At 44.4% G+C, this 57,671-nt stretch carries 46 protein-coding genes and 1 tRNA gene (1 of these 47 running past the window's edge); 21 read left to right on the top strand and 26 right to left on the bottom strand.

Annotation, left to right across the window (positions count from 1 at the left end):
• Together D0T51_RS05395 and D0T51_RS05390 are read right to left on the bottom strand one after the other, a co-directional pair.
• Window positions 1-1,226: the 5' portion of a TonB-dependent receptor gene (locus D0T51_RS05395; protein WP_163726256.1), read on the bottom strand. 1,075 nt of this gene lie to the left of the window's left edge; the window shows 1,226 of its 2,301 coding nt (coding positions 1-1,226); the start codon lies at window positions 1,224-1,226; its stop codon lies beyond the left edge, outside the window.
• Between the two features lie 135 nt (window positions 1,227-1,361).
• Window positions 1,362-1,718: a hypothetical protein gene (locus D0T51_RS05390; RefSeq protein WP_163726253.1), complete on the bottom strand. Its 357-nt coding sequence runs from the start codon at window positions 1,716-1,718 to the stop codon at window positions 1,362-1,364.
• A 172-nt stretch (window positions 1,719-1,890) separates the two neighbouring features.
• On the opposite strand from D0T51_RS05390, the gene D0T51_RS05385 reads away from it, so the two are divergent.
• Window positions 1,891-2,772, top strand: coding sequence for a DUF3078 domain-containing protein (locus D0T51_RS05385; protein ID WP_163726250.1), 882 nt, complete (start codon window positions 1,891-1,893; stop codon window positions 2,770-2,772).
• A gap of 29 nt (window positions 2,773-2,801) precedes the next feature.
• Here D0T51_RS05385 and D0T51_RS05380 read toward each other — a convergent pair whose 3' ends face one another.
• Window positions 2,802-4,070 carry a dicarboxylate/amino acid:cation symporter gene (locus D0T51_RS05380; RefSeq protein WP_163726247.1) on the bottom strand — a complete coding sequence of 423 codons (1,269 nt, stop codon included), beginning with the start codon at window positions 4,068-4,070 and terminating at the stop codon, window positions 2,802-2,804.
• Between the two features lie 207 nt (window positions 4,071-4,277).
• Here D0T51_RS05380 and D0T51_RS05375 point away from each other — a divergent pair, with 207 nt between their 5' ends.
• Window positions 4,278-6,584, top strand: coding sequence for a GH92 family glycosyl hydrolase (locus D0T51_RS05375; RefSeq protein WP_163726244.1), 2,307 nt, complete (start codon window positions 4,278-4,280; stop codon window positions 6,582-6,584).
• 20 nt (window positions 6,585-6,604) lie between these two features.
• Window positions 6,605-7,510, top strand: coding sequence for an endonuclease/exonuclease/phosphatase family protein (locus D0T51_RS05370; RefSeq protein ID WP_163726242.1), 906 nt, complete (start codon window positions 6,605-6,607; stop codon window positions 7,508-7,510).
• 140 nt (window positions 7,511-7,650) lie between these two features.
• Here the strand turns inward: D0T51_RS05370 and D0T51_RS05365 are convergent, their stop codons facing one another.
• Window positions 7,651-9,489, bottom strand: a complete 1,839-nt coding sequence (locus D0T51_RS05365; protein ID WP_163726239.1) for an LTA synthase family protein — start codon at window positions 9,487-9,489, stop codon at window positions 7,651-7,653.
• 4 nt (window positions 9,490-9,493) lie between these two features.
• Complete coding sequence (locus tag D0T51_RS05360) at window positions 9,494-11,110, bottom strand: ABC-F family ATP-binding cassette domain-containing protein (RefSeq protein ID WP_163726237.1); 1,617 nt, start codon at window positions 11,108-11,110, stop codon at window positions 9,494-9,496.
• Window positions 11,111-11,549: 439 nt separating this feature from the next.
• On the opposite strand from D0T51_RS05360, the gene purH reads away from it, so the two are divergent.
• The 6 genes from purH to rodA are packed head-to-tail and all read left to right on the top strand — an operon-like array spanning window position 11,550 to window position 18,795.
• Window positions 11,550-13,073, top strand: a complete 1,524-nt coding sequence (purH, locus tag D0T51_RS05355; RefSeq protein WP_163726234.1) for a bifunctional phosphoribosylaminoimidazolecarboxamide formyltransferase/IMP cyclohydrolase — start codon at window positions 11,550-11,552, stop codon at window positions 13,071-13,073.
• Between the two features lie 17 nt (window positions 13,074-13,090).
• Complete coding sequence (locus tag D0T51_RS05350; protein WP_163726231.1) at window positions 13,091-14,110, top strand: rod shape-determining protein; 1,020 nt, start codon at window positions 13,091-13,093, stop codon at window positions 14,108-14,110.
• Window positions 14,111-14,139: 29 nt separating this feature from the next.
• Window positions 14,140-14,997 carry a rod shape-determining protein MreC gene (gene mreC, locus D0T51_RS05345; RefSeq protein WP_163726229.1) on the top strand — a complete coding sequence of 286 codons (858 nt, stop codon included), beginning with the start codon at window positions 14,140-14,142 and terminating at the stop codon, window positions 14,995-14,997.
• The gene (gene mreD, locus D0T51_RS05340; protein ID WP_163726227.1) at window positions 14,987-15,511 is read left to right on the top strand and encodes a rod shape-determining protein MreD; all 525 of its coding nucleotides are present in this window, start codon (window positions 14,987-14,989) and stop codon (window positions 15,509-15,511) included. The genes mreC and mreD overlap by 11 nt, the downstream gene beginning before the upstream one ends.
• Window positions 15,495-17,360, top strand: coding sequence for a penicillin-binding protein 2 (mrdA, locus tag D0T51_RS05335; protein WP_163726225.1), 1,866 nt, complete (start codon window positions 15,495-15,497; stop codon window positions 17,358-17,360). The genes mreD and mrdA overlap by 17 nt, the downstream gene beginning before the upstream one ends.
• Window positions 17,350-18,795, top strand: a complete 1,446-nt coding sequence (gene rodA, locus D0T51_RS05330) for a rod shape-determining protein RodA (protein ID WP_163726223.1) — start codon at window positions 17,350-17,352, stop codon at window positions 18,793-18,795. The genes mrdA and rodA overlap by 11 nt, the downstream gene beginning before the upstream one ends.
• Window positions 18,796-18,813: 18 nt before the next feature.
• On the opposite strand, the gene D0T51_RS05325 is transcribed toward rodA, so the two are convergent.
• A complete protein-coding gene (locus tag D0T51_RS05325; protein ID WP_163726221.1) occupies window positions 18,814-19,194 on the bottom strand; it encodes a diacylglycerol kinase family protein in 381 nt (126 codons plus the stop codon).
• Between the two features lie 107 nt (window positions 19,195-19,301).
• On the opposite strand from D0T51_RS05325, the gene D0T51_RS05320 reads away from it, so the two are divergent.
• A complete protein-coding gene (locus D0T51_RS05320) occupies window positions 19,302-19,808 on the top strand; it encodes an FKBP-type peptidyl-prolyl cis-trans isomerase (protein ID WP_163726219.1) in 507 nt (168 codons plus the stop codon).
• A 7-nt stretch (window positions 19,809-19,815) separates the two neighbouring features.
• On the opposite strand, the gene D0T51_RS05315 is transcribed toward D0T51_RS05320, so the two are convergent.
• The 7 genes from D0T51_RS05315 to D0T51_RS05285 form a co-directional block, all read right to left on the bottom strand.
• Window positions 19,816-19,890, bottom strand: a tRNA-Val gene (locus D0T51_RS05315).
• A 91-nt stretch (window positions 19,891-19,981) separates the two neighbouring features.
• Window positions 19,982-21,109, bottom strand: a complete 1,128-nt coding sequence (locus D0T51_RS05310; protein WP_163726216.1) for an aspartate aminotransferase family protein — start codon at window positions 21,107-21,109, stop codon at window positions 19,982-19,984.
• A 115-nt stretch (window positions 21,110-21,224) separates the two neighbouring features.
• Entirely contained in the window at window positions 21,225-22,193 is a 969-nt protein-coding gene (gene argC / locus D0T51_RS05305) for an N-acetyl-gamma-glutamyl-phosphate reductase (protein ID WP_163726213.1), read from the bottom strand.
• A gap of 30 nt (window positions 22,194-22,223) precedes the next feature.
• Window positions 22,224-22,595, bottom strand: a complete 372-nt coding sequence (locus D0T51_RS05300) for a four helix bundle protein (protein ID WP_163726210.1) — start codon at window positions 22,593-22,595, stop codon at window positions 22,224-22,226.
• A gap of 40 nt (window positions 22,596-22,635) precedes the next feature.
• The gene (locus D0T51_RS05295; RefSeq protein ID WP_163726207.1) at window positions 22,636-23,838 is read right to left on the bottom strand and encodes an argininosuccinate synthase; all 1,203 of its coding nucleotides are present in this window, start codon (window positions 23,836-23,838) and stop codon (window positions 22,636-22,638) included.
• A gap of 26 nt (window positions 23,839-23,864) precedes the next feature.
• Window positions 23,865-24,416: a GNAT family N-acetyltransferase gene (locus tag D0T51_RS05290; RefSeq protein ID WP_163726419.1), complete on the bottom strand. Its 552-nt coding sequence runs from the start codon at window positions 24,414-24,416 to the stop codon at window positions 23,865-23,867.
• A gap of 137 nt (window positions 24,417-24,553) precedes the next feature.
• Window positions 24,554-24,994 carry an arginine repressor gene (locus D0T51_RS05285; RefSeq protein WP_163726204.1) on the bottom strand — a complete coding sequence of 147 codons (441 nt, stop codon included), beginning with the start codon at window positions 24,992-24,994 and terminating at the stop codon, window positions 24,554-24,556.
• Between the two features lie 379 nt (window positions 24,995-25,373).
• On the opposite strand from D0T51_RS05285, the gene D0T51_RS05280 reads away from it, so the two are divergent.
• The gene (locus D0T51_RS05280) at window positions 25,374-27,221 is read left to right on the top strand and encodes a heparinase II/III family protein (protein ID WP_239056700.1); all 1,848 of its coding nucleotides are present in this window, start codon (window positions 25,374-25,376) and stop codon (window positions 27,219-27,221) included.
• A 53-nt stretch (window positions 27,222-27,274) separates the two neighbouring features.
• On the opposite strand, the gene D0T51_RS05275 is transcribed toward D0T51_RS05280, so the two are convergent.
• From D0T51_RS05275 to D0T51_RS05250, 6 genes are all read right to left on the bottom strand, one after another.
• Window positions 27,275-28,006: an HAD family phosphatase gene (locus D0T51_RS05275; protein ID WP_163726200.1), complete on the bottom strand. Its 732-nt coding sequence runs from the start codon at window positions 28,004-28,006 to the stop codon at window positions 27,275-27,277.
• Between the two features lie 100 nt (window positions 28,007-28,106).
• Entirely contained in the window at window positions 28,107-29,450 is a 1,344-nt protein-coding gene (locus D0T51_RS05270) for a glucose-6-phosphate isomerase (RefSeq protein WP_163726198.1), read from the bottom strand.
• Window positions 29,451-29,458: 8 nt separating this feature from the next.
• Window positions 29,459-30,454: an NAD(P)H-dependent glycerol-3-phosphate dehydrogenase gene (locus D0T51_RS05265; RefSeq protein WP_163726195.1), complete on the bottom strand. Its 996-nt coding sequence runs from the start codon at window positions 30,452-30,454 to the stop codon at window positions 29,459-29,461.
• 12 nt (window positions 30,455-30,466) lie between these two features.
• Complete coding sequence (gene lysS, locus D0T51_RS05260; protein ID WP_163726191.1) at window positions 30,467-32,197, bottom strand: lysine--tRNA ligase; 1,731 nt, start codon at window positions 32,195-32,197, stop codon at window positions 30,467-30,469.
• Between the two features lie 147 nt (window positions 32,198-32,344).
• Window positions 32,345-33,400: a hypothetical protein gene (locus D0T51_RS05255; RefSeq protein ID WP_163726188.1), complete on the bottom strand. Its 1,056-nt coding sequence runs from the start codon at window positions 33,398-33,400 to the stop codon at window positions 32,345-32,347.
• Window positions 33,401-33,421: 21 nt separating this feature from the next.
• Window positions 33,422-36,127 carry a TonB-dependent receptor gene (locus D0T51_RS05250; RefSeq protein WP_163726185.1) on the bottom strand — a complete coding sequence of 902 codons (2,706 nt, stop codon included), beginning with the start codon at window positions 36,125-36,127 and terminating at the stop codon, window positions 33,422-33,424.
• Between the two features lie 111 nt (window positions 36,128-36,238).
• Between D0T51_RS05250 and D0T51_RS05245 the strand changes: the two genes are divergently transcribed.
• Complete coding sequence (locus D0T51_RS05245) at window positions 36,239-37,459, top strand: ectonucleotide pyrophosphatase/phosphodiesterase (protein ID WP_163726182.1); 1,221 nt, start codon at window positions 36,239-36,241, stop codon at window positions 37,457-37,459.
• Window positions 37,460-37,604: 145 nt separating this feature from the next.
• Here the strand turns inward: D0T51_RS05245 and D0T51_RS05240 are convergent, their stop codons facing one another.
• Window positions 37,605-39,002 (bottom strand): C1 family peptidase, encoded by a 1,398-nt coding sequence (locus D0T51_RS05240; protein WP_163726179.1) that lies wholly within the window; start codon window positions 39,000-39,002, stop codon window positions 37,605-37,607.
• Between the two features lie 462 nt (window positions 39,003-39,464).
• Between D0T51_RS05240 and D0T51_RS05235 the strand changes: the two genes are divergently transcribed.
• Together D0T51_RS05235 and D0T51_RS05230 are read left to right on the top strand one after the other, a co-directional pair.
• The gene (locus D0T51_RS05235; protein ID WP_163726177.1) at window positions 39,465-40,589 is read left to right on the top strand and encodes a DNA polymerase III subunit delta; all 1,125 of its coding nucleotides are present in this window, start codon (window positions 39,465-39,467) and stop codon (window positions 40,587-40,589) included.
• A 4-nt stretch (window positions 40,590-40,593) separates the two neighbouring features.
• A complete protein-coding gene (locus D0T51_RS05230; RefSeq protein ID WP_163726174.1) occupies window positions 40,594-41,586 on the top strand; it encodes a gliding motility protein GldB in 993 nt (330 codons plus the stop codon).
• Between the two features lie 127 nt (window positions 41,587-41,713).
• On the opposite strand, the gene D0T51_RS05225 is transcribed toward D0T51_RS05230, so the two are convergent.
• Window positions 41,714-42,406: a CDGSH iron-sulfur domain-containing protein gene (locus D0T51_RS05225; RefSeq protein WP_239056697.1), complete on the bottom strand. Its 693-nt coding sequence runs from the start codon at window positions 42,404-42,406 to the stop codon at window positions 41,714-41,716.
• Between the two features lie 143 nt (window positions 42,407-42,549).
• On the bottom strand, window positions 42,550-43,023 hold the full coding sequence (locus D0T51_RS05220) for a GAF domain-containing protein (RefSeq protein ID WP_163726171.1): 474 nt from the start codon (window positions 43,021-43,023) through the stop codon (window positions 42,550-42,552).
• Between the two features lie 93 nt (window positions 43,024-43,116).
• On the opposite strand from D0T51_RS05220, the gene D0T51_RS05215 reads away from it, so the two are divergent.
• The 5 genes from D0T51_RS05215 (at window position 43,117) to D0T51_RS05195 (ending at window position 52,168) form a co-directional block, all read left to right on the top strand.
• Complete coding sequence (locus D0T51_RS05215; RefSeq protein ID WP_163726169.1) at window positions 43,117-44,466, top strand: MATE family efflux transporter; 1,350 nt, start codon at window positions 43,117-43,119, stop codon at window positions 44,464-44,466.
• Window positions 44,467-44,528: 62 nt separating this feature from the next.
• Window positions 44,529-45,182 (top strand): AAA family ATPase, encoded by a 654-nt coding sequence (locus tag D0T51_RS05210; protein ID WP_163726166.1) that lies wholly within the window; start codon window positions 44,529-44,531, stop codon window positions 45,180-45,182.
• Window positions 45,183-45,278: 96 nt separating this feature from the next.
• Window positions 45,279-48,110, top strand: a complete 2,832-nt coding sequence (locus tag D0T51_RS05205; RefSeq protein WP_163726163.1) for a bifunctional fucokinase/fucose-1-phosphate guanylyltransferase — start codon at window positions 45,279-45,281, stop codon at window positions 48,108-48,110.
• A gap of 40 nt (window positions 48,111-48,150) precedes the next feature.
• Window positions 48,151-51,132, top strand: a complete 2,982-nt coding sequence (locus D0T51_RS05200) for a glycoside hydrolase family 3 N-terminal domain-containing protein (protein ID WP_163726161.1) — start codon at window positions 48,151-48,153, stop codon at window positions 51,130-51,132.
• Window positions 51,133-51,139: 7 nt separating this feature from the next.
• On the top strand, window positions 51,140-52,168 hold the full coding sequence (locus D0T51_RS05195; protein ID WP_163726158.1) for an aminotransferase class I/II-fold pyridoxal phosphate-dependent enzyme: 1,029 nt from the start codon (window positions 51,140-51,142) through the stop codon (window positions 52,166-52,168).
• Between the two features lie 68 nt (window positions 52,169-52,236).
• On the opposite strand, the gene D0T51_RS12220 is transcribed toward D0T51_RS05195, so the two are convergent.
• Window positions 52,237-52,407, bottom strand: coding sequence for a hypothetical protein (locus D0T51_RS12220; protein WP_203583326.1), 171 nt, complete (start codon window positions 52,405-52,407; stop codon window positions 52,237-52,239).
• A gap of 204 nt (window positions 52,408-52,611) precedes the next feature.
• Between D0T51_RS12220 and D0T51_RS05190 the strand changes: the two genes are divergently transcribed.
• Window positions 52,612-53,349, top strand: coding sequence for a 1-acyl-sn-glycerol-3-phosphate acyltransferase (locus D0T51_RS05190; RefSeq protein ID WP_163726155.1), 738 nt, complete (start codon window positions 52,612-52,614; stop codon window positions 53,347-53,349).
• Between the two features lie 5 nt (window positions 53,350-53,354).
• Here D0T51_RS05190 and D0T51_RS05185 read toward each other — a convergent pair whose 3' ends face one another.
• The 3 genes from D0T51_RS05185 to mscL all read right to left on the bottom strand — a co-directional run bounded on the left by D0T51_RS05185 (window position 53,355) and on the right by mscL (window position 56,353).
• Window positions 53,355-54,794: a capsule assembly Wzi family protein gene (locus D0T51_RS05185; RefSeq protein WP_239056695.1), complete on the bottom strand. Its 1,440-nt coding sequence runs from the start codon at window positions 54,792-54,794 to the stop codon at window positions 53,355-53,357.
• Window positions 54,795-54,900: 106 nt separating this feature from the next.
• Window positions 54,901-55,908, bottom strand: coding sequence for an alpha/beta hydrolase (locus D0T51_RS05180; RefSeq protein ID WP_163726149.1), 1,008 nt, complete (start codon window positions 55,906-55,908; stop codon window positions 54,901-54,903).
• Window positions 55,909-55,924: 16 nt separating this feature from the next.
• Complete coding sequence (gene mscL / locus D0T51_RS05175) at window positions 55,925-56,353, bottom strand: large-conductance mechanosensitive channel protein MscL (RefSeq protein ID WP_163726147.1); 429 nt, start codon at window positions 56,351-56,353, stop codon at window positions 55,925-55,927.
• A gap of 883 nt (window positions 56,354-57,236) precedes the next feature.
• Between mscL and D0T51_RS05170 the strand changes: the two genes are divergently transcribed.
• Window positions 57,237-57,542 carry an HU family DNA-binding protein gene (locus tag D0T51_RS05170; protein ID WP_163726143.1) on the top strand — a complete coding sequence of 102 codons (306 nt, stop codon included), beginning with the start codon at window positions 57,237-57,239 and terminating at the stop codon, window positions 57,540-57,542.
• Window positions 57,543-57,671 lie beyond the last annotated feature (129 nt).

Raw genomic sequence — 57,671 nt, 5'->3', positions numbered from 1 at the left:
AAGGTGAGGTCCGTCGTGTTTCCGTAGGCATTCATATCCTGCCCTGCTCCGTAATAACTGCTTCGTTTGGTGTGTTGTGCGGAGGTGTAGATGTTGATCCGGTGATGATAATCTTTGGAAAAGATGTCGTATTTTAATCCTCCACCCTGTATGTTGTGTTCGGTTTGTTCGGTGATATTTGTTTCGTGCGGCGGTAAATTCAGTTGATCGCCTCCCCGGCGAAACTCACTGATGCCGTGATATTCGAATGTAAGTTTGGTGTAGGTGCTTGTCTTCAGATAGGAGCGAAAGCCGATTGTTTTTGCATCCAGTTTGCCGATTTCGGAATAGCCGTCATTGTCTTTGTCGTAGGCCGAGCGATAGCGGTTTTGTGCAAAGATATAAATGCCGGCTTTATGGTCGTCGGTAACGAGTGAGGCATTGACTGTCGTATTGTTATCCGGTCGTTCTCCGCCAATCATGGTCAGCGAATGGGCCACCTGGGCAGAGTTTCTCAATGGCTCTTTGGTGATGATATTGATTGTGCCAGCGATGGCCGAAGAGCCGAAAAGAGCCGAACCTCCTCCACGCATAATCTCAACCCTTTCTATCATATTGGCCGGTATCTGCTCCAGTCCGTATACACCGGTTAAGGCGCTGAAGATGGGGCGACTGTCCATCAGTAATTGGGTATAAGGTCCTTCCATACCGTTTATGCGAACCTGTTGGAAACCACAGTTCTGGCAATTGTTTTCTACGCGCACCCCGGGTTGGAAATTCAATCCTTCCGCCAGGGATGTCGAATGTGTTGTCTCAAAGATTTTAGCGTCCAGTACGTTCACCAACGAGGGCGCCAGGCGGCGTGTCGTTTCATTCCGGTTGGCCGATACGACCACACCGTCGAGGGCAATGGCATCTTCTTCGGCTTCGAAGTTAATCTCAAGCGTTTTTCCTTTTTGGGTGGATACCTCTTGGCTTATTGTTTTGTAACCAAGTGATTTCATGACGAGCTTGAACTTACCTTCGGGCAGATTTTTCAGGTAGTAATGGCCGGTTCCGTCTGTCACCGTTCCCAGGGTAGTACCTTCCAGGAAGATATTGATGTAGGATAGGTGTTCCCCGGTTTTTTTATCCAATACATGTCCGATAATATTAGCGTCTGAGGGGTTCAATACAACCTTTTCTTCGGCATAAGCCTGTAAACAGATGAGAGATATACAAAATAAAATGGTAAATAACTTATTCATCGCGGGTTTAATAATATTAAAAATGTAGAGAAAGAGGCCGTATAATGCCAGTTTCCCATTAAAATGAAACAGAAAAATGTACGTCAAAAACCTCTGTGGAGTGTCTGACGTCCGTTGTTTGAGGTCTTTCTTATTTTACCCAAGAGAAGGAGGGCCGCGAAGGGAAGGGTGTCCGATGATCGGATCGTGCAGATCAATAGAGGGAACGGTATATAAAAGCGTATGAAATTCTCCGGTTATAGCCTCTAAGAGCCCTGTTTGTATGGCACCATCGGTAGCTTGTATAATGGATAATGCCTGGAAAAACAGTATTTCCTTGAAAGAAGTGTGTGTGTGTTGGGGGCTGTTTGCGTTTTTTTTGAATGGATGCGCGTGAACAATAGCGATCCCTTCATAGATGTGCACGTGGGAAAATAAGGAAACAAGGATGAAATAACCGGAAAACAAGACCGGCAGCAACCACTTCGTATATTCAACAATCCCTCTTTTCACCTGTTTTTTGAGTAAATAAAATGCGTGCAAAGATAAGATAAATCTTCTATAAATAATACCTTTGTCCCTTTAATTGCAGACGGTGCACCATCGGTTTGCATAAACAAAAAAAAGAGGCATGTTGTTTCATGCATAAAGGCAAAAGAAAAAATATAATTAAAATAAAAATAAGATGAGACGTTTATTATTTACGGCCTTGACCATCCTCGCTGTATCAGGTGTTAAGGCGCAGACTGACGAACAAGGGTATGAAGATGGAAAATGGGTATTGTCCGGAGTGACGGGGCTGAATATTTCACAGACCGCTTTGAGTAACTGGTCGGCCGGGGGAGAGAATTCTTTAGCCGGTAATGCTTATTTGAATGGGAAGTTATTGCGTAAAAGTGGCAACTGGTTATGGCAAAACACCTTGGTGTTGGAATATGGTTTGTCGAATAATAAAACGAACGGTACGCAGAAAACCAATGATAACATAAACTTCACCACCCAGCTTGGATATACAGCTGATAATAAATGGTTTTATACCGCCATGGGCGACTTAAAGACTCAGTTTTATAAAGGATATAAATATCCGGATAAGACCCATTATATTTCCTCCTTTTTCGCACCGGCCTATTCCAATATTTCTTTGGGTCTCGAATATCGTCCGAAGGCAAATTATTCGTTGTATTTCTCTCCCGTGGCAGGTAAATTGACTATTGTGGCGGATGATTATCTTTCCGATACAGGCGCTTTCGGTGTGGATCCGGGGGATAAATTCAAAGCAGAGTTCGGCTCTTATTTTAAAGCGCGGGCTGAACAGGCTGTTATGGAGAATGTGCAATTGGTGACTACACTCGATTTGTTTACTCCCTACAATAAACAATTCGGAAATATCGACGTTAACTGGGATGTATTAGTCAGCATGAAGATAAACAAATACCTTTCTGCTACCATCAACACCACGTTGAAATACGACAACGATGTGAAAAGGGTCGGAGCCGATGGCGAAAAAAAAGGAGCGAAGGTACAGTTTAAAGAAGTATTAGGAATCGGTGTGGCATATAACTTCTAAAGATTCTTTTCGCTTTCGCCCCGGGGCGATTATTTATTGTCTACAATAGAGGCCACGGTAGCGTCTCCCGTGACGTTGACGGCTGTTCGGAGCATGTCCAACGGGCGGTCTATGCCGATGATCAATGCCAAGCCTTCTGCCGGAATACCTACCGAAGTGAGTACCATAGTCAGGATCACATAGCTTCCTCCGGGAATGGCCGGGGTGCCGATGGAAGAAAGTATTGTCATTACGAGAATGATACCTAGTTGGGTGAAACTCAGGTCGATGCCTAATACCTGAGCGATAAACAGGATGGAGATAGCCTGGTAACAGGAGGTGCCGTCCATATTGATCGTCGTGCCTACCGGCAAGACGAAAGAGGCTGTCTCTTTAGAAACCTTTAATTCTTTTTCGACTGTATCCAGCGTCAGGGGCAAAGTGGCGGCACTGCTGCTGGTAGAGAAGGCAAAAAGCTGTACCGGACGCATGGCTTTGAGAAAGTCTTTTGCGGCTGTGCGGGTAAAAAAATGGATCAAGGCCGGGTAAAAAAGAAACGCTAGGATGCACATGGCCGCCGCTACCGTCAGGGTGTACACGCCCAAAGCCCCGAACATACTGATATCCCCACTGAAATCAATCACCAAGCCGGCCATAAGTGCCGCTACACCGACAGGGGCTATGCGGATGATATAATCCACCATCTTCAGGATAATATCATTTAATCCTTCGATCACATCGATCACCGGTTGAGCTTTTTCGGCCGGAATCAACAGGGCGGCTATCCCGAAAAAGACGGCAAAGAAAATCACCTGCAACATCTTGGAGTTGTCGCCTGCTGCATGTAGGATATTGTTGGGCACAATGTCCTCCAGAAAGGCCAGGGGACCTCGGTCCTGGGTCTGCGCTGCTGCCTCTTTCTTCTCTGCTACGATGGCCTGGTAGCTTTCCTGTATAGGTCGGACCTGTTCCTGATTAACCAGAGCTCCCGGTTTGACGATCAATCCCAAAGACAATCCGAATAGGACGGCAACGACGGTGGTAGTTAGGTATAAGCCGATCGTCTTTCCTCCCAGTTTGGAGAATTGACTGATGTCTTTTAAGCCGGTCACCCCTTTGACCAGGGATACAAAAACCAGGGGGATGGCTATGAGTTGAAGCAAACGGATGAATAATTGTCCCCAGGGGCGTACCCAATGTTGTATAAATGAGTGGCTATCTGTTTGTAAGGCGCCGACACCCAGGATGATGCCGAGTATCATGCCGGCGAGTATTTGCAGGTAAAGGGGGAAGGATTTTATCTTTCTTTTTTCAGTCATATGGGTGTGGGTTTGCTGGCAAAGATAATGAAAGACAGACGCTGCGCCAAACTTGTCTGGGTTATCTTGCCGTATTCCTGCTCTTTTAGGAGGGTAAAGGATTAAAGGGAGTCTATTCTTTGTGGAATTTCAATGAATCTTTTTAATCCTAATTTGTTTTTTATTTACTTTGTAGGGTAAACTCAATTCTAAAAAAACTAATTCATCATGAGAAAGAAAAATGTGTGGACGATTGCCATGCTGGCAATGATTGTGCTAATATCGAAACCGTCCATTGCTGCAGAAAACAAGATTTTCGATCCGGTAGGATATGTGAACCCGTTGATGGGCACACAATCTACTTTTGAACTCTCCACAGGGAATACGTATCCGGCTATTGCCCGTCCCTGGGGAATGAACTTCTGGACACCCCAGACCAGTAAGATGGGGAATGGATGGACGTATATGTATACGGCCAATAAAATTCGTGGTTTTAAACAAACGCATCAACCCAGCCCGTGGATCAATGACTACGGACAGTTCTCGCTTATGCCGGTGACAGGCAGTCCTACATTCAATGAAGAGGAGCGGGCCAGTTGGTTCTCTCATAAAGGGGAGGTTGCTAAGCCTTATTATTATAAGGTATATTTGGCGGAACATGATGTCGTCACGGAGGTGACGCCAACCGAACGGGCGGCTATGTTTCGTTTTACTTTCCCCGATAATGATCATTCGTATGTGGTTGTGGATGCTTTCAACCGCGGATCCTATGTCAAAGTCATACCGGAGGAAAATAAAATTATCGGTTATACCACCCGTAACAGTGGCGGGGTGCCGGCTAATTTTAAAAACTATTTTGTGATTACCTTCGACAAACCTTTTACGTACAAAGCTACTTTTGCTGATTCGACTTTGTATGCAGATGCACTCGAACAAGAGGTGAATCATGCCGGTGCCGTCATCGGTTTCAAAACGCGGAAAGGGGAGTTGGTACATGCCAAAGTGGCTTCTTCTTTTATCAGCTACGAACAGGCGGAACAAAACATGAAAGAATTGGGCAATGATACCTTCGATACGCTTGTGGCAAAGGGACAAAATGCGTGGAATGAGGTTCTTGGTAAAATAGAAGTGGAAGGGGGAGATCTCGATCAATACCGTACGTTCTATTCTTGTTTGTATCGCTCGGTATTGTTCCCGCGTAAATTTTATGAAATAGATGCGCAAGGGAATGTCTATCATTATAGCCCGTATAATGGGGAAGTATTGCCCGGTTATATGTATACCGATACCGGTTTCTGGGATACTTTCCGTTCTCTTTTCCCTTTCCTGAATATGATGTATCCCTCTGTGAATAAAGAAATACAGGAAGGCTTGATTAATACCTATAAAGAAAGTGGCTTTTTCCCTGAGTGGGCCAGTCCCGGTCACCGGGGGTGTATGGTCGGAAATAACTCCGCTTCGGTTTTGGTCGATGCCTATGTGAAAGGGGTAAAGGTTGACGATCTGGAAACCTTATACCAAGGGATGGTGTATGGAACGGAGCATGTGCATCCGAAAGCCTCTTCAACCGGCCGTCTGGGACACGAGTATTATAACAAATTGGGATATGTACCCTACGATGTGAAGGTCAATGAGAATACGGCCCGTACCTTGGAATATGCCTATGCCGACTGGTGTATCTATACCATGGCCAAAATATTGAAACGTCCTAAAAAAGAAATAGACCTCTATGCCCAACGGGCGATGAACTACAAGAACGTGTTTGATAAGGAATCCAACCTGATGCGCGGACGTAATGCAGACGGTACTTTTCAGTCTCCTTTCTCTCCGTTGAAGTGGGGTGATGCCTTTACCGAAGGGAATAGTTGGCATTATTCCTGGTCTGTCTTCCATGACCCGCAGGGGTTGATCGATCTGATGGGTGGAAAGAAGAACTTTGTCACCATGCTCGATTCCGTTTTTATCGTTCCTCCTTTGTTTGACGAGAGCTATTATGGTGGAGTGATTCATGAGATCCGGGAAATGACCGTAATGAATATGGGAAATTATGCGCATGGAAACCAACCGATTCAGCATATGATTTATATGTACAATTATGCCGGTGAACCCTGGAAAGCGCAATATTGGTTACGTCAGGTAATGAACCGCATGTATACACCGACACCTGACGGTTATTGCGGAGATGAGGATAATGGACAGACATCTGCCTGGTATGTTTTCTCCGCTTTGGGATTCTATCCGGTATGTCCCGGTACCGACCAGTATGTCTTGGGGGCTCCTTTGTTTAAGAAAGCGACTTTATATCTTGAAAATGGAAAGACGATGGTTATCCATGCGCCGGAAAACAGTGAAAAGAATATCTATATCGAGTCACTCTCTGTGAACGGTATACCCTCTACGCGTAACTATATCACACAAAAAGAACTTTGTGAAGGAGGAGAGATCCGGATCAAAATGAGCGACCGTCCCCAGATGAACCGGGGAACACAGGCTATTGATCTACCCTATTCTTTCTCCGTTCATGAAAAAAGATAACACACTAAAAATCTAAAAAAATGAAAATCCATTCTTTATTACTTCTTCTTTTTCTCTCCATATCCGGTATAAGTGCGCAACATATACATGTGGCATCTTATAATATCCGCAATGCGAATGATGGAGACGCCCGGAAAGGGAACGGTTGGAAACAACGTTGTCCGGTGGTTTGTAAGCTTATTCAATACCATGACTTCGATCTGTTCGGAAGCCAGGAGGTGTTGCACGCGCAACTGAATGATATGTTGGACGGATTACCGGGGTATGCTTCTATCGGAGTGGGACGAGACGATGGCAAAGAGGCGGGTGAATATACACCTGTCTTCTATAAGAAAGAACGGTTCGACCTCTTGGATTCGGGGAATTTCTGGTTGGCAGAAAATACTACTTATCCGAACAAAGGTTGGGATGCCGCTTTGCCTCGTATCTGTACCTGGGGAAAGTTTAAGGATAAAACGAATGGTTTGAATATATGGTTCTTTAATATTCATTTTGACCATGTCGGTGTAGAGGCGCGCAAGCAAAGCTCTCTCCTGATATTAAAGAAGATAAAAGAGCAATGTGGAACCGATGCGGTTATTCTGACAGGAGACTTCAATGTCGATCAAACGAATGAAAGCTACGAGATACTCAGCAATTCCGGTACTTTGAGGGATTCTTATCAAAACGCTCAAATCGTTTATGCACCCAATGGTACATTCAATGGTTTTGACCCCAACCGCAAGACGGATAGCCGCATAGATCATATCTTTGTGACTCCTCACTTTGTCGTTGAACGTTACGGCATATTAACCGATACGTATCGTTCGGCTCCGGTAGGCGGCGACGCGACACAGGCGGCCGGCACTTCTTCTCAGGACTATGTTGCCAGGGTACCGTCGGATCATTTCCCGGTGGCGGTAACGCTGGCGCTGAAAGCGAATTGAAAATTGAAAATAGAGAATTGAAAATGAAAGAGAGGATATACCTTTTGGATATATCCTCTCTTTTTTTTCTATTACATATTTAATTTTCAATTCTCCATTTTCCATTTTCAATTAACAAGTCTGCCTTGGGTCAGCCTTGTTTACCTGTTTCCCAGGTCGTCGTACAAGGTTTGCAGCAATGCCTTGCCTTTTTGTACCCGGATATCACTTCCTTGCTCCGGTTCATTCAGTAATAACTTATTGTTTTCATTGTTATACACCGACATACCGGTTGAGTCGATAAAGGCAAAGCCGTTGTTGTAGGTGTAGAAGGCATATTGCGGATGTGCCGGATAGAATACATTCTTGCTGAAAATGAATTCGTCCGAAGGCAGATTCATCTGTCCCAATAAGGTGGCTATCAAGTCTGTCTGATTGGTATACGTGTCTATCTTTTTAGGCTCTTTGACGGCCCCGCCAAGCCAAAGCATAGGGATGTGATAGCGGCGTGGTTCGTAATCCTGTACATCGGCCGGATAGCGGAACCCATGATCGGATACCAATATAACCAACAGATTGTCCCATACAGGCGTTTTCTTTATCTTATCAATAAAAAGTCCCAGGCAACTGTCAGTGAAAGCGACGGAATTCAAATAAGGATCTTGCAATCGCTGATAGGGTACTTCAAAGGGTTCGTGGCTGCTAAGGGTCAGGTAAGTACATAGCCAGGGCGAAGCATTTTGTCTCTTTTCGATGGAATTGTACAACCAGGTAAAGGTAACATCGTCATTGGCTCCCCATTTGCTCAGGCGGCTGGTCAAGGGGAAGTCTCTGTCTGCCGTGATTTTATTGTAACCGGAGCTGAAGAAATAACTTTGCATATTCGTGAAGTTGATATCTCCCCCGTAAAGCATATCAGATACATACCCCTCTTTTTGCAGGCTTTTCGCCAGGGAAGGAAGGGTCTGGCTCTTTGCCGGATACTTCATGATCGACGTTGTCGGCTGTGCCAAATATGCATTCAATACGGAGACGATGCCTCTGTCTGTGCGGAAAGAATTTGCATACATACGGGTAAACAATACCCCTTCTTCGCTCAAGCGGTTGATGTTTGGGGTTACTCCCTTTTCTCCTCCCAGTACTTCAATGGCATTGGCAGAAAAACTCTCCAATAAGATCAATAAAATATTCGGACGTGTTGTCTGAAGCAAGGTGTCGGTGTTTGCCACAAAAGGAGCGGGTACGGGAGTTACGGTCTCGTATATCGCTTTTCGTTCTTCTTCGGGGAAAAAGTCAAACTGACTGGCAAAATCCTGTTGTTTGCTGATGGATGTCAATAAGCTGAATCCCGGATTGATGGCAGCGTGGTTAAGAAACTGCTTCTGACTGAAGTAGACCATGCCTACATTGGCCGTAGAAGTAGTCACCCCTCCACGAATCGGAATAAACATCAAGCCACCGAACAAAAACAAGGTGAGGCTACCCAACAATCGTCTACGCACCATTGACTCGGGCGTATGGGGTAATATCCACCGGTTGAAAAACCAATAGATGCCATACGTATAAATGAGAAAAACGAGAGAGAGCAAGAAAAAGAGACCCATGGGCACACTGGCCATGGAGTCTTTCACCGACGATTGCAGGTAGAAGAATACCGTTGTGTCGAGGCGGAATCCCCAGAAACCATATAACCCCAGGTCTATGGCAAAGATGCCTGCTGTCAGAAAAGCCATCACCAGGTAATATACCCGCAGGCACTTTTTCAGCCATATACCCGGAAGCCAGACGGATCCCAAGATGAAAAGAAGAGGAAGAACTGTCAGGTATCCGGCCATTGTTGCGTCCAATTTCATGCCGTGCAAAATCACCTGTATCCATTCGCTAAAGGTGGCATCGGCAGCCAGGGTATGATTGTACAACATGAATGCCGGCTTTTGAATTGCAAAGACGACAAACCAGGCTGCAAACAGGGCCAAAAGAAACAGAATCCTCTTTTTCATTTATTTATTTCGCATAGAGCTTTTCGCGCAGTTCGGCCACGCCCGGATCGGTAATATAATCATCGTAATCCATCATCTTGTCGATAATGCCGTTCGGTGTCAGTTCAATTATCCGGTTGGATACCGTCTGGATAAACTCATGGTCATGACTGGCAAAGAGCACATTGCCTTTGAATGTACGCAGGGTATTGTTGAATGCCTGAATCGATTCCAGGTCCAGGTGGTTGGTAGGGGTATCCAACATCAGGACATTGGCATCGGTTAACATCATACGGGAGATCATGCAACGTTGTTTTTCACCCCCTGAAAGAACGCTCACCTTTTTGAGTAGTTCTTCGCCGGAGAAAAGCATACGTCCCAGGAATCCTTTGAGGAATACTTCATTTGTGTCGGGAGAGAACTGTGTCAGCCAATCGATCAGGTTGTAATCCGATTGAAAGAAGGAGGAGTTGTCCAACGGAAGATAAGAGGTGGTTATCGTCTGTCCCCATTGGAACGTCCCGGCATCCGGCTTTTCAATTCCGTTAATGATCTGGAAGAAGGCGGTCATCGCTCTGGGGTCGCGGCTGAGGAATACGATTTTATCGTCTTTCTCCACGTTGAAGTTTAAGTCTTGAAACAAGATCTGCCCTTCCATTGTCTTCGTCATCCCTTTTACTTCCAGGATTTGATTACCTGGTTCGCGGTTAGGGGTGAAAAGAATACCCGGATAACGGCGGGAAGAAGGTTGAATCTCTTCGATATTCAGCTTTTCGATCATTTTCTTCCGGCTGGTCGTTTGTTTGGATTTGGCCACATTGGCACTGAAACGACGAATAAATTCTTCCAACTCTTTCTTTTTCTCTTCGGCTTTCTTGTTTTGTTGTTGTTGTTGACGCAAAGCTAATTGGCTGGATTCGTACCAGAAACTATAGTTTCCGGCAAACATCTGGAGCTTGCTGAAGTCGATATCCACCGTATGGGTACAAACCGAATCGAGGAAGTGACGGTCGTGGCTAACCACCAATACCGTATTCTCAAAGTTGGAAAGATAGTTTTCGAGCCACATCACTGTCTCTAAGTCCAGGTCGTTGGTCGGCTCATCCAATAAGAGGTTGTCCGGTTTGCCGAAAAGTGCCCGGGCCAATAAAACCCGCACCTTCTGTTTCCCGCTCAGGTCCTTCATCAGGTTATAATGAATGTCTTCGCTGATGCCCAGGCCACTCAACAAACTGGCGGCGTCGCTTTCAGCGTTCCAGCCTTCCATCTCTGCGAATTTATCTTCCAACTCAGATACCCGGATACCATCGGCATCGCTGAAGTCCGGTTTGGCATAGAGAGCGTTCTTCTCGCTCATAACCTCCCAGAGGGTCGTATGTCCCATCAATACAGTGTCGAGCACGGTGTATTCATCGAAGGCAAAGTGATCCTGGCTCAATACCGAAAGGCGTTCGCCCGGACCCAAAGAGACCGTTCCGCGGGTCGGATCCAACTGTTTGCTGATTACACGTAAGAAGGTTGATTTACCGGCTCCGTTTGCTCCGATAATACCGTAGCAGTTGCCCGGCGTGAATTTCATATTGACATCCTGAAACAGGATACGCTTGCCAAACTGAACATCCAGATTGTTGACTGTTATCATTTTATATACCTATTAAATTGCTTTTGAGGGGGCAAAGGTAAGGAAAATAGTTGAAACAATTCGTATGGGCTGGAGTTAAAGGGGGTAAAGGAGTTAGAGGAGTCAAAGGAGTTAGAGGAGTTAGAGGCGGGGAAATAAAATTGCTGACAGTTGTCGGCACAATTGCCGATATATATCAGCACAATTGCCGACAGTTATCAGCAATTTTGCCGACAACTGTCAGCAATTTTATATATCTTGCTCTTGGGGCGTTTACCGGCTGCGTCGGAAGGAAGTCTTCTTTTTAAGAAAAAACATGCGTATGAATCAGTAACCGGGATTTAAAAGATTAAAAAACAAGTAGAAAATACGTGATATTATTCCCCTGTACATTTCTATATTGGAAATAAATCCCTATTTTTGTGCTCCATAACATTAAAATAATAAATATTAAATAAGAATGACTGCAACGAAACAGATAAAGCGTGCATTGGTTTCCGTGTATTACAAGGAAGGGTTGGATGAAATAATTAAAAAGCTTCATAACGAAGGTGTTAGCTTTGTGTCCACAGGTGGGACTCAATCTTTTATCGAATCTTTAGGTATTCCTTGTGAAGCCGTGGAGGATTTAACGGGTTATCCTTCCATCTTGGGGGGGCGTGTCAAAACACTTCATCCGAAAATATTCGGAGGCATCCTGACCCGTCGGGAGAATGAACTGGATCGTTCGCAAATAGCAGAATATGGTATTCCGGAGATTGACCTGGTCATTGTCGATCTTTATCCTTTTGAGGAAACGGTAGCCTCCGGAGCGGAAGAACAAGCAATCATTGAAAAAATTGATATAGGCGGTATCTCTTTGATACGTGCTGCGGCAAAGAATTTCAAAGATGTTATCATCGTTGCCTCTAAAGCACAATACCAACCGTTGATGGATCTCCTGAACGAAAAAGGAGCTGTTTCGGATTGGGAAGACCGTCGCTGGTTTGCCAAAGAAGCCTTTGCGGTTTCTTCCGGTTATGACTCGGCTATCTTTTCTTATTTTGATCAAAAAGAAGCTTCTCACTTCCGGGCAGCCGTTGACAATCCGATGTCTTTGCGTTATGGAGAGAACCCTCACCAGGCGGCTAAGTTTTATGGCAAATTTGCAGATCTCTTTGATCAATTGCATGGCAAAGAAATATCCTACAACAATCTCTTGGATATAGATGCCGCCGTTAGCTTATTGGATGAGTTTGAAGAACTCACTTTCGCGATCCTGAAACACAACAATGCCTGCGGTATTGCTTCCCGTCCGACTGTGTTGGAAGCCTGGAAAGATGCTTTGGCCGGTGATCCGGTTTCTGCCTTCGGGGGCATCCTGATCACGAACACCCGCATCACAGCCGAGGTGGCCGAAGAGATTCATAAGATATTCTTTGAAGTCATTATTGCACCGAGCTACGACGAAGAGGCGCTGGCTATCTTGATGCAAAAGAAAAACCGTATCATCCTGGTACGCAAAGAGAGTAAGACACCGGCTGTTCAATTCCGTTCTTTGTTGAACGGTGTATTGGTACAAGATAAGGATTTAAGTATCCAACAAACAGGTGATCTGGAGCCGATGACTGAAAAGCAACCGACCTCCCAGGAGATAGAAGATATGCTGTTCGCCAATAAAATCGTGAAACACAGCAAATCGAACGCCATCACATTGGCAAAGAACAAACAACTTTGTGCCAGTGGCATTGGACAAACATCCCGTGTAGACTCTCTCAGACAAGCCATTGAGAAGGCCAAATCGTTTGATTTCGACCTGAACGGTGCCGTGATGGCATCCGATGCCTTCTTCCCATTTCCCGATTGTGTAGAGATTGCAGCCCAAGAAGGTATCAAAGCTGTGATTCAGCCGGCGGGGTCTGTTAACGATAACTTATCTGTTGACTATTGCAATGCAAACGGTATTGCTATGGTAAAGACAGGCGTTCGTCATTTTAAACATTAAAAATAAAACAACAAAATATGGGCTTATTCTCTTTTACCCAGGAATTGGCAATGGACCTTGGTACTGCCAATACCATTATCATCAGTAATGGGAAAGTGGTCGTGGATCAACCCTCTGTTGTCGCCCTGGATCGTCGTACCGACAAAGTGTTGGCAATCGGTGAGAAGGCACGCCAGATGCATGGCAAGACACATGAAAATATCCGTACAGTCCGCCCTTTACGGGATGGCGTGATTGCCGACTTCTTTGCTGCCGAGCAGATGATACGCGGCATGATAAAGATGATCAACAAGAAGAACAGTTGGTTTTCTCCTTCCCTGCGCATCGTTGTCTGTATTCCTTCCGGCAGTACGGAAGTAGAGATACGTGCCGTACATGACTCGGCCGAACATGCCGGCGGACGCGACGTCTACATGATTTATGAACCCATGGCGGCTGCCATAGGTATTGGCATCGACGTGGAAGCTCCGGAAGGAAATATGATCGTAGATATAGGTGGGGGAACAACGGAAATTGCTGTGATCTCGCTGGGAGGTATTGTTTCCAATAAATCCATTCGTATAGCGGGGGATGACCTGACGGCCGACATCATGGAGTATATGCGTCGCCAGCACAATGTGAAAGTGGGGGAACGAACAGCAGAAGCGATAAAGATCAACGTTGGATCAGCCCTGACATTTCTGGAAAATCCACCGGAAGATTACATCGTGCACGGTCCTAACCAGATGACAGCGTTACCGATGGAGGTGCCTGTCTCTTACCAGGAAGTAGCCCATTGCATGGAGAAATCCATCTCAAAGATGGAAGCTGCCATCCTGAGCGCATTGGAACAAACCCCCCCGGAACTCTATGCCGACATTGTACGCAACGGTATTTACCTGGCTGGTGGCGGTGCCTTGATGCGTGGATTGGACAAAAGGCTTACGGATAAAATAAATATTAAATTCAACGTAGCAGAAGATCCCTTGCATGCGGTAGCCAAAGGCACAGGGATTGCTTTGAAAAATATAGATAAATTTAACTTCCTGATACGATAATCGATTGACAAGAGGGGGAGATAAGTAACATGCGTAAGCTTTTAGATTTTCTTGTACGGAAAAGACACTGGTTCTTATTTATCCTGTTAGAGATCATATCGTTTGTACTGATCTATCAAAACTCCGCCTACCAGCGGAGTGTGTGGATTAGTTCGGCCAATGTCGTGACAGGGCATGTGGCTTCTCTTTCGGCTTCTATCACCTCGTATCTCAACCTGCGGGAGATAAACAAAACATTGACAGAGCGTAATGGAGAATTGGAAATGCAACTTCTGACGCTGCAAAACCAGATGGATAAGATTTACGCAGACAGCCTGTCATTTGCCGGTTTTGCACCGGATTCGACCGAACAACACGCTTTCCGTTTTACGATGGCCAAGGTGGTCAACAACAGTGTGACCCATCTCTCGAACTACATCACCATAGACAAAGGCACAAAAGACGGAATCACACCGGATATGGGCGTGGTTTCCGATCAGGGCGTGGTGGGCATCGTCTCCCATGTCTCCCGGAATTTTTCGGTTATTCTTCCTTTGTTGAATCCTAAATACCGTTTGAGTTGCAAGGTGTTGGGTAGTAATTATTTCGGCTCGTTGAGGTGGAATGGACGGGATGCGCGCTTCGCTCAATTGGAGGAGTTGGCCCGGCATGTGGAATTTCAGAAAGGAGATACGATTGTTACCAGCGGCTATTCGAGTATTTTCCCTCCGGGCATTATCGTGGGTACTATTACAGACTTTAAGAAACAGCATGACGATAATTTCTATTCACTCGATGTGGCGTTGGCAACCCATTTTGATACATTGACAAATGTGCGTATTCTGATGAATAGTAAACAGGACGAACAGCTAAGATTGGAAGAGGAGGCCATGGGGAATGATACATAATATAATACGCAATCTGATCTATTTCTTTGTGTTTGTTCTTATTCAGGTGTTGTTCCTGAATCATATTTACTTTTTGCGGATGGCTACCCCGTTTTTGTATATCTATTTCCTGCTCAAACTGCCTGTGGGTATGTCGCGGGGGTATGTTTTGATTTTTTCTTTTTTGACCGGTCTGGTGATCGACTCATTCGCGAATACTCCAGGTATGCATACGGCAGCTTGTACGTTGGCCGGCTTCCTACGTGATCCCCTCATTCGTTTTTTTATGGGCAAAGACCTGCCCGAAGGCATCTATCCTTCTTTCCGTACTTTCGGATATGGAGGTTTCTTACGTTATACCCTGTCTTTTGTTGTCATTCATCATATGGCTTTGTTCCTGATAGAGTCTTTTTCTCTTTATGAGCCCCTCTACCTTCTCCTGCGTATCCTGGGTAGTCTGTGTATGACAACCTTGTTAATCTGTATCGTAGAAGCATTCAATATAAGCCCTCAGAAAAGTGGAGAAAAACAATAAATACACTCTTGAAAACAGAAGGTTTATAATCGGCGGAGCTGTTATTCTAATGATCTTCGTCTTTATAGTTCGTCTCTTTTTTCTACAGGTGGTCGATAATGATTACAAAGCCTGGGCTGATAGCAATGCGTTTTTGAAGAAAACGATTTATCCTTCCCGGGGTATGATCTATGACCGTAACGGCAAACTACTTGTATACAACCAGCCGACCTACGATGTGATGATGATAATGAGGGAGGTGCAACCTTTTGATACACTTGATTTCTGTAATATCCTGGGAATAAATAAAGAACTATTCGATAAAAGAATCGAAGAAATAAAAAACCGCCGCTTAAATCCCGGTTATTCATCCTATGTCCCCCAGCTCTTTATGCATCAATTGTCCGCTCAGGAATATGGTATTTTGCAGGAGAAACTGTATAAGTTTCCGGGTTTTTATATACAGAGCCGAACCATCCGGGAATATGAGTATCCGTATGCCGCCCATGTATTGGGAGATATCGGTAAGGTCAATAAAAAAGATATGGAGGAGGATAGTTACTACTCCCAGGAAGACTATACGGGACGTTCCGGTGTAGAACGTTCTTATGAAAAAATATTACGCGGAGAAAAAGGTACTGAAATCTTATTGCGGGATGCCCATGGCCGTATCAAAGGGAGATATGATGAGGGTGCGTATGACGTAACTCCCGAATCGGGAAAGAACATATCCCTCTCTATCGATATCGAATTGCAGGCTTATGGGGAGTATCTGATGCAAAATAAAAAAGGCAGTATTGTGATGATCGAGCCGCAAACCGGGGAAATATTGTGTATGGTCTCGGCTCCTTCCTATGACCCCCGACTATTGGTCGGCCGTCAGCGTGGAAGCAATCATATTGAATTGGAAAAGGATCCGCACAACCCGCTGTTGGACAGGTCCGTTATGGGTAGGTATCCTCCAGGATCGACCTTTAAACCGGCGCAGGGACTTATCTTCCTGCAGGAAAATGTAATAACCCCTCAGACATTGTATTCCTGTTCTTATGGGTATACGTATAATAGCCGGGGAGGCAAACCCAAACCGGCCTGTCACGGACATGCCTCTCCTTTGGGACTGATTCCTGCGCTTGCTACCTCCTGTAATTCGTACTTTTGCTGGGGATTGCATGAGATGTTGGACAACCGACACCGCTACCAGACCATACAGGAAGGCTTTGAGGTTTGGAAGAATCATATCGTCTCTATGGGATATGGGTATAAGTTAGGCGTCGATTTGCCGGGTGAGAACCGGGGGTTCATACCCAACAGTGCCTTTTATGACAAATGGAATAGAGGCAGATGGAATTCGAGTACCATTATCTCCACGGCAATCGGACAAGGAGAGATCACGGCGACCCCTGTACAGATGTGCAACCTGGCTGCTACGATTGCCAACCGGGGCTACTTTATCACGCCTCATGTCGTAAGAGAGATAGAGGATATGGCTTTAGACACTCTGTATACAAACAAAAAATATCCTACCATAGATCCGAAATATTATAAGGATGTAGCCGAGGGGATGTTGGCAGCTGTTCAGTATGGTACTTGTTGGGCAGCAGCCATTCCGGGCATACAGGTGTGTGGGAAAACCGGTACGGCGGAAAATCCGCACGGGAAAGATCACTCCGCCTTTATGGGGTTTGCCCCTTATGAGAATCCGAAAGTGGCTATTGTCGTTTATGTGGAAAACGGCGGATGGGGAGCAAATTACGGAGTGCCTATTGGCAAGCTGATGATGGAAAAGTACCTGACCGGTACCCTTTCGGAAAACAGTAAATATACTGAATACACAATGGTTAACTCTTCAACACTGAGAAATGTATTCTAGAAAAACAAATTTGTGGAAAACGGTCGATTGGTTTACCATCTTGCTTTATGTCATTATGATTGTAGCCGGTTGGTTCAGCATATGCGGAGCGAGTTACGACTTCGACAATACTGCCTTGTTCGACCCCTCTGGGCGTCCTGGCTCTCAGTTGATCTGGATGGGTACGGCTTTTATCCTGATCTTTGTAATCCTGATGCTGGAGAGTGGCTTTTATGATATCTTTGCTTATTTTATCTATGGCTCGATTATAATATTGCTTATTGCAACCATCTTTCTGGCTCCGGACATCAAAGGGTCGCGTTCGTGGTTGGTGCTTGGTCCCATACGCATCCAACCGGCTGAGTTTGCAAAGTTTGCAACCGCACTGGCGATGGCTAAACTGATGAATGGGTATGGTTTCAAACTCAATACGATAAAAAATTTCTGCCTGGCTCTTCTTTTGATTGTCCTGCCGATGATTTGTATCTTATTGCAAAAAGAAACGGGGTCTGCTCTTGTGTATCTGGCCTTCTTCCTGGTTTTGTACAGGGAAGGAATGTCGGGATACATCCTGTTGGCGGGGCTATGTGCCGTTCTCTATTTTGTGACCGGAGTCAAATATGCGGATGAAATGGCAGGTATCACGCCCCTGGGTGAACTCATCGTCTCTTGTCTGGTACTGCTTATCTCTGTCGGGTTGTTAGCTATTCTCCGGAGAGACAAGCAGGCGATATCGACTTTGGCGATTGGTATTGCTTCTGTTTTTATAGGAGCCTATTTCGTCTCTTTCTTTGTGCCTGTAAACTTTGCCCTGGTGGCTATGGGCTTGGTTGGCGGGATGTCGCTTTATCTGATCTTTTTGTCATTCAAACGCTGGGTTGGGGCGTATGCCTTGATTGCTGTTTTTGCCCTCACCTCTCTTTTGTTTCTTTTTTCGGTGGATTATGTGATGGACAATGTATTGGAACCGCATCAACAAATACGTATACGCGTAGCCCTGGGACTTGAAGACGATCCGAGCGGAGCCGGGTATAATGTGAATCAATCCAAGATAGCGATTGGCTCCGGAGGATTCTCCGGCAAAGGGTTTCTCAATGGAACACAAACGAAATTGAAATACGTGCCCGAGCAAGATACGGACTTTATCTTTTGTACAGTCGGTGAAGAACAGGGCTTCCTGGGGGCATCGGCCGTTCTTTTATTGTTTGGGCTTTTTATCATCCGGCTGATTATGTTGGCCGAACGACAGGGCAATACGTTCTCACGCGTCTATGGATATAGCGTTGCCTCTATCTTCTTTTTCCATATGGTTATCAATATCGGTATGGTTATCGGTCTAACGCCGGTCATAGGTATTCCTTTACCCTTTTTCAGCTATGGAGGATCTTCGTTATGGGGTTTCACCATATTGTTATTTATTTTCCTGCGTCTGGACGCTTCCCGGAAAGAGAGGTAGAGGATCGGTTCTTTGCCGTCAGGCGAAGAAAATGATTATCTTCGGGGCGAAAATCAAAATGCCTATTATCGCTGCCGTGATTGCCGCCAGTAGAACAGCACCTGCTGCCAGGTCCTTGGTGTGTTTTATGTATTCATTGTACTCCGGAGAAACAACATCGCTTAATGATTCGATCGCAGAGTTGAAAGCTTCCGCACTGAAAACAAATCCTATAACCAGGATTACGATTAACCATTCCGACGGGGATAAAGAGAAGTAAAAACCGGCAAGAACAACACATATAGCGGCTAAAGTATGGATCCAAATATTGGCTTCATGCGTAAATAAACGTTTCAAACCTTGAAAAGCATACTTGAAACTGGATAACCGCTTGCGAAATGTAAAGCCACTGTTTTTCATTCTTTCCCGATTTTGAAACAAATATACAATTAATTTCTTCCCTGAATACCCTTTTTGTATCTTTGCATCCTTAATGTGTAACATATAAAAACAAAATTGAATAGATCATGAGAAAACTTTCTCTATGCGTTTATGCGTTATTAGCCATTATGGCTATCAGTTTCATTGCTTGTAATGATGATGATGATAAAGGCTTTACTGCCGAGCAGTTGAATTATTTTCAGGAGAATATAGATTATATCCGGGAAAAAAAATTGCTTAAAGATGAAAATGGCAACTTGTTGTACAGACAAATCACCTATGGAACGGATACGGTTTTATATCGCATTTTGGAAAAGACAGGAGAAGGAGACTCGATCCGCCTCGATTCAAATGCGCATATGAAAATGAAAGGGCTCCTTATTGATGGAACCGTTTTTCAACAAGAATTCGAAGAGACTTATCAACCTCAACAATTGATACCCGGTATTGCATTGGTTATGATGGAAACTTGTGTGGATGAGAAGATAGAAGCGATTATACCGGCTTCTCTGGGTTATGGATATTATGACTATTATGCTATTCCCGGAGGTTCGACATTGGTATTCACCTATGTGATAGATGGCATTCAATAAAAGGATGTGAACTGTGCCGGACTCGAACCGGCGACCCCTGCCCTGTCAAGGCAGTGCTCTGAACCAACTGAGCTAACAGTTCTTATAGGGGCAAATGTAACAAAAAACTTTATAAAAGAAAAGGTCGTCGAGGATTAACCTACGGACGACCTTTCTTATATATAAAGAACAAATTAAACGTGGAGTACTTTCTTGAACCGGCTCAGGAACTCTGTTGCCTGTTCCAGGGTCAAACAAAGAGGGGGTAACAAACGGATCGTATGTGTGCCGGCCACTCCGGTGAAAACCTTTTCTTCGAACAATAGTTTGTTGCGTACTTCTTTGATCGACTCTTCGAACTCGATACCGATCATTAAACCCCGTCCGCGGACTTCTTTTATGCCGGGAAGCTTTTTCAATTCTTCCATAAGGAAAGAGCCTACCTTCGCCGTATTCTCAATCAGTTTCTCTTCTTCAAAGATATCCAGTACCGCTATTGCTGCCGCACAGGCCAAATGATTCCCTCCAAAGGTTGTCCCCAGCATACCATACACAGGCTTGAACATGGGGCTGATCAGTAGTCCACTGACCGGAAAGCCATTCCCGATGCCTTTGGCAACCGTGATCAGATCCGGTTTGATGCCAGCATATTGATGGGCAAAGAACTTTCCGCTACGGCCATAACCCGATTGGATCTCATCCAGGATCAGGCAGGCTTCGTATTTCGTACATAAGGCACGCAGGTCTTGCATAAACTGATCTGTGGGCAGTTGGATTCCTCCCACACCTAAGATACCTTCGATAATAACAGAAGATACATCTCCTTTTTTTAATTCTTCCTCTACCGCCATTGCATTATTCAAGGGCAGATAGGTCACGGCCATATCTTCATTTACCGGAGCGATGATTTTCGGATTGTCGGTCACGCGCACGGCAGCCGATGTACGTCCATGGAACGCATGTTCGAAAGCCAATACCCGTTTCTTTCCGTTGTGGAATGATGCCAGTTTCAATGCATTCTCATTGGCTTCAGCGCCGGAGTTGATAAGGAAAAGCGAGTAGTCGTCATAGCCCGATACCTTTCCCAGTTTATCGGCTAACTTCTGTTGTAAGCTGTTAATAACCGAATTGGAATAGAATCCCAGTTTATTCACCTGCTCAGTGATTGCTTTGACATAGGCGGGATGGCTATGTCCTACGGAGATCACCGCGTGACCGCCATAAAGGTCCAGATACTCGGTTCCTTCCTTGTCCCAGACCTTACAGCCGAGACCTTTTGTGATTTCTATATTGAATAGAGGATAGACGTCAAACAATTTCATTGTAATTGTAAATTATTAATTATAAATTATAAAGGGTGACTGTTAATTATAAATTGTGAATTGTTGCGAAGTGTTATCCTAAGCTTACAATTAATAATTTATAATTAACAATTATCTAAAACCCACTGGGTTTTAGATGCAGTCCTACCTTCTCCTCCAACCCGAACAACAGGTTCATATTGTGTACCGCTTGTCCACTGGCACCTTTGAGTAGGTTGTCGATCATGGAGATGATCAGGAGCTTATCATCATGTTTCTCCAGGTGGATCAGACATTTATTGGTGTTGACCACTTGTTTCATATCCGGATTCTTGTCCATGATAAAGGTGAAAGAGTGATCGTCGTAGTATTCTTCGTAGATACGGGTGATTTCATCCAAACCGACCTTGCAGTCGATATAGGTCGTGGCAAAGATACCACGGGAGAAATTACCGCGAACGGGAATAAAGTTGATACGGCTGTTGAAGCTGGTCTGCAGTTGTTGCAGACTCTGACCTATCTCCGCCAGATGCTGGTGGGTAAAAGGTTTATAGATGGAGATATTATCGTTTCGCCAACTGAAATGAGTCGTAGAGGAAGGTTTAACTCCCGCTCCGGTTGATCCGGTGATGGCATTGACATGCAATTCGGAATTCAGCATCAGATGTTTAGCCAATGGCAGTATCCCTAACTGGATACAGGTAGCGAAACATCCCGGATTGGCTACGTATTTAGCGCTACAGATCGCCCGGCGGTTGAGTTCCGGAAGGCCATAGACAAACTCATGTTCGTCGCTCTTCATCCGGTAGTCGGTGCTCAGGTCGATAATTTTCAGATGCTCGGGGATAGTATGTGCTTCCATAAACTTCTTGGAATCGCCATGTGCCGAACAAAGGAAAAGAAGATCGACTTCATTGAAAGGTAATTCGCTGGTGAAAGCCAGATCGGTTTCGCCAAACAAACCGCTATGTACATCGGTAATCCGGTTACCGGCATTACTGCTACTATTAATAAATACGATTTCCGCATCGGGGTGATTGACCAACAAGCGAATCAGTTCGCCCGCCGTATAACCTGCACCTCCGATAATCCCAACCTTTATCATAATTGTTAATTGTTAATTATTAATTATAAATTATAATTTGCCTATAGAGGCTTTTGTGCTTTTAATGATGGAAGTTATCATTCTGATAAGCTCCTGTGCATCTTTATATATACTGTTAAAAGCCTCTTCATCAATATACTCTGCTTTGTGGAGCAACTCTAACCAGTATAAAGTCTCATTACTCTCTTTTTGTGCTATAGAAAGCTTATGTATAAAGTCCAATGTACTTTCCGCATGTTCACTTTCCCGTTGCATAGCTCCTATTGCTGTCCCGGATCGGAGTATTTGCTTAGAGAGTATCATCTCCTTTTTGTCTTTACAAAGATATTTGTAAAGCTTAATGATCCTCAAAGCAAAGCAAAAACTCTTATCCTTCAAAGGATTTAAACGTATATCTTTCATAAGGCAGGTTATAATTTACAATTTACAATTTATAATTGAGTTAATGACTTTTGTCATTAACGTTATAATAGATTTTCATTTGATTGCCCAGAATCCGTGTGAAGCCTTTCACATCGTCGGCTGTCCACGCTTTTTGCTCTTCACCGTACACACCAAAATCGCTTTTCATCAGGTCGTGATCTGTTTCAACACCGACCAATGTATAGGTATACGGACGCAAGGTGATGATCACCCGTCCGGTTACATTACGCTGGCTGCTTTCGAGGAACGCTTCCATATCGCGCATGACCGGTTCGAGGTATTGTGCCTCGTGCAGGAACATGCCATACCAGTTGCCTAATTGGTCTTTCCAGTATTGTTGCCATTTGGTTAGGGTATGTTTCTCCAGCATTTTATGTGCGTTGATAATCAGTAATGGACCGGCTGCTTCGAAACCTACGCGGCCTTTGATACCGATGATTGTATCGCCCACGTGCATATCGCGGCCGATTGCCCAACGGCTACCCAATTCTTCCACGCGGCGGATGGCATCCACCTTGCTGTCGAACATCTCTCCGTTAACACCCACGATCTCTCCGTCTTTGAAGTCGATAAACATATCTTCTTCCACTTCCTCTTCGGCTTCCAACTGCGAAGGATAAGCCGTGTCGGGCAGTGTCTGATTGGAATGAAGCGTTTCTTTACCGCCGACACTGGTTCCCCACAATCCTTTGTTGATAGAGTATTCCATCTTCACAAAGTCAGCTTCGTAACCATGTTCTTTGAGGTAGTTGATTTCGTACTCGCGGCTCAAATTCATATCACGGGTAGGAGTGATGATCTCGATATTGGGAGCGATCACTTCGAAAGTCAGGTCGAAACGTACCTGGTCGTTGCCTGCTCCGGTACTGCCGTGTGCTACGGCATCGGCGCCGATTTCTTTGGCGTAATTGATGATTGCCAAAGCCTGGAATACCCGTTCGGAACTTACCGATATCGGGTAGGTACCGTTACGCAATACGTTTCCGTAGACCATGTATTTGATACTCTTCTCGTAGTATTCCTCTTCTACGTTGATGGTTACGTGTTTTACCGCACCCAGTTTCAAGGCTCTTTCTTCGATCGCTTTACACTCTTCGGCAGTGAATCCACCGGTATTCGCCAGGGCGGTATACACTTCATAACCTTTGTCTTTGGATAGGTACATTGCGCAGAAAGAGGTGTCCAACCCTCCACTGAATGCTAAAACAACTTTCTTTTTCATCTTTATATCGTTTATTAATTATTTATTTACTTGTTTTTGTTGGCTTCCCGTGCCGCCCGGTGTGGATCGCTCGGATCGAATAACATGGCGGTACAAATGCAATATTTACGTCCGGTGCGCACCAATACATCGTGGTTGATACAGCCTTCACAGCCGCGCCAGAAAGCTTCGTCGTCGGTCAGCTCGCTGAACGTAACCGGCACATATCCCAATTCGGTATTCATTTTCATTACCGCACCACCGGAAGTCAGACTGAACAGTTTCGCCTTAGGCCATCTCAAACGCGCCAGGGCAAAAGAGGCTGCCTTGATCCGTTTGGCTAAGCCCATATGACGGAATTTATCCGGAACAATCAATCCCGAAGTGGCCACATACTGCTTGTTGCCCCAGGACTCAATGTAAGTAAACCCGGCAAACTCATCTCCAGCCAAGGCGATAATCGCTTTGCCCTCTTTCATTTTTGTTGCCAGATAATCATGCGTACGCTTGGCAATACCTGTGCCCCGTACTTTCGCAGCTGCCTCGATCGTATCCAATATCTCGTCTACGTAAACCTCATGTGAGGCATCGGCAACCATTACATCAATTTCAATCTTTTCTTCCACCTTAGCTAATTGTAAATTGTAAATTATAAATTGTAAGCACAAAAGGCACCTTGTCTTTCCCTTTTCCTGGCTCTTGGTATGATTTATAATTTACAATTAATAATTTATAATTAAATAAACGGCTCCAACGCCTTCACTATCTCACTACGACTAATCCCTTCGCGCGGAACGATTAATATGGTATCATCCCCGGCGATGGTCGCCAGTATTTCTCTTGGGGCATGTGTGTCAATATCGGATGCTATCCCCATAGCATATCCGGGACGTGTTTTTACGACAGCCAGACCACCGGAAAATTCAATACTCGGATGATCCACCTTCTCTGTACTCGATTGTATGAATACAGAATAGTCGGGCAACCGATAGACATAATTCCCTTCACTATCTGCAATCTTCACAATATTCAAGAGTTTGATATCCCGTGAAAGAGTTGCTTGGGTAACCGAAAAGCCTCTCTCATTCAGTTTGTTGAGTAGCTCTTCCTGATTGCCTATTATCTCTTTCTGTATGATTTGCCGGATAGATTCTAACCGTTCTTTTTTACCATTCATCTTGTATATTTATGCAAATAGGGTGCAAATATACAATGATTGATTGAATAAATATACAAATCGACTGTTCTTTTTAAGAAATAAGCGAAGATCAGGCAAGGATAATTTGACTGTCGACGATCGTCGGCAGTACTGTTGATAATTGTCGACAGTACTGTTGATAGCTATGGACAGTACTGACGATAGCTATCAACAGTAAAAAAGAGGTGTTTCCAGACAGAAATACCTCTTTTTAATTGTAAATTGTAAATTATAAACGACGTCACAATTACGCATAAAGTAGAAATAGATGTATCTTTGAATTCTGGAAATTATTCTTTTTGAGAAGCTTTGCTCCGTTATAGCCGGTTAATAAAGAAACACACACACCTATAATAAGATGAAAACACGAATAAAAAAAACTCTTCTCTTTTTAGTACTTACTTTTTGCATTGCATGTAAAGGGCAAGTGGTTGTTCCCACGACAGTTGTATTTGAACAGGAAGTATTACCACATCCACGTTTGTTATTCTCGAAAGAGCAGGAAGGAAACGTAAAAGAACGAATCAGAATGATTCCTTTGGCAGAAGAGTTGTATGCCGGATTACTGCATGATGCCGATTCTTTGTTATCTGTTCCCGTGCAACAGTATTCTCTGCGAAACGGGTATATTCCGGATATGCTGGGGATCAGTCGGGATCAGATCTTTCGTATGATCACATTGTCGATGGCATACCGGTTGTCTGCTGATCACCGCTATCTGGAAAAAGCAGAGGTGGAATTGGTGAATGTCTGTGGTTTTCCAAACTGGAACCCCCAACATTACTTGGATGTAGCTGAGATGACGACAGCGGTGGCAATAGGCTATGATTGGTTATATGCCGATTTGGAGGATACAACTAAAGAACTAATTGTACAATCGATCAAAACCAAAGCCTTAGACCTAGCTATCAAAGAATATGCCGTGGGTACGGCCGGATCATGGGCGAAGCGGGAAACCAATTGGAATGTGGTATGTAATACCGGCATGGTGATGGGGGCGATGGCTATCGCAGAGGAATATCCGGAGTTGACCGAAACGATTATTCGTCATGCTGTCAAATATACCCCTAATTGTCTGCAGCACTTTGCCCCCGACGGGGTGTGTTATGAAGGACCGGCTTACTGGGGATATACTAATATTTATTTGTCATTGCTTCTTTCCGTCTTAAACAGTAATTTGGGGCAGGACTTTGGACTTTCGGCTTTGGAAGGGATCCATAAAACAGCCTTGTATTATATCCACTCGACCAGCCCTTCCGGAAGAATATTTAATTTTGCCAATTCCGGAGGAACCTCACCTGATACAGGGCCTACTTTTTTCTTTTTTAGTAGACATTTTAACCAACCGGAAGTGGCTGCTTTCTATCGAAATACTTTAACCCGTTTGTTAAAGGGGAAAAGAGCGAATGAACGGTTTCTCTATCTGGCTTTGCCGTGGTTTGATAACTCTCCTTATACAGCGGAAAGTGTTTCGTCGAAGTTGAATGTGTATAAAGGAATCAATGATATAGCCGTATTGAAAGGAAAAGGAACGACTCCGCATTCCATTTATTTGATTGCCAAGGGAGGTGATCCGGATGAAGCGCATCAGCAAATGGATGTAGGTACTTTTATAGTAGAATCAGACGGGGTGCGTTGGAGTGACGACCTGGGGGCAGATAGCTATGACTTACCGGGTTTCTGGGATTATAAGCCAGACGGACAGCGATGGACCTATTTCCGAAATACTAATTTCAGTCATAATACTTTGGCTATCGACGGGAAGATTCAATATGCAGCCGGACGAGGAGATGTGATTGACTATAAGAAGGAAACAATACAGCCATTTTTTACGATTGATATGACATCCGCCTATGAGGGACAGGCCAACTCCGTTCTGCGTACATATACATTGACAGATGATGCTTCGGTAACGATAACGGATAAAGTCAACCTGCATACCTCTTCTCAGGAGATCACCTGGAGTATGATTACGGCCGCCAATGTGAAGTGTGAGGGCAAGAATGCCGAGTTAAGTAAGAATGGTAAATGCTTTTACCTGGAAATACTCTCCCCGCAGAATGCAGTATTTACATCGGTGCCGGCGAAGACCTTTACGGAGAAAGAAAAACCCGTTGACGGATATCGTTTATTACAAGTGACGGTGACAGGACAGAAGGAGCAAGTGATAGTTGTGAACCTAAGCAGTAAAAGTAAGAATGAATAGAAACGCTGGAAAATAAATTCCCCATTGCCGGTCCGTATATGGATGTGCAATCCTTACGAAAGGAGAGCATGCATGATTGATTCCCAATTCATCTCCAGCTCTGTCATATCGTGAAAAAGGAGATTGGCCCCGGCGTCCCAAAGTACGGAGTCGGGTAGGGGACCTGTGTTGACGGCGATGGTAAAGATTCCGGCAGCGACGGCGGCCTGTACTCCCATAGGAGCGTTTTCAACAACAAGGGCTTCGTTGGCTTTGACTCCGGCTTTTTCCAAGCCCATCAGGTAAGGTTCGGGATCGGGTTTGCCGCGTTTCACATCGTAGGCTGTCACCATCTTCTCACGGACAAAGTAACCGGGGAAATCATGGTTTAGTTTATCGATCAGACTGTGTTGGCCTGAACCGGTTACCACTAAGGTCTGTAGATCGTATGCCTTAACTTTCGCCAGTACCTCGGCCGCACCTTTCATAGTGGCTCCCTGGTTGTAACTGTTGAAACGTTCGGCTTTTTCTTTATAGATGGCTTCACATTCTTCCGGGGTGGCATTGCGTTTGAATGTACGTTGGAAAAGTTCCTGGATCGTGCCTTCGCCGGTCCGTCCTTCGAAAAGATAAAAGTCTTCGGGAGTATGCTTCAATGCATGATGAATAGCCGTCTCCGACCAGGCTTGCACATGATAGGGCATGGAATCGTAAAGAACGCCGTCCATGTCGAAAAGAACAGCTTGGGGATGAAATGAAGTATATCCGCTTTTATTTAGGTATTGTTGGAGGGGAGAAGATAGCATGGGGTAATTATTAATTGTTAATTATAAATTGTAAATTACAAAGGTTGGTAGTAGAGCTTTGTGAACTCTACTATCAACCTTGTAATTTATAATTGATAATTTATAATTTCTTTTTGATCGCTTCCGATTCTTTTTCAAATCCGGGTTTGTTCAACAGGGCGAACATATTCTTTTTGTAAGCTTCTACCCCGGGTTGGTCGAAAGGATTTACGCCAAGCATATACCCACTGATACCGCAACCCACTTCAAAGAAATAGAAAAGTTGACCGATAGAATAAGGGCTTACTTCGGGCAAGGTGATCTTAATATTGGGAACACCTCCGTCGACGTGTGCCAATTGTGTACCCAGTTCCGCCATTTTGTTTACTTCGTCTACCCGTTTGCCTGCCAGGAAATTAAGACCGTCCAGGTCGGCTTCGTCCATCGGAACGATGACTTTGTGATCCGGGTTCTCTACGGAGATAACCGTTTCAAAAATGGTACGTTCTCCATCTTGTATCCATTGTCCCATAGAGTGCAGGTCTGTGGTCAGATCGACAGAAGCCGGGAAAATACCTTTTCCTTCTTTTCCTTCGCTTTCTCCGTAAAGTTGTTTCCACCATTCAGCGATGTAGTGTAGTTTCGGGTGGAAATTAGCTAATATTTCAATTTTCTTTCCACTCTTATAGAGTTCATTGCGGGTAGCGGCATAGATAGCTGCCATGTTTTGAGCGAACGGAACGTCCGTTCCTGTTGCTTTCTCCATCGATACGGCTCCGGCGACTAACTCCCGGATATTGATACCAGCAACTGCGATGGGTAATAACCCCACAGGTGTTAATACGGAGAAACGTCCACCTACATTGTCCGGAATGACAAAGGTTTTGTATCCTTCCTGATCAGCTAATATACGCAAAGCCCCTTTTTTTGCATCCGTAATGGCTACAATCCGTTGTTTGGCTTCGTCTTTTCCTACGGCATCTTCCAGTTGTTTTTTCAGGATACGGAAGGCCAAAGCCGGTTCTGTTGTTGTTCCGGATTTAGAGATATTGATAATACCGAATTTCTTGTCTTTGAGTATTTCTGTCAGTTCGTACAAATAATCCTCGCCAATATTCTGTCCGGCATAGAGGAGGATTGGATTCATACAATCTGTTTGCAGCCAGTCAAAGCTGTTATTCAATGCTTCAACAACCGCTTTTGTGCCCAGATAACTTCCGCCGATACCAATGACTACGACTACGTTGCATTTGGCACGAAGTACGGCAGCCGTATCTTCTATATCCGTTAGTTCAGCTTCGGTAATAGAAGAGGGAAGGTGTAACCAACCTAAAAAATCATTTCCTGCACCCTTTCCACTATTCAGAAGGGCATTACATGCATTTGCCTTGGCTTCCTGAGCGTATACCTGCTCTTTGCTTATTATTCCCAAAGCTTTGTCGATGTTAAGACTAATACTTTTCATTTTTATTATTATTTAAACGTCTTTGTCAATTGGCGGATAACCGATACGGCTGATTTACGATTGTATAAAATATCGTAAAGAGCATTTAAGATAGGCATATCCACTTTGTATTTTTCATTAATCTCATAGATACATTTGGTTCCGAAATATCCCTCTGCAATCATTTCCATCTCCAGTTGAGCCGTCTTCACAGAATAGCCTTTTCCAATCATCGTACCAAATGTCCGGTTTCGACTGAAGCGGGAATAGGCAGTCACCAATAAGTCTCCCAGGTACACCGAGTCGGTAATATCCCGGTCGATCGGATGGATAGCGTCAATGAAACGGCGCATCTCTTTGATAGCGTTTGTCAGGAACAAGGCCTGGAAGTTGTCTCCGTACTTCATGCCATGGCATATACCGGCAACTATCGCATATACATTTTTCAAGACAGCGGCATATTCAATGCCAATGACATCTTCAGATAAGGTGTTCCCTAAATAATGATTGCTGAATACCCCGGACAGAGTTTTTACCTTTTCTATATCCGAACAGGCCAGAGTGATATAAGACAAGCGCTCGAAAGCGACCTCTTCCGCATGGCAAGGACCTCCGATAATGGCGATATTCTCATGCGGTACCTTGTAGTATGCTGCAAAGTAATCCGTAATAAGCATATTGTCATCCGGCACAATGCCTTTGATGGCTGAGATAATAAACTTTTCACTCAGGGGGGATTTAATCTTTTTCAGGTGTTGCTTCAGGAAAGGAGATGGAGTTGCAAATATCAATGTGTCCGAATCATTGATGACCTGATTTATGTTAGAGTAAAAGTGGATCTTATCGGTGTCGAACTTGACTGAAGTCAGATAATTCGGGTTATGCCCCACTTGTTTGAATTCATCAATCAACTCGGACCGTCGCATATACCAGTTGATACTATCTTGTGTAGAAAGCACAATCTTGGCTAAAGCCGTAGCCCAGCTACCTCCCCCCATTATTGCTATTTTCCCGGGTAAAGTCATGGTGTTCGGATTTTAATTTTCTGCTTTTATTAGCCAGTTGTTTACCTCTTCCTGTGTCGGATTCTGAAGTTCCAGTTTATGCTTTTTGTTTTGTCCGCAAAGCTCCTGTCTTAGTTTTTCCGGGTTTTGTCCTTTAAGAGATTCAATCGTTATATATCCTATTTTCTGAATGACAGCTACCCATTCTGTCGGTATACCGAGGGCTTCATACTTATCTGTACTGTCTTTCTTAATGACTTTCTCCGGGCGCATTTGCGGGAAGAACATCACTTCCTGAATACTTTCCTGTCCGGTCATGAACATCACCAAGCGGTCCATACCGATACCGATACCGCTTGTAGGAGGCATACCGTATTCCAATGAACGCAAGAAGTCCTGGTCGATAAACATCGCCTCATCGTCTCCTTTCTCACTTAGCTTCAATTGATCTTCAAAGCGGATGCGTTGATCGATAGGATCGTTCAACTCCGAATAAGCATTGGCCAGTTCTTTTCCGTTAACCATCAATTCAAAACGTTCCGTCAGTTCCGGGTTGTTCCGGTGCTTTTTGGTTAATGGAGACATCTCGATCGGATAGTCTATGATAAAAGTAGGTTGGATATAATTGCCTTCGCATTTATCTCCGAAGATTGCGTCGATCAATTTCCCTTTACCCATTGTCTCATCTTGTTCTACTCCCAGCTTTTGACATACTTCACGCAACTGCTCTTCGTTCATGCCACTGATATCGATTCCGGTAAAATGTTTGATGGAGTCAATCATCGTCACCCGTGGGTACGGTGCTTTATAATCAATTTCTTTCTCTCCCATCATCACTTTGGTGGTACCATGCACATCCATGCAAATCTTTTCCAGCATTTGTTCTGTGAAGTCCATCATCCAGTTATAGTCTTTATAAGCAGCATAAAATTCCATAACCGTAAATTCCGGATTATGCGTACGGTCCATTCCTTCATTCCGGAAGTTGCGGCTGAACTCATAGACGCCTTCAAAACCTCCGACAATCAGACGTTTCAGATATAATTCATTGGCTATACGCAGGTATAACGGGATGTCCAGGGCGTTATGATGTGTGATGAACGGTCTGGCGGTAGCTCCTCCGGGAATACTTTGTAATACCGGGGTGTCTACTTCGATATACCCATGTTTATTCAAGAACTCGCGCATCGAATTGAACACTTTGGTACGTTTGAGGAATACATCCTTTACGCCTTCGTTTACAATCAGGTCGACATAACGCTGACGATAACGTAACTCCGGATCATTGAATCCGTCATATACCACTCCGTCTTTCATTTTCACGATAGGCAGTACCCGAAGGGATTTCGATAAAACAGTCAGCTCTTCTGCATGTATAGATATTTCTCCCATCTGTGTACGGAATACATATCCTTTCACACCGACAAAATCTCCAATATCCAACAATTTCTTAAAAACAGTATTGTATAATTCCTTATCCTCTCCCGGACAAAGATCATCCCGGGATATATATACCTGGATGCGTCCTTCAGAGTCCTGCAATTCCATAAAAGAAGCTTTCCCCATGATACGACGCCCCATGATACGTCCGGCAATCTGGACATGGCGACGCGCGTCTTCGTCTTTGAAAGATTTTTTTATTTCGGTAGAATATGCATTGGTTGTATACTCGGCTGCGGGATAAGGTTCAATCCCCATTTGACGTAATTGCTCCATGCTATTACGTCTGATCACTTCCTGTTCGCTCAGTTCTAAGAGATTCATTATGCTACTATTTTGTGTAATATGGCGCAAAAGTACAAAACTTTTCCTATTATAAGGAGTAAAAGATTATCTTTGGCGTAAGTAATAACAAAAGGGCTGTTCCAAAAAGTAAAATGGAACAGCCCTTTGTTTTTATTTATTCATTTTTTATTGCATTACCGGACCTGCAGCAAGTTCAAAACTTTTCTTCTCTTCATTATACATAAACGACATCACATAATTACCTCGTCCCCGTCCTCCGTAAATAGCGTAAACGACATTGTAACTCATGCCGGAATCCGGCTTGGTAATAAGTTGAGGCAATACGAGCTCTATCAGACCGGAAGCCAGGCGTTCATCCATAAGTGCCTGCAATTCGCTATCGCTTTTACCTGCATATTCCTTATGGGGATCATTGGATTTCCAATTACTGTAGCTATTGTTGATATTTCCGTGTTGAGTAGAAGCTCCGTAATAGAATTCATTCTTTTCATCTTTCATGTATTCGGGTTTATGGGCTTTTACCCAATCGACCAAAAGAGCCAGCTCTTCTGTTTGAATCGTTATTTTCAGAGAACCACCCAACAAACGTTGCAGTTTCCAGTCTGTACCGTTGAATGCCATTTCCGCTGTTTTTGTCGATACCTCCACTACATCTGCATAGGGGTCGAAGAAATGCCAATCGCTACCATCGCTTTTATAGATGCGCAAAGGGGTCGTGGTTGCCCCGCTTGCATAATAGGTGTAAGTGACTGCGGCTGTTTTATTGGCCAATGCATAGGGATAACGGTTCTTGAGGAAAATAGAGATATAATGGTTTATATCCATATAGCTGTCAAAGTTATCATATCTGCCGGGTTCACCCGAGGCTTCCCCCATCGCATTGTAATCTGCTTTTTCCAATGTGTAGTTATAGTCGGCTGCAAACATATCTGTCGCAGAAAGGCCCGGAGTGATATCGCCATACCGGATAGCGATCTTAGCTGTCGATCCTGCATCTACATATTTAAAGGTGTCTTTTAACATTTTATCTACCCCGGTTTCCAAAAGACTCTTGTCGGTAAAATAACCTATTTCCGGATAGGTTCCGGCATAGACGCCTTCATATTGGACTATATCTTTTATTTCGTTCCCGTCATAACCGTCGAAATATTTATCGTTATAGTCGCATCCCGCCATGAATAAGACGGTCATTAATAAACTAAATATATTTATTCTTTTCATGATCAAACTTATTTCGTAGGATTAGAATTCAACTTTAAGACGTAAACTCATTTGGCGGCCCAAGCCGTAGAATACCCGGTAGGCTGTTTCCCAATCATTGGAAGAACCGTTATAAGCACTCTCTACATATTCCTGGTTGAAGATATTCGTGATATTTCCAAATAAGGTCGTCGGCAAAGAACCGATCGTGAATGAGTAGCTTGCAAAAACATCCAATGTATTGGCTGATGGAATACGCCAGGGGGTAGCAAACGGCTTTTCTCCTCCTATCTGAAGGTCGCTGCTGCTTGGCATCCAGTCTGCATAGTTACGAGCATACAAATACCAATCGGCACCCAAGCGTAAACCTGTTATGGGTTTGAACTTCACACCCAAGGCTGCTGTTGTCTGGGCCGAGCCACCCACTTTCACCCCTTTTAATTCAAAGACTGTTTTGGCATGATCGGGAGCCCCTATACCGGATGCCACTTCGTAATCCGTAGTGATAGGCTGCCCCGAAGAATTAAAGAAATATCCACTGGCATTGTTGCTCCAGCGCCAGTTGCCTATGGAGAGCATACCGGTCAGGTCTAACCATGGGAAAGGCTGCGCCAGAAGATCTAACTCAATCCCTTGGTGGGTAGCGTTCACTCCTTGCATATTGACTGTATAACGATCGGCTGTACCGTTTTTGGTGTAATCGCCCGAACGTGCCATTGTTTTATCTGTCCATTGGGTATGATAAATATTCAGGTTGGCTGTCAGGAAAGACGAACGGAAACCATAACCTAACTCCACACTGAAAATCTTTTCGTTGACAGCATTTTTATTCACCGCATTGCTGGTCGTTGACTGTAGAAAGGCTCCTCCTGAGAAGAAGGGAGCACGACTGATGTAACCGATATTGGCAAACACGTTGTGGTATGCATCCAGGTTGTAATTGGCCCCGCCTTTCACGTTAAATCCTACTTTGTTTACCGATTCGGATTTGGCATGGTCTTTATCATAATAGAAGCGGTCGTAACGCCATTGGCTGGTTTCGTTCAACGAACCTGAAACGAATGTACTCAGCTTCTCCGTATTATATTCCACTTGTCCGAAGAGACCTCCCTGAACAACGTAGCCGTCGTAGTCACGATAAACGACATCCCCTACAGACAATTTCCGGGTCTTAAATCCGGGATCGGATGCCGCTTTGTTGTTTTCCGCCTTCACATTGGCCCGGTTACGGTCTATATAATAAGCTCCGTTGTACAGGTCTATGATTTCATTCGTATGGGTACCAATGTAATAACGTCCGTCGATACCTCCCGTAAGTTCGATATTCTCACTCAATGTTTTGGAATAGGTCGACAAGAGGCCATACCATTTATGTTCATTCTTTGAAAGAGACATAATCATCTCCGAACCGTTTTTGCTGTTTTCGTTCATCTCTTGTATCTGGTCATAAGCGAAAGTGCCATCGGCATGACGGAATTGCGTGTTCAGTACACCGTTTGTCGTACCATACCAGGAGCCTGAATAGGCACTGGTTCCCTGGCCGCTATAACCGCCACCGCCACCGATAGACAGGTAAAGGGCAGTACTCAGGGAGGAGGTGTTGTCTATCTGCCACATATGATTCAGGGAGATCTGCGGTTTATGGTATTTGTTTCTCGCAGAAGTTTTGCGTTCTCCGTTTTTACCAAAACCATAGGTCGGGTTGTATCTGTATTGCTGGTCGGGTTCCATGTATTTTTGCACATCCTGCCATCCTTGGATAGAGAGCCCGTCGTATGAACTACGCTGGTTGTGTACCTGAGGAGCCCCGAAGCCGGTAAGTGACAACTGGTGAGCGTCATTGAAACGTTTGGCTATATTGACAAAATAGGAATAAGATTCGAACTCAGTGCCTTGCACATAACCTTCTCCCCAGTTCTTTCCCCCCATCAGGGTGAAAGCCCATCCGTCTTTTGTCAACCCTGTCGAAACAGAAAAAAGAAGTTTGTTCTCCCCGTGAGTACCTATGCCATAACTGGCAAAACCTCCTTTTTTGGCATCAATGGTACGGGTTACGATATTGATAGATCCTCCGACAGAAGGTGAAGACACCTTGGAGGCTCCCAGCCCACGTTGTACCTGCATGGAACGGGTGACATCCGATAAGCCGGCCCAGTTGCTCCAGTAAACACCTCCCCATTCCATATCGTTGACGGGTACTCCGTTTACCATGACGGCCACGTTCTCGGATTTGAAACCGCGCACATTGGTTTTGGCATCTCCAAAGCCCCCTCCGTCACGGATGACATGCACGCCGGGAGTCAGTTTTAATATTTCAGGAAACTCTTTGGAGCCCAGCCGTTCGTCGATGATCGCCGGGTCGATGGTCGAAAGAGCCACAGGGGTTTTACGCGCGGTCGCAATAGAGGAGGTGATCGTGACGTCCGCCAATCCGATGGCGTCAACCTCCATCTGGATCACACCTAAACTCACTTTTCCTGTACCGGAAACAATACGCGTCAGGTCTTTATAACCCAATGAGCGGAATACAAGGGTGACACCTGAGGGTACTTTCAGTTCGAAATCCCCGTCCAGATTCGTTACCACACCCACGTTTGTGCCTTTTTGCATGACGGTAGCCCCAATCAATGCCTCTCCATTGTCGGCGTCTACTACTTTGCCCGTTACGGTGATTTGAGCATATGCCGAAAAGGCACAACAAATTGTCAATATACTCATTAAAAAGAAATGAATAACAAACTTCTTCATAATTGCGTTTTACTATTAATATATATATACAAATATACAGAGTATTTCGATTCTTTCTGTTACAAAACAATGAATTTTGAATTACCTTTGTTTTCTATATATTAAATGCACATGAAAAGAATTTCTTTTATCCGTTTTTGCCTTGGCTTATTCGCCATCGCCCTCAGTTACGCCTGTACACATTCTCCCCAAGGTCCTTATTCAGATCGTTATGTCGTTGTCTTATCCTTGGATGGCTTTCGTTCGGATTATCCGGAAAAGGCATATACGCCTACTTTGGATTCATTGGAGCAGGTAGGGGTGCGTGCTGCTTTCCGTCCCTGTTTTCCCAGTGTGACCTTTTCCAATCATTATTCGATGGCTACCGGTCTGCATCCGGATCATCATGGATTGGTTAATAATTTCTTTTATGCAGAGGACTTGGATAAAATATATACCATTGGCAACCGGGAGGCGGTAGCCAATCCGGACTTTTATGGAGGAGAGCCTATCTGGAATACGGCACAGAAACAAGGAGTGAAAGCCGCTTCTTTCTTCTGGGTGGGTAGTGAAACGCCTGTGCAGGGTATGCAACCTTCTATCTGGAAACCATTCGACAGTAAGGTGCCCTTTAAAAACCGTGCCGATTCTGTCCTTGCCTGGCTGCAATTGCCGGAAGAGACCCGCCCGCATCTGATCATGTGGTATATTGAAGAGCCGGATGCGATCGGACACCGGGCAACCCCCGATTCGTCGGCAACGATGGCTGTCGTAGAAGAGTTGGATCAATTGTTAGGGTATTTTTTTGCCGAAGCACGTAAATTGGATAATTTCAAAAAAATAGATTTTATTGTTCTCTCGGATCATGGCATGGCTACTTATTATCCGGAGAATTATGTGAACCTGAATGATTATCTGCCGCGTGATAGTTTCGATTTTGTCTTCGATGGGGTGCCTACCTTATTATATACTAAAGAGAGTTACCGCGAAACGGCTTATGAAATATTACAAACCGTACCGCATATCAAAGCGTATAAGAAAGAGGAAGTGCCGGAAAAGTTCATTTATGGAAAACATCCCCGTGTCGGAGATCTTGTTGTCATCCCCGATATCGGTACGTATGTGCAGTTCCGTCCGGAATCCCGTCCGCGTTATGCGGCTACTCATGGTTATGATAATTTTGAACCGACCATGGAGGCAATCTTCTATGCCACCGGTCCTTCTTTTAAGAAAAATGCCCGGGTGCCGGCTATTGGAAATGTGAATCTCTATCTCTTGATATGCCAATTACTCAACCTGGAACCCGCTCCTAACGACGGAAGTCCCGAGGATGTCCAGCTATTGTTGAAGTAGGCGGCGTTAGAGAAGTTAAAGGAGTCAAAGGAGTTAGAGGAGTTACAATATAGTATTCTACTTAACTCCTAAGTCGCTTCGCGACTGATAACTCCTTTGACTCCTCTGACTCCTAAAAGTATTCGGCGTATAACGCCGAATACTTTTATTCCTCCTCTGCAAACATCGGATCCCATGCCGGTAAACGTACCGGTTTTTGTTGCAGGACTTCTTTTACCTTTTCGGTGATGTATTTTTTCTCTACGACCAGGCGGAACATATACTCGTTGAACCATTCATCTGTCAGGATCAAATGGCCGTTATTTGCCCCCGGTCCCCAACTGTTTTCCACCATCCACTTTTTGGGTTTCCCTTCTGCACTAAGGTCTACTGCCATCAAGGTCATCGCGTGGGAGGATCCGCTGGCAAAAGTCTGGATACGTTCTTTTTTATTCATACCGAACGAAGTGCCCAGTAAAGCTCCATAGTCATAATAATTCACATCCAATATACCTCTTTCTCTGTCAAAGAATTTCCCCACATCGCAAGAGAAATACATCATCGTGCTGTCTTGGATAGAGGCTATGGCCATCTCTTTGATGTCTTCAATCGGAAGGTTTACATACGTCCAGTTCTTACCATCATAGCGGTGACGGTCGAAATCAATCTCGTATAACTGATAATAATCCCGCGTAGGATCGTTCATCAACAGGATATAATCATTGGCGATATCTCCACCGATATATTCCTGGAAAAAAGAGAGCGGAGTATATTCTTTGGTCTCCACCGGTTTCCCTTTGGCATCATATCTTGTCCAGGTAAAGTCGACAGGAGGTTCGCCGAGGTTTAAGACCAATATGCGGTAGATCGTACTCAACATCTCTACCTTCTTTTTATCTAGGTTGCCAAGCTTTTCCCCCTGGGCGGCCTGCGCACGGAGTTGTAGTCCATACTCCTTCAACTTCAGAGCGATTAGGTTGGACATACGTCCGGTATTATCGCTGCTGTTTGTTTCCATCATGACATCGGCAGGCACAACTCCATATTTGGTCAGGATGTCAAATACTCCTGTAAACTGCCCTCCGTCACTGAGTGGATTCTTGAACAACCATTCTACCATGCGATCATCCATCGGTTTGTCGCGTGTGTCAATGATCCCCTGAAGGAAAAGGTTCGCTTTTTCAAGCTGATCCCAAAAGAAAGAATAATTAGGAGAGAACTTGAACTCTCCCATATTGTATTGGGCTATCGCTTTGGCGCGAAAAACATTCAGTCCGGTAAAGAGCCAGCAACGACCCGATGACTTCTGGTTTGTGATACCCTTGCTGTTTACCTTGTTCGAAAAGTAAGTATCCACCCCGTTTTTGCTATCCGCATTAACAGCCAACTTGTTTATGTCGTTATTACTGATCGCATTACGGATGGCTTTGTCCGAAGGTGTTTCTTTATACGATTGTTTGATTTCTTGCAACATCTCCGCAGAGATACCTCCTTTTTCCTGTGCAAAGGTCGAAAAAGAAATGCTTAACGCCAGGAGCAATGTCCATAGGTTCTTTTGTCTCATGATTTATTTATTTAGCTAGTTGAATAATGAATTAAAAAGAGTCAAAGCCGGGGCATAACCCAAATCCTTTGCGTTATGCATGCGCCCCTTTCTCTAGGTGACAAAGATACGGAAAGCGAAGTATAATCCGAAAAGAAAATTCATTTTCCATAGAGGATTGGGGGTGTCGAACGATCTATTAGATACGTTTTTTACCAGGGAAATTCTATTGCCGATGCGCATCGGCAATATAGACGAAGCTGTTCAGCAATATTGCCGAACGTGATCAGCAATGTTGCCGATGCGCATCGGCAACAGAAAAGACCCGCTAGAAGCCTCACAAACCTTCCCCAGGGAGAGGCTAAAAGAAGTGTGAAGAATTATAATTTACAATTTATAATCAATAATAAAAAAGAGAGTTGGCGAACTCACATTATATGACTCAAAAAGTGTACCTTTGTTATCCAGAAAAAACGGGAATCCATGTATTTCAGAGATGTAATTGGTCAGGAAGAGGTTAAGAAGCGGTTGATCCGGTCGGCTCAAACAGGGGTTGTGCCGCATGCACAGCTTTTTACAGAACAGGGGGGAGCCGGAGCCTTTCCGCTGGCGATAGCCTATGGACGTTACCTGAACTGTTCGCATCGTACGGAAGAGGATGCCTGTGGCGTATGTCCTTCCTGTGTGAAATATGATGCGTTGGCACATCCTGATCTTCATTTTGTCTTTCCTATCGTATCCAAAAAAGAAAAGAAAAAAGAAGTCTGTGACGACTACCTTCCCGAATGGCGTGATTTTCTGAAAGGACGTCCCTATTTTACGATAGACCATTGGTTGGAACATATGGACGCCGGTAATTCACAAGCGATCATCTATTCGAAAGAAAGTGATGAGATCATTCGTAAATTGAGTTTGAAGATATACGAAGCTGAATACCGGATACTCTTGGTTTGGTTGCCGGAAAAGCTGCATCAGACCTGCGCCAATAAGTTGTTGAAGATCATAGAAGAACCACCTGCAAATACAATTATTTTGATGGTTTCTGAAGCCCCCGATCTGATCCTGGGCACCATACAGTCACGATCACAACGCATCCCTATACGTCCGATTGCTACCGAATCCATAGAAAAAGCCTTATTGTCTCAGTACAAACTGGAGGTCAAAGATGCACAGGATGTGGCACACCGCGCATCCGGCAGTTATGTGCAGGCCATGGAGGCCATCAGCTTGGGGGATGAAAATGCCTTTTTCCTCGAACAGTTCAAAGGCATGATGCGCAACTCCTGGACGCGAAATGTGAAAGGCATGAAAGCCATGGGGGACGTCTTGGCCGGTATCGGTCGGGAACGGCAGAAGAATTTCCTTGTTTACTGTCAATACCTGATACGGGAGAACTTCATGTATCGCTTTCAATCTCCGGATATTACCTATATGAATATGGAAGAGAAATCGTTCTCAAACAATTTCGCTCCCTATGTAAACGAACGGAATGTATTTGATCTCATGGATGAACTGGCGAAGGCAGAACGTCACATTGCCCAGAATGTGAATGCCAAAATGGTTTTTTTCGATCTGGGTTTACGGATAACAGTGCTCATTAAACGATAAAAAGATGATACATAAGATATTTTTGACTTTCCTTTTGTCTGTATGCATGACCGGTTGTAATATACAGGCTAAACAGAATCCGTTTGTTTCGGCTGACCCTGTTGTTGTTCATCGATTCGATAAAGATCTCTATCATTTGATCGAAACGGGAGATTCGACATTGTTCCCTGTTTTCGTTCAGAAATATCCTGTGATGACGGAAATACTGGGTCGGGCCATTCTGAATATGAAGACGCCGGATAGCCCCGGTTTTTTTGAAAAGATGCTTACCTTTTATTCTGAGCCGACGCTCAATCAATTGTATAAAGATGCCCTTGCCCGGTTTGAAGAGGTTGGGGAGATTGAACAGCAATTGGGCAGTGGGTTGGCTTATCTCTGTTCGGTTCTTCCTGTCTTGCCGGTACCGGAAGTGTATATGCATGTGTCGGGATTCAACCAGAATGTAGTCGTCGGTGAAAAGACCTTGTCTCTCTCTGTCGATAAGTATCTGGGCTTTGATTATCCTTTGTATCAGGATTTTTTCTATGATCATCAACGGGTCAAGATGCAGCCTTCTTATATCGTGCAGGACTACCTGACGGGATGGTTGATGAGTGAATATCCTTTTGCGGGGAAAGAGAATGTATTGCTTGACAGAATGGTTTACGAAGGCAAGATCAAATACCTGGTCGGCCAGGCTTTGGCGCAGGAGGATCCGGCACATTTACTAGCCTATTCGGAGGAAGACCTTACCTGGGTTAAACAACATGAAGGCAGTATATGGAAAGCCATGATCGAGCGCAAGCATCTGTATACCCCCGATCATATCACTACTTCGCAATATTTTGACACGATGCCTTCCCATTTTCTGGCAGACAATGCTCCCGGTAATTTAGGGACTTACATCGGTTTGCAACTGGTAAGCCGGTATATGGAAGAAACGAAAGCTACTCCGGAACAACTGATGCAACAACAAAATGCACAGGAGATCTTATCCGCAGCAAAATATAAACCATAAAAAAACCGCCTCATTCTCACGAACAAGACGGGATACCTAATAAACCTAATTCTAATACCATGAAAAACACTATATCTTAATAACAGATGGTAAAGAGAAAAGGTTCAGCGAATGAAAGAGGGGTTCTTTAATTGTCATATAATTCCCCTTTATTCCGCATATGTTGTCCGTCACAGAACGGTTTGTTTTTCGATTTGCCACACCGACAAAGAGTCATCCGGTTCCGTACAGGGTAGATGTTCCCTTGTGTATCTTCTACCGGAATACCTCCTTTCACCCAGATCGGACCATGTACTCCCCCTGCCATATCTTCGAGTATACTTATTTCCTGTGGTAATTCAGGCTCTATGCGTTTCCCCTCTTTGGTGACAGCGGTCAGCCGTCCGCTCGGGCAATGGCTACATTGGTGTTTTATAATCTCCAGACTTTCCGGATCCGTATTTTCTTCCACCATATTCCAGGTGGAGCTGTAGGTGTCACAAAAGCGGGCAACGGCACAAAGAGATTGGGCGTCCATCAGGTCGATAGCCTGCCCGTGGATCGTTCTTGCCATTTCTTCATATGTTTTGTGTGAGGCCGTTTCTGTCCCGTCAAAACCCTGGAGGTGCGAACCGTCACAAAAAGGAGAGTTCTTTGATCTTCCACATCTGCACAGGGCGTAGGGTTCTTCTGTTTTATACTTCTGTATCTCCTTATAATCAATGGATGCACCTTTCTTATCGCCGACAAAGCGTAATTGATTCAAAGGAATATTCCCGCTTACCAGATAAGGCCCGTTGGGAAGGACCTGGATTTTCTTTTTATTCTCCTGTTCCATCATTTTATTATTTATTGGGTATGTTTTTACTTAACCCGATTCAAACAAGGAATGTTTTACCGAAGAAGGGATTTTTAAGCGGTAAGAATGTTACAGAAAAGTATTTTCCGTAAACCGGGAGGCGAAAGAAAAGTGCTATCGGCTGATTATGCCGTTAGGAGTCGGGCTATTTTTTCCAGATAATAGGCATCGGTCTGATCAAAGCTGTTTAACGTATCACTGTCGATGTCCAATACGGCAGTGACGCAGTCGTTTTCTATGATGGGGATGACGATTTCCGAGCGAGAGGCGGAGTTGCAGGCAATATGTCCGGGGAAATCTTCCACGTCGGGAACAAGGATTGTTTGTTTTTCTTTCCAGGCGGTTCCGCATACCCCTTTTCCGTATCGTATACGTGTGCAGGCAATAGGCCCCTGGAAAGGAGCCAGGACAAGCATATTCTCTTTCACGGTGTAAAAGCCAACCCAAAAGAAGTTGAATGTTTGTTTCAGGGCAGCGGCTATATTGGCCATATTAGCCACCCGGTCTTCTTCTCCTTGCAATAGGGAGGCGATTTGTGGAAGCAGGGATTCGTATTGTTCTTTTTTGTCTCCTGTGGGGATATATAATTCTTCGGCCATCTACGTTCTGTTTTTCAAGCAAAGGTACATATTCTCGTCATTTATTCAAAAGGGAGGGTTACAACGATAGATAATTCCTATTACCTTTGCCCTATGGCAAAAGAACATTCTCCTTTAGTTTTAGGTTCAGAAAAGATCAGTAGTTTACTCTCTCAATATGCGATTCCGGCTATTATCGCTATGACGGCCTCTTCGTTGTATAATATAGCCGACAGTATTTTTATCGGTCATGGAGTGGGGGCTCTGGGTATTTCCGGATTGGCATTGACCTTTCCGATCATGAATATGGCAGCCGCTTTCGGCTCGTTGGTTGGGGCCGGTGCGGCAACCCTTTTGTCTTTAAAGTTGGGACAGAAGGATTATGCCAGTGCAAACAGGGTATTGGGTAATGTGTTGGTGTTGAATGTGATCTTGGGTATTGCCTTTTCGGTAGTAGCTCTTCTTTTTTTAGATCCTGTACTTTATTTCTTCGGAGCAAGTGAACAGACCCTGTCGTATGCCCGCGATTATATGGAGATCATCTTGTTGGGTAATGTGGTGACACATATGTATCTGGGTTTGAATGCCGTATTGCGTTCTTCGGGCTACCCTCGGATGTCGATGTATATGACGCTTTTGTCAGTGGTGGTAAATGTTGCCTTGAACCCGATCTTTATTTTTGTGTTGGACTGGGGCATTAAAGGGGCGGCTTGGGCAACTGTCGTTTCACAGTTGATCTCTTTATCTATCCAGATCATTCACTTTGCGAATCCGAAGCATCTGATTCATTTCCGCAAAGGGATCTATCTTTTGAAAGCGGATATGGTAAAGGGCATTTTAGCAATCGGTATGTCTCCGTTTTTAATGAATCTCTGTTCCAGCCTGGTGGTTATACTTATCAACCGGGGGCTGAAAGAACATGGTGGGGACTTGGCTATTGGAGCCTATGGTATAGTAAATAGGGTTGCCTCTTTGTTTGTGATGATTATCATGGGGTTGAATCAGGGAATGCAACCGATAGCCGGATATAATTACGGTGCACGCTTGTATCAACGGGTGATGGAAGTAACCAAGCTGACCATGAAATGGGGGATTGGTGTGGCTACCTTGGGTTTTTTACTGTGTCAGTTCTTCCCCTCTACAATCGCTCATGTATTTACGACCGATAAGGAATTGACGGATATAGCCGTGAAAGGCTTACGGGTTGTTTTTATCTTATTCCCTATTGTGGGTTTTCAAGTGGTAGCGACAAACTTTTTCCTCTCTATCGGCATGCCTAAAAAATCGATATTCCTGTCTCTTACGCGTCAGATGATTTTTCTAATCCCTTTTTTGATTGTCTTGCCTCACTTCTGGGGTACCTTAGGGGTATGGATCAGTATTCCTTTTGCCGATTTGACAGCAGCAACTATTACCTGGCTTGTTCTGATGAACCAGTTTAAGAAGTTTAAAAAACAAATGTAAGGCTTTGTTATCGTTACTCTTTCACCGATTTATTATATTTGTAGAATTAAAAGTATAACCTCATGGAAAACAAGATCATATTGACAATCGGACGACAATTCGGAAGTGGAGGTCGTGAAATAGGACAGAAGTTGGCAAAAGCCCTTGGTATAAGTTATTATGATAAAGAGCTTATGTCCGTAGCCGCAAAAGAAAGCGGACTTTGTGAAGAGGTGTTTGAGAAAGCCGATGAACGAACGGCGAGTGGTTTGTCGTATGCCTTGACAACCGGTTATTCCTATATGGGCATGTATATGCCGTACACGGACTTTTTATCCCATGACGGTTTGTTTCAAATACAAAGCGATGCGATCCGGAAGTTGGCGGAAAAAGAATCTTGTGTATTGGTGGGCAGATGTGCCGATTATATTTTGCGCGAGGATCCGGATCTGATAAGTTTTTTTATTCTCAATAAGAAAGAGGATCGTATTCGACGCATCAAAGAGTATCAGGATATGAAATTGAGTGATGAAGAAGCAAAGGAATTGATGAAAAAGACAGATAAGTCGCGGGCGGCTTATTATAATTATTATACGAATAAAATATGGGGGGCAGCCTCCTCTTATAATTTTTCGATCGATGTTTCTGTATTGGGTGTGGACGAGACGGTTGCTTTTATGAAAGATTTTGTAGTGCGCAGAATGGACAAGCGGCCACGTACTCCTCATTTTGGATAAACAGCATGATATGAAACGAGCTCTTCAAACGGTTTTGCCAGAGGCAATGGTATTTGTGCGAGTATCCTGCGACCGAAACAATATAAACAATGACGTATGAAAAAATTACTATCGTTACCCCCTAACCTGGTCTCTCATTTCCATCAGATAGAAAATGTCAGCCGGAAAGAATGGTTTTGTACTTCAGATCCCGTCGGGGCACGTGTCGGATCAGGAGGAGGAACGATCTGGCTGTTGGAATCCTGCCGGCAAAGTGAACAGGCAGATACTTCTTTTATTCAGTGGCTGGCACAGGAAAAACGCATCCTGTTGCATGCCGCAGGACAGAGTCGTCGTTTGCCAGCTTATGCTCCCTCGGGGAAGATATTGACGCCTGTCCCGGTGTTTAGATGGGCCAGGGGGCAAAAGTTATCCCAGAATTTACTTTCTCTCCAACTGCCTTTATTTGAAAAGATAATGGAAAAGGCACCGGAGTCTTTGCATACCTTGATTGCCAGTGGAGATGTCTATATTCGCTACGACCAGCCTTTGCAACCTATACCCGAAGCCGATGTGGTGTGTTATGGTTTGTGGGTAGAGCCAGAGCGGGCTACCCATCATGGGGTATTTCTGTCTCGTAGAAACTCACCGGATACCTTGGATTATATGTTGCAAAAGCCCTCATTGGAAGAACTGGCCGGATTGTCCGGAAGTCATTTCTTTCTGATGGATGTGGGTATATGGTTATTGAGTGACCGGGCGGTTGAGCTCTTGCGTAAGAAGTCGCAAGACGGAAAGAATATACAGTTTTATGATTTGTATAGTGAGTTCGGATTGGCTTTGGGGCAGCATCCGCAGAAGCCAGATCCGGAATTACAGGAGCTGACAGTCGCTATCCTTCCGCTTAATGGAGGGGAATTTTACCATTTTGGTACGAGCCGTGAGTTGATTTCTTCTACACGGGCTATTCAGAACCTGGTCAATGACCAACGGCAGATTATGCATCGCAAGGTGAAGCCACATCCGGCGATGTTTGTGCAAAACGCTGAAATGCATTATCGCCTGACTGCGGCTAATTCGGATGTATGGATAGAGAATAGCTATGTGGCTAAGGAATGGGAATTGCAAAATCAGCATATCATAACGGGCGTCCCGGAGAATCACTGGCCATTGAAATTACCCGCCGGAAGTTGTGTGGACGTAGTTCCAATAGAAGAGAATGGATATGTAATACGCCCTTATGGCTTCCATGATTTATTTGCGGGTGCTCTATCGGATGATTCAACCCGGTTTATGAATCGACCGATCCATGAGTGGTTGCAGCAACGGAACATTCAATTAGAAGACTTTGCGGATATACAATATGCTCCTCTGTTTCCGATATGTTATTCAATAGATGATGTAGGACTGGTTTTGCGCTGGATGATTGCCGAACCGGAATTGGTAATAGGAAAAGAGATATGGGAGCGGGCTAAAAAAGTGTCTGCCAATACGCTTTCAGACGAGGCCAATCTGTCTCGTTTAGTCTTGCAGCGGGAACATTTTCGTCAGCGGGATTGGGCCTTATTAGCCCATAACTACGAACGCAGTGTCTTTTATCAACTGGATCTGGACGATGCGGCTGAGGCCTTTGTGAAAGCAGATATCCCTTTGCCGGCGGCTTTGCCGAAAGAGACCTCCTTGTTTACGCAAATGCATAACCGGATGTTTCAATCCCGGGTGTTGCAATTATCCGGTAAACCTTTTCAAGAGGAACAGCAGGAGGCTTATTCTTTTTTGCGGGAAGGCCTGATCGACACATTGAGTGATCGGAAGCAATGGCCTGTATTGAATGTATATAAGGATCAGATCGTCTGGGGGCGTAGTCCTGTTCGCATTGACCTGGCTGGTGGATGGAGTGATACTCCTCCTTTTTGTCTGTATGCCGGCGGCAGTGTGGTGAATGTAGCCGTCGAGTTAAATGGACAACCTCCCTTGCAGGTGTATATCAAGCCATCGACCGATTATCACATTATTCTTCGCTCTATCGATATGGGAGCGATGGAGGTCGTTTCTACCTGGGAGGAATTGAAATGTTTTACCAAGGTGGGCTCTCCCTTTTCCATACCGAAGGCGGCATTGGCATTGGCCGGATTTATCCCTGCCTTTTCCAAAGAGACTTATTCTTCCCTGGAAGAACAGTTGAAGGCTTTGGGCGGAGGTATAGAGATCACACTGTTGTCTGCCATACCGGCCGGTTCCGGCTTGGGAACCAGTTCGATCCTGGCCGCTACGGTCTTGGGGGTGCTTGCCGACTTCTGCGGATTGAACTGGGATAAGAATGAAGTTGCCAACCGGACATTGATATTGGAACAGTTATTGACCACCGGTGGAGGATGGCAGGACCAGTATGGAGGCATATTGCATGGGGTGAAATTCTTACAGACAACTGAAGGTTTTTGTCAACAACCGCAGGTGCGCTGGTTGCCGGAATATCTGTTTACGGATCCGGAATACCAACCTTGTCATCTGCTCTATTATACGGGGATTACGCGAGTGGCAAAGAATATACTGACAGAGATTGTACAGGGAATGTTTCTCAATAGTCACAAGCACCTGGCTTTGTTGTCTGATATGAAAGCTCATGCCTTCGAATTGTATAAGACCATCCAGAGTGGTGATTTTGAGCAATTCGGAAAAGGTGTTGCTAAAACCTGGGAACAGAATAAATTATTGGATGAGGGTACGAATCCTCCGGCTGTCGAACAGATTATCGATCGGATAAAAGATTATTGTCTGGGGTATAAACTGCCGGGTGCGGGAGGAGGGGGGTACCTTTATATGGTAGCCAAAGATCCTGAAGCAGTTTTGCATATCCGAAAGATACTCACGCAGGAAATGGGCCGTCCGAATGCTCGTTTTGTCGATATGAGTCTGTCTGTGAAAGGATTGCAGGTGAGCCGTTCATAGACGGTCGTTTTTTGATGTGAAATAAAGAAAAAGAGAGAGGATGAAAAGAGGGTGTTTTTTACTGATTTGTTGTGTGTATATAATTGCCGCTAAGGCACAGACGGTTCCCAACCTGTATCGCCAGGCAGACAAAGAAAAAATGAATCATTGGGTTGATTCAGTCTTTGATGCGATGAGTTATGATGAACGCATCGGGCAATTGTTTATGCCGGTAGCCAATCCGACTTTGGATAACCGCAATATGCAACTGCTTATGCGGTATGTGAATGAGGTGAAAGTAGGGGGTATTCTTTTCCATAAAGGAAATCCGGAGACACAGGCGGAGGTGACGAACCGCTTGCAAAAGGCATCCCATATCCCTTTGATGATCTCTCTGGATGGAGAATGGGGCTTGTCTATGCGGTTGGATGGGACTACCCGTTTCCCTAAAAATATGATGCTGGGAGCCATAGAGGATATCTCCCTTTTGGAAGCATACGGTGAAGAGGTTGGACGACAATGTAATGAAATGGGGATTCATATTAATTTCGCTCCCGATATGGATGTGAACAGTAATCATGCCAACCCTGTAATCGGACTGCGCTCTTTTGGTGAAGATCCGGATGCCGTTGCAGAGAAAGGAATTGCTTATGCTCGTGGACTTGAGAACATGGGCGTATTATCTGTTGCTAAACATTTTCCCGGGCATGGGGATACGGCAGACGACTCGCATTATACCCTTCCGGCTGTGCGCCACTCCTTGGAGCGTTTGGACAGTGTGGAGCTGCTTCCTTTTAAACGGTATATTTATGAAGGTTTCGCTGGTGTTATGACCGGACATCTTTTTGTGCCGGCATTGGATAAGACGGCAAACCGGCCTTCCTCTTTATCGAAATCTATAATCACGGATTTGTTACAGAAGAAACTGGGATTTCAGGGGCTTTGTTTTACGGATGCGTTGGCTATGAAAGGGGCATCGGCGGGTAAGTCGGATAATGCCTGTGTGAAAGCATTATTGGCTGGAAATGATATATTATTGGCTTCGGCTGCTCCGATAAGTGATTTCGTGGCTGTGAAGGAAGCGATAAAAGAGGGGGTGCTCGATCTTAAAGATATTGAAGCACGGTGTTTGAAGGTGCTTCGTTATAAATATATAGCTGGGTTAAATGAGTATAAACCTATCGAGATAAAAGGATTGTCCGAACGATTAAACACGGCGCATGCGGCATGGTTGGTAGCAAAGTTGAATGCCGAGGCTATCACTATTGTGCGGAATGAAGCTGAATGCCTGCCTTTAAAAGGGATAGGGGAGAGGAAGATAGCTGCACTTTCTTTGGGTGATGTTGTAGGTAATGATTTTCAGAAGATGTTATGCAGATACGATTCCGTAGCCTGTTTCAGTCTGGGACGTAATGCTACAGCTGATCAGATACAAAGTGTTTATCGCCAATTGGGACAGTACGATGTGATTATTTGCGCAATAAATACAGTGCGTATACCTGAAACCCAGGCTTTGAGGGAGTTGGCGGCAAAGAAAGAGGTGATCCTTACCTTTTTTACTATGCCTTATTTCTCAAGCAAATATGAGGCTTCGGTGAAAAATGCCAAGGGTGTGGTGATGGCTTATGAAGCGACTTCTTTAGCGCAGGAGTACGCGGCGCAGGTGATTTTCGGTGGTGTACCAGCCAAAGGTAAGTTGCCCGTCTCTATACCGGGACTTTATTTCGCGGGAACGGGCATGTTTACAGAACAGGTGCGTTTGGGATATCATGAGCCTGAGGAGGTGGGGCTGAACCCTCAGCGTATGGATGTGATAGATGCGATCGTAAAAGAAGGATTGACGGAAGGTGCTTATCCCGGTTGCCAGGTGTTGGTGGCAAAAGATGGCATGATAGTCTATAATAAAGCCTTTGGATATGTAGATATGAACAAGAAACAGAAGGTGACGGATAAATCGGTTTATGACCTGGCCTCTGTCTCTAAAGCATCGGGTACTTTATTGGCTGTCATGAAGGCGTATGATGAAAAGAAATTTACCTTGAACAGCAAGATTGCTGAGTTTGTACCCGAATTAAAGGGTTCGGACAAAGAAGAGCTGATGATCCGGGAACTTCTTTACCATCAGTCCGGCTTGATTCCTACGATTAATTTTTATCTGAAAACGATTGATAAAAAGAGCTATTCCGGTAGCCTGTACAGCGCATCGAAAAAAACAACTCACCCCATACGCTTCGACGCGAAGACATTTGTCAGGAATGATTTTTCTTATCTGCCTGAAATGGTTTCTGTCAGAAAACAACCCGGCTATTCCATACAAGTGGCGCGTGATTTTTATGTAAATGATACGTTTAAAGATACGATTATACAAGAAATAAAAGATTCCCGGTTGGGAATCCGCGGACGGTATATGTATAGTTGTGTAAACTTTATCTTGTTGAAAATGATGGTAGAGAAGCAAATGAATAAACCGATGGATCAATTTTTGCGTACCTCATTCTATGATCGTTTAGGCGCCCGGACGACAACTTATAACCCCTTGCAGCGAATGGATTCCCTACAGATTGTTCCCACGGAGAATGACCGGTTTGTACGACGTCAGTTATTGCGCGGTTATGTACATGACGAGGCAGCCGCATTTCAGGGAGGAGTGTCCGGTAATGCCGGCTTGTTCTCTCATGCGGAAGACCTGGCCAAAGTATTGCAGCTTTTATTGTATCAGGGAACTTACGGGGGAGAACAATTGCTATCCCGGGAGACAACCCGCCTGTTCACGCAAAGCAAGAGCCCGAATTCACGACGCGGATTGGGCTTTGATAAACCGGTGACCGGAAATAGTAAATCGTCTCCCTGCGGGGTGTTGACACCGGCTTCTGTTTACGGACATACAGGTTATACGGGAACCTGCTTTTGGGTGGATCCGGATAATCAGTTGATTTATATATTTTTGACAAACCGGGTGAATCCCAACCGGGCAAATACGAAACTCTTTTCCCTGGATATACGTACACGTATTCAGGATGCTATTTATAAATCTTTTAATTGAAAAATATATGTTATTCGGACACGGAGATGATTTTTATAATGCGAAAGACGAAGTGAAAACAAACTTCAGTTCAAACGTATGGCATGGTGCTAACCTGGATAAACTACAGGATCACCTGAATGCACATTTTGATAAGGTAAGGCGTTATCCGGAACCCAATGCGGCGAGCCTGACACGGCTCATAGCCCGTCGGTATGAAGTCAAAGAAGATAACCTGGTTGTAACGAATGGCTCCATAACTGCTTTCTATCTGTTGGCGCAGGCTTGGAGAGGAGCAAAGTCAACCATTCTATATCCCTCTTTTTCTGAATACGAAGATGCCTGCCGCTTGCATGAACATGAGATAACGTTCTTCTCAAATGCGGAGGATTTGTCGGCTCTTTCCCTCGATGGACAGGACTTCTGCTGGATATGTAACCCGAACAATCCGGATGGCAAACTGGTTCATCGGACGGAACTATTGGCATTGATTGCAGCCAATAAAAAAACAACTTTTATCATCGATCAGGCTTATGCCGCTTTTACGACGGAGGATATGTTGAAACCTACCGATATCAAAATGCATAAAAACCTGGTTATTGTACAGTCGATATCCAAGGCTTACGATGTGCCGGGCTTACGTATTGGTTACCTGATAGCTTCCCCTTCTATTATAGCCGAGGTGAATAAATACATCATTCCCTGGTCGGTGAATGCGGTTGCCATAGAAGCTAGTAAGTATATTTTGATTCATCCGGCGCAGTTTACTTTGCCTATCCGTAAATGGCAACGGGAGACTGCCGAATTTATTTATCAGTTGAATAAGCTGGATGGCTTGGAGGTGCAATCTACGGCTACTACCTTTTTCCTCGTTCGTCTGAAAAAGGGCATTGCTGCTGATCTGAAGAAGTACCTCTTGAATAATTATGGTATATTGATTCGCGATGCAGCCAACTTCCGCGGATTGGATGAAACCTATTTCCGCCTTTCTACACAAACAGGTGTTGAGAATGCCGTATTGGTAGAAGCTGTTAAAGAATGGCTTGAAAAACAATAAACAAACATGCGAAAAATAAAAAGGCTGTCTTATACAAGACAGCCTTTTTATTTTCTTTTAATCGAGCCTTACTGCACTTTCTTATTGATGACTATATGTCCGATATAGCCTAAAAGGATTGTTGCCAAACCTACAAGAAGGATTGTATTGGTCATATTACCCGTCATTGCTGGTACAGCAAGTATGGCTACACCTATAAGAAGTACTACTACTCCCAGATTCTTAATTAATGCGCTCATGGTTTATAGATAATTTATATATTGTTTTCTATTGCAAAAAGAGCGAAGGCCGCATACAATTTCAAAAGCTTGCTTTGGGAATTGCAAAGGCACATCCTATTTTCTGCAAATAAAGTAATAATAACCCGATTGCGAAAATATTTTAGAATAAAAATGATAAAAGCCTAAAATTTAGCAATTATATTTGTAATATAATTTTTAGCTATGTCACGAATAGTATATCTATTTTATACCTGGTTGATTGCAGTGCCCTTGTTTTTGGTGCTGACGCTTCTTACTGCATTGGTGGTTATCATAGGTTGTCTATTGGGGGGAGAAAAGTTTTTTTCCTATTACCCCGGTATGATATGGTCGCGCCTGACTTGTTATCTGATGTTTTGCCCCATAGAGGTGAAGGGCCGGGAGAACCTGGACAAAAAACAATCATATGTATTTGTGTCGAATCATCAGGGAGCATTTGATATTTTCCTTATATATGGTTTTTTAGGTGTGCCTGTTAAATGGGTGATGAAAGCGAGTATTGGGAAAATACCTTTTGTGGGGGCTGCTTGCCGGGCGGCAGGATTTATCTTTGTGGATAATTCGACGGCAAAGGCGGCCACAAAGAGTGTGCAAGAGGGGGAGCGTTGCCTGAAGAAAGGAGCTTCGGTAGTCGTTTTTCCGGAAGGATCGCGCACCTACGATGGGAAGATGATCCGTTTTCGTAAGGGGGCTTATCAAATGGCTTTCGATCAACATTTACCTATTGTGCCTATAACCCTGAATGGACCTTTTTATGTGTTGCCGATCGGAACGTTGAATTTGCGACGCCACCGCATGGAAATGATTATTCATCCCCCCATTTCAACCGAAGGAATAGAAGTGTCACATAAAGGAATGCAACAAATGGCGGACCAGACACGGGAGGTGATTGCTTCTGCTTTGTGGCAGGAGTTTAAATAAGTGTTTTACCAAGTCTTCAGTATGCCTTGTTTTCGGATACCTATACTCAATCCATAACTTTTTTCTCCCAATATATTGCCGGTGTCTCCGGCAAGCGACCCGAAGAAGGTCCATCCTTTCAATCGTTGGGGGGTGTAATCTATCTTAAGCCCCAAAGATACCCCGGCCTTCTGGCGTAGGAAAGGCTCTTCGGCTGTTCCCCAGCCATTCATTACCGTGATCAATGCCTGGTAGAAGACGACTGCGGATACATTCCCTTCCAGCCCTATATGCCAGTCCTGTATTCTGTTGTTGAGAAATCCCAAGGTGCCGTTTTTATTGTAAATAGGAGAGGGCAGTAGAGGAGATCCTATGGCCTGATTGAAATAGGAGAGTCCTGTTGGGTATTCGCCATTGTTATAATAATCATCGGCTCCTCCTCCGCGTCCCGGATGTTTTTCATGGTCAAAGTCGATGAAATGGAACGGCCCGCTTTGATTTTTAGTCGTAACATATTCTATGACGACTTTCTGAATCGGGGAAAACCGGGGCAGATCCAGTTGAAGCCCCCATAAACCATCTGTTCTGTTTCTGAATGTCAATCCTGATTTGTCAAAACAAAGATGCTGGTAATAGGCTTGCAGGTTCCAGTCCTTCTGTGCAAACCCTACTTGAAAATCATAAGATATATGATGAGACCCCAATACGTTGACTTTGTCGGAGCTGGTGGCTCCCTCGCCACCGGAACGTCCCAGAAAGACACGCATGAAATCCTTGAATGTATGGGGCTGTTCGCCTATTGCCGGATCCGTAGAGCTGCCTCCCCATTGTGCTATATGGCGAAGACCGACACTCCCGTATAACGGAAACTGATTCCGGCTGTCTTTTAATCGAAGGAAGGCTGATTTATGATGCCAAAGAATATCTTGGGTGTATTCCTGGGTGGGGTTGACGAAATCTTTCAGGTACTCGTTGTCGAAAGAACGGCCAACGGCCACATGGCCTTTTACCTGCAGCCAGCCTTTTGTCCAAGGAATTTCTGTGAATGCGGGCATCTGGATGTTTATCTCAGGGGTAGGGCGGGCATTGGCCGACTGAATCATATCTCCGGAACTAAGCCGTTTATCCCATAAGGAGATGTATTGCTCTTTACTTCCGACAGATAACAATAGGCTTTTATATCCGATCTCTGCATATAATTGTTGGATGTAGACATTCTTTTCGCGAGGGGCAACAACGAGGGCGTCCAAGCCGGCGGACCAATAAAATCCATTACCCAACAATTGATGGTGATGCACTTGGCCGCGCAGATAGCCGTTGCCTGCATCTAAAGGCATAACGCCGTATGTATTGCTGTTTATCCAGAAAGGGGTATGATCCCCCGTGGCAGCAGAACCAACGGTTTCTAATTGATACGATGTCTTCTGGGGAGAATGGGAGGTTTGTGACAATCCATGCATTGCCATACTTCCTATACATATACAAAAGAAAATCAACCGGGCCGATTTCATACAATTCCTTTCTTTTTAAATGAGAGACAAAGGTAAGGAAATATATTTTCCCTCTGCTTCCTTAATCCCTTTGAAAAGCGATGGATAACCAATTAAATATGACCTGGTAGCTATATGCTCTGGCCGCTGGTTGGGATAAGATAAGGTCGTGCTTCCCGCCAGGGATTACCTGGTAAGTCGCTTGAGGACCTAAAGAAGAACTGTATCTCCGGATATCGTTTACGTCCAATACGATGTCTGAATAGGCGTATTCTTCTTCCCAAATATCCGACTCAGGGAAAGATTTGTCTGACGACATCACCCATAGGGGCAAATCCAGTTGCAAGCCTTTTTGGATCTTTTGTTGACCGGAATGGATGGCGTGTATCCAACCTGCCTTTTTCGGATGGGCATGGATTCTTTTCCAATGCGTGTTGAAACTCCATTCTCCCCTGAAATCACGCAAAAGACTGTGGGCGTATGAATGATAGGAGTTCTTTTGAACGGTTAACGCTGGAAAGAATTTCCCGACAAACGAAAGGAGAGGAATCAGTATCTTTTCAATCCAGGGAGACATATTCATGTCTAAAAAAGGACTGTTCAGTATAAGTCCGCTTACGAAAGGGGGGCGATACTCCTTCAGGTAAAGAGGAGCAATCAACCCGCCGGTCGAATGGGCCATTAAGACAATCTCGGTATTCCCCTCCCCGTGAATAATCTGCAGGGCAGTGTCAATGTCGGCAAAGTATTCACGCAGGTTTTTGCAATAGAACGGATCCTGATGGGAGCGTAGGGAGCGTCCGTATTTGCGCAGATCCAATGCATAAAAATTATACCCGTGTGTTTCGATACTATCCCCCAATTCTTTTTGGAAGAAGTAATCATTGTACCCGTGTATATATAAAACAGCCTGCTTTACATGGGGTAAAGCAGGTTTTTTGATGAGTGTGCAAACGACTTCGCCTTCGTAATCCGCAGGCATGGACAAACTGCGGTATAGATAGTTGCCGCCTAAAATGTCCGGATTGTATTGGGCTTGGAGACAAGTGCATATACATAACAAGCAGTATGTAAACAAACGTTGTCTCATAGATATTCCCTGTGGATTATTTGTTTTCTTTCTTTAATAAGTCGCGGATTTCTGTCAATAACTGAATATCCGCAGGAGGAGCGGCAGGGGCGGCTGGTTTTTCAGCTTCTTTCTTTTTGTGTAAAGCATTAATCCCTTTGATCAGCATGAAAATGACAAAAGCAATAATGAGGAAATCAAAAATGATCTGTAAAAAATTGCCATAATTGATGGATACGGCCGGAGTCAATACTTCCCCTCCTTCCATGACGGCTTGTTTTAACGTGATTTTTAACTCCGAAAAGTTTACTCCTCCGACGAACAGACCTACTGCCGGCATGATGATATCACCTACTAAAGAAGATACTATTTTACCAAAAGCACCTCCCAGAATAATACCTACGGCCATGTCGACTACGTTACCGCGCATGGCGAAATCTTTGAACTCCTGTAACATCTTTCCCATATTTTCCCTTTTTTATTTAGTTCTTTATAGATAACTGAAAAAAGCGGTATTTGGTTCTTCCCAACTCCCTTTTGCGTGTTTTTCTTTTTTTAGTTGCCTTTGTTTTCAAGGCAAAGATAAGAATCGATTTCGGAAATTTAAAAAGGTGCATAAATAAAAGTGCCGATAGCTGTCGACACTTTTGCTGATATATATCGGCACAAGTGTCGACATATATCAGCACAATTGCCGACAATTGTCAGCAATTTTATTCCCCCGGGTGTTCTTGAGAAAAATCGGTAAATCCAAGTATTCCCGGCCTCCTTCTGTGTTGCCCTGTTTCCTACCCCACTCTCCCTCTCTGAAGCTCCCCTTATACATTAATATATATAGGCTCAAAATAAGGCCTTCTTGGTATATGGATTGTGGGCCGTAGGTGTGAATGTTTTTCAAAAGAGGGGAAAGGAATATGCAATATGTGAAAATCAAATGTACTCTTAGAGAAAAGGCTTTTTGTTTCGTTTTCCGGATATTTAATAGAACGCAGTTGTGTATTTTGTAAGTGAAGGGAGTGGAAATACACTTTGAGTAGCAAGGAATAGTCGCTTGCACGTTTTACTTTTGGCGGAACAGAACAGATGTATTCTAGGGGAAGGGTATGAATAACAAAGCCTTTCATCTGATCTGCGATCAGAGGCTGACCTTAAAGTGATTTTTTATGAATATAAAACGCAGAGGGCAAGAAAATATAGGATCCCGGAGGGCACAGAGAAGCGCTATTGGCGCTTTCTCCCTCTGTGAACTCCGTCTTATAAATATCTCTTCGTGCTCTCAGTGTTTAGGAAGACTTTTGAGTCAACCCCTGTGTGAGGTATAAAAAGTGTATTCTAAAAAGTGTTTGATTATGAATAAAGCGGATTTGGCAAAGAGTGTAGCAAAGAGATTGTCGGTTAGTAAGGCGGAGTCGTATGAGTTTATCAGTGCAATGCAAGAGGTATTGACTGATGAACTCCAACAAAATGGGTATATCATACTGCAAGGCTTTGGCGTTTTTTCTTCCTGGCAGCAAACGGAACGCATGGGGCGCAACCCTAAAACAGGGGAGGAGTGTCGGATTGAATCTCGGACAAGTGTGAAATTTAAACCGGGAAAGGCTTTATTGGAGGCATTAAACCAAGAACGAAACCAACTCAAAAAGGAAGGGATCTGATTTAAGAGGGGTGTAAAGCCGTTTTTTTCCTCAATCTCTAACCTCTTCATCTTAAGCCATGTAGTAAATTCTTCAAAAAATAGTTGTAAAAAAAGTGATGTAAAGTTTGTGTATATGTTTTTAAACACT

It is taken from the genome of Parabacteroides sp. 52 (assembly GCF_010500925.1).
Lineage (GTDB): Bacteria > Bacteroidota > Bacteroidia > Bacteroidales > Tannerellaceae > QVMG01.
Note: the sequence above shows the minus strand (reverse complement) of the source record. Positions and strands in the feature narration are given on the sequence as shown.

What these genes read in the sequence shown, in the direction of transcription:
- D0T51_RS05220 (WP_163726171.1), bottom strand. Translation starts at nt 43,023, where the DNA reads ATGGCCGAAGAATTATATATCCCCACAGGAGACAAAAAAGAACAATAC.
- mreD (WP_163726227.1), top strand. Translation starts at nt 14,987, where the DNA reads ATGATACATAATATAATACGCAATCTGATCTATTTCTTTGTGTTTGTT.
- D0T51_RS05210 (WP_163726166.1), top strand. Translation starts at nt 44,529, where the DNA reads ATGGAAAACAAGATCATATTGACAATCGGACGACAATTCGGAAGTGGA.
- D0T51_RS05265 (WP_163726195.1), bottom strand. Translation starts at nt 30,454, where the DNA reads ATGACTTTACCCGGGAAAATAGCAATAATGGGGGGAGGTAGCTGGGCT.
- D0T51_RS05205 (WP_163726163.1), top strand. Translation starts at nt 45,279, where the DNA reads ATGAAAAAATTACTATCGTTACCCCCTAACCTGGTCTCTCATTTCCAT.
- D0T51_RS05320 (WP_163726219.1), top strand. Translation starts at nt 19,302, where the DNA reads ATGAGAAAACTTTCTCTATGCGTTTATGCGTTATTAGCCATTATGGCT.
- D0T51_RS05285 (WP_163726204.1), bottom strand. Translation starts at nt 24,994, where the DNA reads ATGAATGGTAAAAAAGAACGGTTAGAATCTATCCGGCAAATCATACAG.
- mscL (WP_163726147.1), bottom strand. Translation starts at nt 56,353, where the DNA reads ATGGGAAAGATGTTACAGGAGTTCAAAGATTTCGCCATGCGCGGTAAC.
- D0T51_RS05270 (WP_163726198.1), bottom strand. Translation starts at nt 29,450, where the DNA reads ATGAAAAGTATTAGTCTTAACATCGACAAAGCTTTGGGAATAATAAGC.
- D0T51_RS05195 (WP_163726158.1), top strand. Translation starts at nt 51,140, where the DNA reads ATGTTATTCGGACACGGAGATGATTTTTATAATGCGAAAGACGAAGTG.
- D0T51_RS05375 (WP_163726244.1), top strand. Translation starts at nt 4,278, where the DNA reads ATGAGAAAGAAAAATGTGTGGACGATTGCCATGCTGGCAATGATTGTG.
- D0T51_RS05235 (WP_163726177.1), top strand. Translation starts at nt 39,465, where the DNA reads ATGTATTTCAGAGATGTAATTGGTCAGGAAGAGGTTAAGAAGCGGTTG.
- D0T51_RS05170 (WP_163726143.1), top strand. Translation starts at nt 57,237, where the DNA reads ATGAATAAAGCGGATTTGGCAAAGAGTGTAGCAAAGAGATTGTCGGTT.
- D0T51_RS05275 (WP_163726200.1), bottom strand. Translation starts at nt 28,006, where the DNA reads ATGCTATCTTCTCCCCTCCAACAATACCTAAATAAAAGCGGATATACT.
- D0T51_RS05325 (WP_163726221.1), bottom strand. Translation starts at nt 19,194, where the DNA reads ATGAAAAACAGTGGCTTTACATTTCGCAAGCGGTTATCCAGTTTCAAG.
- D0T51_RS05385 (WP_163726250.1), top strand. Translation starts at nt 1,891, where the DNA reads ATGAGACGTTTATTATTTACGGCCTTGACCATCCTCGCTGTATCAGGT.
- argC (WP_163726213.1), bottom strand. Translation starts at nt 22,193, where the DNA reads ATGATAAAGGTTGGGATTATCGGAGGTGCAGGTTATACGGCGGGCGAA.
- D0T51_RS05300 (WP_163726210.1), bottom strand. Translation starts at nt 22,595, where the DNA reads ATGAAAGATATACGTTTAAATCCTTTGAAGGATAAGAGTTTTTGCTTT.
- D0T51_RS05215 (WP_163726169.1), top strand. Translation starts at nt 43,117, where the DNA reads ATGGCAAAAGAACATTCTCCTTTAGTTTTAGGTTCAGAAAAGATCAGT.
- D0T51_RS05240 (WP_163726179.1), bottom strand. Translation starts at nt 39,002, where the DNA reads ATGAGACAAAAGAACCTATGGACATTGCTCCTGGCGTTAAGCATTTCT.
- D0T51_RS05290 (WP_163726419.1), bottom strand. Translation starts at nt 24,416, where the DNA reads ATGGTTGCCGATGCCTCACATGAGGTTTACGTAGACGAGATATTGGAT.
- D0T51_RS05295 (WP_163726207.1), bottom strand. Translation starts at nt 23,838, where the DNA reads ATGAAAAAGAAAGTTGTTTTAGCATTCAGTGGAGGGTTGGACACCTCT.
- D0T51_RS12220 (WP_203583326.1), bottom strand. Translation starts at nt 52,407, where the DNA reads ATGAGCGCATTAATTAAGAATCTGGGAGTAGTAGTACTTCTTATAGGT.
- D0T51_RS05255 (WP_163726188.1), bottom strand. Translation starts at nt 33,400, where the DNA reads ATGAAAAGAATAAATATATTTAGTTTATTAATGACCGTCTTATTCATG.
- D0T51_RS05230 (WP_163726174.1), top strand. Translation starts at nt 40,594, where the DNA reads ATGATACATAAGATATTTTTGACTTTCCTTTTGTCTGTATGCATGACC.
- rodA (WP_163726223.1), top strand. Translation starts at nt 17,350, where the DNA reads ATGTATTCTAGAAAAACAAATTTGTGGAAAACGGTCGATTGGTTTACC.
- D0T51_RS05380 (WP_163726247.1), bottom strand. Translation starts at nt 4,070, where the DNA reads ATGACTGAAAAAAGAAAGATAAAATCCTTCCCCCTTTACCTGCAAATA.
- D0T51_RS05360 (WP_163726237.1), bottom strand. Translation starts at nt 11,110, where the DNA reads ATGATAACAGTCAACAATCTGGATGTTCAGTTTGGCAAGCGTATCCTG.
- D0T51_RS05225 (WP_239056697.1), bottom strand. Translation starts at nt 42,406, where the DNA reads ATGATGGAACAGGAGAATAAAAAGAAAATCCAGGTCCTTCCCAACGGG.
- D0T51_RS05280 (WP_239056700.1), top strand. Translation starts at nt 25,374, where the DNA reads ATGAAAACACGAATAAAAAAAACTCTTCTCTTTTTAGTACTTACTTTT.
- D0T51_RS05200 (WP_163726161.1), top strand. Translation starts at nt 48,151, where the DNA reads ATGAAAAGAGGGTGTTTTTTACTGATTTGTTGTGTGTATATAATTGCC.
- D0T51_RS05190 (WP_163726155.1), top strand. Translation starts at nt 52,612, where the DNA reads ATGTCACGAATAGTATATCTATTTTATACCTGGTTGATTGCAGTGCCC.
- mreC (WP_163726229.1), top strand. Translation starts at nt 14,140, where the DNA reads ATGCGTAAGCTTTTAGATTTTCTTGTACGGAAAAGACACTGGTTCTTA.
- lysS (WP_163726191.1), bottom strand. Translation starts at nt 32,197, where the DNA reads ATGAATCTCTTAGAACTGAGCGAACAGGAAGTGATCAGACGTAATAGC.
- D0T51_RS05250 (WP_163726185.1), bottom strand. Translation starts at nt 36,127, where the DNA reads ATGAAGAAGTTTGTTATTCATTTCTTTTTAATGAGTATATTGACAATT.
- purH (WP_163726234.1), top strand. Translation starts at nt 11,550, where the DNA reads ATGACTGCAACGAAACAGATAAAGCGTGCATTGGTTTCCGTGTATTAC.
- D0T51_RS05350 (WP_163726231.1), top strand. Translation starts at nt 13,091, where the DNA reads ATGGGCTTATTCTCTTTTACCCAGGAATTGGCAATGGACCTTGGTACT.
- D0T51_RS05245 (WP_163726182.1), top strand. Translation starts at nt 36,239, where the DNA reads ATGAAAAGAATTTCTTTTATCCGTTTTTGCCTTGGCTTATTCGCCATC.
- D0T51_RS05180 (WP_163726149.1), bottom strand. Translation starts at nt 55,908, where the DNA reads ATGAGACAACGTTTGTTTACATACTGCTTGTTATGTATATGCACTTGT.
- D0T51_RS05185 (WP_239056695.1), bottom strand. Translation starts at nt 54,794, where the DNA reads ATGGCAATGCATGGATTGTCACAAACCTCCCATTCTCCCCAGAAGACA.
- D0T51_RS05310 (WP_163726216.1), bottom strand. Translation starts at nt 21,109, where the DNA reads ATGAAATTGTTTGACGTCTATCCTCTATTCAATATAGAAATCACAAAA.
- D0T51_RS05370 (WP_163726242.1), top strand. Translation starts at nt 6,605, where the DNA reads ATGAAAATCCATTCTTTATTACTTCTTCTTTTTCTCTCCATATCCGGT.
- D0T51_RS05365 (WP_163726239.1), bottom strand. Translation starts at nt 9,489, where the DNA reads ATGAAAAAGAGGATTCTGTTTCTTTTGGCCCTGTTTGCAGCCTGGTTT.